Below are 57,671 nucleotides of genomic sequence, written 5' to 3' on the forward strand. Positions count from 1 at the left end.
AGCGTTCAACGAACCCGTGGGGAAATCGAACAAGTCCTTGAGCGCTATGGGGCAACTGGGTTCATGTATGCGTGGCAAAACAATGCGGCAGCCATTATCTTCGAGATGCATCAGCGCCGCATTCGTTTCATCCTCCCGCTGCCAAATCGCGATAGTCGCGAATTTTGGTACACCCCATCGCGAGGCACGCGGCGGAGTGATGCTCAAGCTCGTGAGGCATGGGAGCAGTCATGTCGCCAACGTTGGCGAGCACTGGCCTTGGTTATCAAAGCCAAACTCGAAGCGATTGAAACCCAAATTACGACCTTCGAAGATGAATTCCTTGCGCATACGCTGCTGCCGAATGGATCAACCGTTGGCGAATGGATTCAACCCCAGTTGGAAGAGACCTATCGCGATGGACGCATGCCACCACTTTTACCTGGGCCGTCGCCTGAGAAATAAGCCGATCTTGTAATTACTCTTAATCCTCGCAAGGGGATTGAAACTCAAGCGGGATCTGTAAGTACAGATGTTTGAGGACAATATTCGAAAGGCCTCAATCCTCGTCAGGGGATTAAACCGGATCGTGGCTGGCAGCGCGAACTACCAATTCGAAAGACCTCAATCCTCGTGCGGGGATTAAAACTCAAAGTTATCATCAAAGCCTTCTGGCGTGGCGTTGAATTCGAAAGACCTCAATCCTCGCGAGGGGATTAAAACAGCATTAGGCCATGGCCCATACGATAAATTACGTCACCATTCGAAACACCTCAATCCTCGCGAGGGGATTAAAACGAATAATTCCCATCGGCCCAGCCATCCATGTAGACCGTGGATTCGAAACACCTCAATCCTCGCGAGGGGATTAAAACACTTGTTGGGCAACAGTCCCTAGCGTACCGGGGAAATCCATTCGAAACATCTAGATCCTCGCTAGGGGATTAAAACTTTGATGTATAGACGGCCAGCGAGAAAGCCAATGATGAGCATTTGAAAGACCGCAATCCTCGCGCGGGGATTAAAACCTTAATGAATTCATTGATGTCGGTTCCGCCCTGACTCGTCATTCGAAAGACCTCAATCCTCGCCCTCGCTCGGGGATGAAAACGCAAACTTCGTCATGAAGCTGCCATTCGCCGTCCCGTTCAATTCGAAAGACCGCAATCCTCGCGAGGGAATTAAAACCAATCGGGCTAGGTTTTTCTCGCCGCTGTGGCTTTCGATTCGAATGACCTCAATCCTCGCGAGGGGATTAAAACTCTAGGGCGGTGATCGCCTTGTTGACCGCGTATTCTATTCGAAGCACCGCAATCCTCGTGAGGGGTTAAGACGAAACACCACCTCAATGGGTGGTGTTTTTGTTTAATCACATAGAGCGCTGAATAAATTGAGCGAGCTGTCCTTTATGGTTTATTAGAGTAAGAGTATTGAGGCGTTGCATTATCAATCATGCTCATCACCTGCGCTAGACTGAATCTTCAAGATGCCTTTATTAGATGCAAAATCACGCAATCGATTGCATCTAAATACAATGAGGATTCTTTTGTATTAGGAGTTTTGTGATGCGTCGTTGGTTTTCTATCCTTATGCTGGGGGCGCTCGTGATTGCAGAGATGCCCAGTATTGCTGCGGCCCACAATCTTTGTTTCAACGAAACAGGTTTCTGTCTCGAAGATCCTTTTAGTGACTATTGGGAAAATAATGGAGGATTGCCGGTCTTTGGCTATCCTATTAATGCTGCTACCGATGAAGCGAATAGTGATACTGGGCAAACCTATAAAACCCAGTGGCTGGAACGCAACCGCTTTGAGATTCATCCAGAAAACGCAGGCACACCCTATGAAATTCTCTTGGGATTATTAGGGAAGAATCGCCTTGCTCAACTTAATCGCGGTGTAGAACCACGCGAGGCTGGGGCGATTGCAGGCTGTATCTGGTTTGAAGATACCGGACACAATGTCTGTGACCAGGCACAAGGTCTTGGCTTCAAAAGCTATTGGCAATCCAATGGCTTAAAAATCCCCGGCTTAGATGCCTATGCACGCTCGCTACAACTCTTTGGGCTTCCATTAACTAGTGCCACGATGGAAACCAATGCCAATGGCGATACGGTGATGACCCAATGGTTTGAACGCGCACGCTTTGAATGGCATCCCAACAATCCCGATCAATATAAAGTGCTTCTTGGATTACTCGGGAAAGAAGTGCGGGAAAACACCCCTCTGCCTCAACCAATCATGCTGAGTGGGATTGGGCCAAAAGTGACCGATCCTCTTATGATTCCGTTTGGTTATGCACGCGCCACCTTTACCCATGATGGACGCAGTAACTTTATTGTTTGGGCCTATCAAGGCTCGGATCGCGATCTGATTGTCAATGAAATTGGCGGATATAACGGCAGTCGCTTCGTTCCTGGCAAGAAAGAAACTTTCTTTGAAATAGATGCTGATGGAACATGGTCGTTACGGCTCGAGCCGCTCGGCTACAATCAAGGGATTGCCACTGGTGGAATCGAAGGCCGAGGAGATACGGTCAGTGATCTTTTTGAGCCAGCTAAAATCGGTAATATCCCCTATCGATTTAGCCACAATGGCAACAGTAACTTTATTGTTTGGGTCTATTGTGCTGGTGGGCGGGATCTTGTCCAAAACGAGATTGGTCCCGTACAGAGTGAAGCAGTAGCACGATTCAGCAAAGGCCCATGTTTCTATGAAGTGCAAGCTGATGGTGATTGGAGTATTGCCCCCAAATAACCATTCTGCTAGTATCTAAATGCTGGGTAGAGAGGCTGGAATTCAGATTTCAGCCTCTTGTTTACGTTGCTAGGGAAGGTGTTACCAAATGGATGTAACAGCTCCAGTTTTAGAGGCATATCTCCACATTATTGAAGCATAAGTCAATGATCAATCTATTGATACCCATCAATTCCTAGCCTTCGTTAAATCATCAGTGCTTAATGCTATTCGAACTGGAATGTTAGATGTTGCCAATAAAACCGATCGAGAACTCCAAAGAGCAGTATTTGATTATATTGCTGTTTGGGGCAAAGAGCCTGTTTTAACGACACATCTCAACCTCAATTACACCAATGAATTATTTGATGAAGCTCTAGATGCTGTAGAACGTGAAAATGGACTTCTTGCTATCATTCTGTATGCAACATGGTGTGAACATTGGATTAATGGCATCATCACAAGCATTGCTCGACGACAAGGCCAGTCAGATCCAACTATCAAAAGATTGATTCGCAAGCATAATCTTTATCAGAAATATACTGAAGTTCTGGATGGTCTTAGGATTCCCCGTTTTGATGAGTCAATTCGTGAGGCATTACGAACACTTGCGAAACATCGAAATGATTTTGTTCATTACAAGTGGGAACCGTTGATTGTCGATGATTTAGCTTCGCTCAAGTGGTTTGAGGAAATTGACCAATTACTTGCTTCTATGCCAGCCCATATCAAAGCTCTCAAAGACTATGAAAATCACCATGTTTATTTTGGAGTTATTCCCCATATTGATAGGCTTTTTGAACGGCTTGCTGAGCAATTGGTCCAACAAACACAAAAATAAGCCTCTTTAACTTCACATCCAAAAAACGTATGGAGAGTGCATCTAAAATACTATAACCATGATTTTCTACATGTCTCTCGCTCTGATTTATCAGGATAGTACTAGTTGCGACAATTAAGCGAAATAAATTGTTTATTCTCTACCTCACAGGGGTGATGCCTTATACATCATGGAACAAGACCTATATGTATCTTGCATAGTGTGTTAGGGATTTGATAGACTGAAAGTCATTTCATCGCGAGAAGAAATTCATTTAGTGGTAACGGGGCTTGTATGAATACCTTCCTCACCGTGTTTGGTAAGGTCGTTGAATTCGTGGCGTTTCATCTCATTCGCCTCTGGCGTTCTGGTACATGGGGGAAGTTAGGCATTGCATTTGGGATGCTCATGCTTGTGAGGCCCTTATTTCCTGCGCCAGCAAAACCATCGTCCATAAATGCAACATCAACACCCATCACCATTATTGCCGCCACTACTATTCCCGAACGGGCTATAGCATCGATGGCCGAAAGTAGTGGACCAGATCAAACTTCAGCCTCAGAAAAAATCCCAAATAACGATCTTCCAGCTCCAGAGTATGCACTTCATACTCCATTTACAATTGGCCAATGGAATGTCACCATTGAAGATATTACCATGAAACGTGGCTTATCAACCAGTGCCAAAGGGGAATGGTTGGTTGTTCATGGCACGATTGTTAACGAGGGCGATTCTCATGCCATCGGCAAACAAGAACTCAGTATTCGATGGCCTAGAGGAACGCGAGATCTTGATCGCGCTGTATCAAAAGAGGTTGCTAAACTCTATGAGGTAACCAATATCGGCCAGCTTGGTGGTGTTTCGCTTGATAAGGGCGAAACCGTTGAATGGGCAGTAGCCTTTGATGTCCCAAGCAATATGGATACAATGTGGTTTCGGGTTAATGCGATTGATACGATTACCATTGATACTCCAGCGCTCATTGCTGCTCTACCAACCGCCACCCCACGTCCAACCATCATGCCTCGCCCAACAATTAAGCCAGCTCCAACAGTTATTCGTACTGTTGAGCCAACCGTTGTGCCAACAGCAACTCCAGCTCCACTTATTGTCCAGCTACCTAATACTGCGAACCTACGCAATGGACCAAATCAAGGCTACACTGTATTAGCAAAAATTACTCCTAGTCAGGACATTACCATTCTTGCACAACGAAGCATCAATGGAGATATGTGGTATCGCGTTCAAGTAGATAATCAAGCTGGATGGATGAGTGGATCACTCTTTACTATTGACGAAACAAGACGATCGGCTTTGCCTGAGGACAAATCAACACTCTTACCTATGCCGACGGCGACACCAACACCTAAACCACAACCGACAGCACGGCCTGCTTCAAACTCTGGCCAACGCGTTGGAGCGATTTGCCGCGATGGTACGAGATCCAATGCAACTGGACGTGGTGCATGTAGCCATCACGGTGGCGTTGATCACTGGCTCTATGCACCGTAAATAATGGAATTAATCAAATAACACAAATGTTTGTCTTGCAGAGTATGTTGGGGATTTGATACACTGCAAGGCACTTCATTTGTTAGGCGTGTAGAGAGCGCTTATCGCAGTGTGTGTAGGAACTAGGGTAACCGCATTCTTGTTTAGAAGGGAATGACCATGGATCTGATTGACCGTCTGCGCGATCTGGCCACCCGTGTTACCAAGCAGCTGGAGTATATTCAAACCGAAGAGGCAACCAAAAATGCCTTAGTTATGCCCTTCTTAGCTTCGCTGGGCTACGATGTTTTCAATCCTCTCGAAGTAACCCCTGAACTGAATGCCGATATTGGCTTGAAAAAAGGCGAAAAAGTTGATTATGCGATCCTGCGTGATGGCAAGCCAGTGATGCTTCTCGAATGCAAGCATCACAATGCCGATTTAGGCAAGGCCCATGCTTCTCAGTTGTATCGCTACTTCAGCGTAACCGAAGCCCGCTTTGGGATTCTCACCAATGGACTCTCCTACTGGTTCTACACCGATCTTGAAGCACCCAACAAAATGGATACCAAGCCCTTCTTCGAATTCAACTTGCTTGATATTCGCGAACAAGATGTTGACGAACTAAAGAAATTTACCAAAGCTACCTTCGATGTGGCTGGCATCGTAACGACCGCCAGCGAACTGAAATATACTCGTGAAATCAAGCGCATTATGGGCGAACAACTCACCAATCCCTCGGAAGAATTTATCAAGTTTTTTGCGACCCAAGTCTACAGTGGCCGCATGACTGCCAACATGCGCGAGCAATTTGGCCAAACCACACGCCGAGCACTGCGCAACTTCATCAATGACCAGGTAAACGATCGGCTGAAAACCGCCTTGGGCACCGATACACGGATCACGATCGAGGAAACCCCAGCAGCTCAAGCTGCAACCGATGAGCCAGTAACCACCGCTGCCGACAAGGAAGCAACTGGCGTGCTGACCACGATGGAAGAGCTGGAAGCCTTCTACATTGTTCGCTCGATCTTGCGCGAAACGATTGATGCCAAACGCATCGTTATGCGCGACAAGCAGAGCTACTGCGGCATTCTGCTCGATGACAACAATCGCAAGCCCATCTGCCGGCTGTGGCTGAATTCAGCAACCACCAAATCGTTGAGCCTCTTTGATAACCAACGCAAAGAAGAAAAAGTGCAAATCAAAGATATTGATGATATTTACAAATTTGCTGAGCGACTGAGAGCCACCATCGCAGCCTATACCAATCCCAAGGCCGAGGCATAAACTTAGTCGATGAATGTTTGGCCACCTCTGTTTAGGGGTGGTCAAACATAATGCTATTAATTGCATGCAAAATCTGCTCGCACATTGCACCTAAACATCGTAAGCCCTTAGAATTGCGAGGTTCCTATGCTGCATCGTTTCATTATTGGATTCTGCCTCATTATCTTGCTTGGCTGCGGCGGAGCAAGCACCACGCTTGTCCCAACAACCTCCACCGAATCCAAACTATCAGCAAGCACGGCTCGGCCTCAGCGATCGCCAGCGACAGCACGGCCTGCACCAACATCGACTCCAGAACCCACAGCTTTGGTTGTTTCGGTGCCTTCAACGTCTAATCTGCGCCAAGGCCCAAGCACCCGCTATGATGTAATTACCAAAATCGCACCAAGCGATGCAATTACCATTCTGGCCCAACGCACGGTTTATGATGAATTGTGGTATCACGTTCAAGTTGGAGATAACGATGGATGGATGAGCGCCAGCCTGTTTGATATTCCTAGTGAATACCAAGCTGAGCTAACGTTTGATCGCTCGGATCTCCCTAGTTTACCAACCGTTGTACCCACCGCTCGATCACGCCCAGCAGCACGACCTGCATCAAACTCGGGCCAACGAGTTGGTGCTATCTGCCGTGATGGTTCACGATCCTATGCAACTGGGCGTGGCGCGTGTAGCCATCATGGCGGGGTTAGTTACTGGCTTTATGGGCCGTAGATACACGGTATGCTAATGAAGTAAAACAAATGTTTGTCTTGCAGAGTGTGCTGGTGATTTGATACTCTGCAAGGTACTTCATGATGCCATCGCTGAACTATTCAGTATCGCCGTGTTAATAGGCGAAGAATCGGCGTTTGATGAAGAGAAGCCAACCGCGTTTCTAATAACCCTGCACAAAGCCCTGCTGAAGGTTGAACTCAATATGCCTCTTGATGATTCTATGGCCTACCCACCCGGCTCACCAACCAGGGCTGTTGCTGAAAAGCAACGGCCCTTTTGTTATGCCAACATTAGGCTTTGCCTCGGGCTTGCTGACCAAGAACCATGTGCAGATGTGCGCCGTGCTCTTGGACATGGCGCAGGCTATAGATCATCAACTCGCCAAATGGCACTTCGCCCCAACTAAATGAACACAGCCGCTGGGCTTGTTCGGTGTTGAGATTCATGATTGTGCTTTGGGTGGCTTGACGGCAATGCTCCAAATAGCCGAGCAACTCGTTGGGCGTATAGGTGCGCGGCAACGTCTCGTTGTCGCGCATTTCTACCAAGGCAAATGGCGCTGGTGGCATAAAACCTTCTTCAGTGCCAGTTAAATAGAGATCGATCCAAAAGAGCGTGTGATAGGCCAGATACCAAAAGTTGGAAAATCCAGCAGCAACCCATTGATCTGGCTCGTCTGGCCAGAGTTGGCTTTCCCACAAGTGCTCAGGGCAAGCACGAATAGCCTGTTCAAGGTTGGTGATTGCAAGATCAAACTGCCGCCAGAGCATGCTTTGGTCAATAATCCACATCGTTATCAATCCTCCAACTACGTGCTAAAACGCCAACAACGGCTCGCAAAGCGAGAGCCGCTGAGGCGTGAAACATGAATGCTCGTCAGTCGTGCCGAAGCTAATTTCTAATATTGTTCTGGTAACGACTCACCGGTTTCCAGCAAGGTCTTGAGGTTGCTGAGAATCCAAGTCCAGCCACCGCTGTTGAGACCTTTATAGGTTGCGGTTTCGCCGTCGAAATCTTCGTGCACAACTGTAACTTTGGTAATGCCGTTAGGCATTGCTTCAAGTTCCCACGTTACTTTGGTTGGTGCATCGGCGTTCATTGGCGGAAATAGCGAGTGATAACTATGCACCAAGCGATTTGGCGCATCAGCAACCAGCACTTCGCCTTCAACAATCGCCGAACCATCATACATATTGTAGATAAAGGGCGAACCAATACTTAAATCGGTTTGCAGCGTTGTGCCATAGTAATAGCGGCTGGTAAACTCAGGCTTGGTAATCGCATCCCACACTTGTTGTTGCGAAGCTTTAATAATTGTTTGATAGACTAATTTTGGTTTTGCTTCACTGGTCATGTTGCTACTTCCTCCTTCAAGTGCCATTTTCAAATCGATCAGTGCCATCGCTCGGTTTGCGGCATATTTGTTCATCCAACGGTCGGAAATAAGCTGGATTGGGACGGGATTGAGGTAGTGCAAGCGCTCGCGCCCCACCTTGCGCGTCACAATCAGTCCAGCTTCTTCAAGGACGCGCAGGTGTTTCATTACCCCAAACCTCGTCATCGGCATTGCCGACTCCAACTCTTTGAGCGTGCGGCCATCGCGCTCAAAGAGCAGGTCGAGCAGCTGCCGCCTGGTTGGGTCGGCAAGGGCCCGAAAGACAAGTTCTTGTTCCATAGTTGTATTATATGTGACTAAATGGTCACATGTCAAGCGTTTTTTAGACCAAATTGAAACTTTTGTGCGAAATTGCTTGATCGGGCCTAAAACACATAAAGGCCCGCAGCGTTGGGGCCGCTGGCAAGCTATGAAGCTTAATTACGCAGGGTTGGCACTTGCGCGGGGAATCCAATCAGCCCCAGGAATATTCTGCTGGCCAAGTACCAAGCTGAGCTGCGCGGCATGCTCCTGAACGTGGCGCATACTATACAGCAGCAGTTCAAGAAAGCTAGGCTCCATCCATTCAAAAACACAGATTTGTTGGGCTTTGGCTTCAGTCAAGCCTTCAATCGTAGTTTGGCAGCGCTGACGACAAAGGGTGAAATACGCAAGCACTTGCGCTTTTGAATATGACTGATCGGGCAATCCGCCACGCACAAATGGCGCTGGCGGTGCAAACCCTTCCATCGTGCCAGTCAACAGCAGATCAGTCCAGAAAAGACAGTGATAGGCGACAAACCAAAATTGGCCATAGCGTTGATCATCGTCGTCGACCCATAGATTGAGCGTCCAAAGCTGGTCTGGGCATCGCGTTATTCCATCCTCAAGCATCGCAAGCGCGGCCCCATATTGCTGCCAAAGGCTGGTTTTCCAAATGTTATCCATCCCGTGCCTCCTGTAAAAAGCCAGAGATTTTGCTGCATGAGGAGCAAGCAGAATTAAGCTTGGCTAGCAGCATTCGCCATACCAGCATGTGCTGCCAATTGCCCGATAACGTATGATGTTGCTGATTGTTGATTTGCTTGTTGATGGAGGCCTAAATGGCAAAATTACACCCTGACATAACTGCTGAATTGCAAGCATTTATTGCGCAGCAACCCTTGTTTTTTGTGGCTAGCGCTCCGCTTGCCGCTGATGGTCATGTCAATCTCTCGCCCAAAGGCCTCGATTGCCTGCGCATTCGTTCGCCGCAGCAGGTGGCCTACCTAGATTTAAGCGGCAGCGGCAATGAAACGTCGGCCCATGTGTTGGAAAATGGCCGGATTACCTTGATGTTTTGTGCCTTTACGGGCGCGCCGCGCATTCTGCGCTTATATGGCCGGGGGCGGGTGATTCTGCCCACAATGGAGGAGTGGGAAACTGAGCTTGCGCAGTTTCCAGTTTACCCAGGCATTCGCCAAATCGTCGTGGTTGAGGTTGAGCGGGTACAAACATCGTGTGGTTTTGGCGTGCCCCTGATGGATTTGGTTGGTCAACGCGATACGGCCTTGCGCTGGGCTGAAGCCAAAGGCGAACAAGGCCTAGTCGATTATCGCACCGAGAAAAATATGGCGAGCATTGATGGTTTGCCAACCCATTTGGCTACAGAGCTTGATTAACGTTCAAAGCCCGCAGATCAATCGTGATCTGCGGGCTTAACGATTTATTTGGGGCTAATCGTCCAATCGCCATCGGCCTGTACATCCCATAAACATGGGCCTTCGCTGAATTTGACAATTGCTGAGCCATCAACTGTGCCAATTTCGTTTTGGGCATAATCCATGCCGCCTTGACATGTGACTTGAACGATAAAGTTGCTATCGCCATTATGGCTAAACTGGAATGGAATTGGCCCTTCTTTGCTTGGCATAAACAGGCCGCTGACCAGATCGCCTGTGCCGCTGAAGCCATTCGCTGCCGCTTGATCAAGGGCGATAGGCACAATTTCGACTGTCCATTCGCCATCGGCATTGATTTCCAAAAAGCTGCTGCTATCGCCGTAGAGCACGCGCGACCCAGTGTAGCGGCCAATTTCGTTGACCAAATAGCTTTCGTCGTTGCCAGTGTAGGCTTTGACAATAAAGTTGCGTCGCCCAGTGTGGGTTAATTTAATGATACTAACTGGACTAGGCGGCATAAACGGATCAGTGACAGTTTGACCAACCCCGCTCAAGATGACTGGCTCAGGAATGGGCGTTGCGGTCGCGGTTGGCCGTGGTGTGCGCGTTGGCTTGGGCTTGGCAGTTGGCCGTGGCGTATTGGTTGGACGTGGCTTGGCAGTAGCTTTTGGTGTTGGTTTGTCGGTTGGCACTGCTTGCGCCACTTGCATTTCATTGGCTGCCGATTCAATGTTTTGGCCAGCCGTTTGACCACATGCCAGCAACAGTAGGCTGATGAACATAAAACCAAGAAAACGTTGCATCGATGAACTCCTTCAATACTTCAACTGATTGTTGGAGCCACTTTAGCAACTCGTTAGGGCACAAATGTGGATTATTAAGCTTATTTGCGATAGATATTTTGATTATGCCAAATTAGCGCATGTTCATTCGGGTAAAGCTGCTTTTGCTGAGGCAATTGGATTGGCTGGTGAGCAAACATCAATACCGCTTGATTGGCTGCTGGTTGCTCATCAACGAGGCGTGAGATTTGGATCTGATAGTTTGGCGTGATGGTCAACAAGCCTTGATCAAACAGCCAATGGTGTAAGCCACATAACGAAACTCCATTGCGCGGATCATCGTTGTAGCTCTGGCTCCACGGAATAATATGCGCAGCCTCAACGGCACTGCGGCCCTCGGGAGTTACAATTCGAATCCCACAAATTGCACAACAATAATCATAATTTGGCACAACGACCCGCCGAAAAGCGCTTGAGCGAACTTCGACCAGATAGGGCGCATCGATTGCTGCAATTTCACGAAATGTGCGTTGGCTGTGCGCAACTAGAAGATCTGCATAGCTGAAGATGGCCGTATTCATTTGGGCAATTGTGGTGAGCGCTGGCCGTAATTCGGCTGCAAAATAGGTTTGAATTAAGCTTTGGCGTAGTTGTTCACGGGTAGCATTCTGTTGCAGCAATCCAAATAAGGCTTGATCAAGCCTTGCGCCAAGCACAAGTTGGTTTAATTGGCCGATCGTTTTGATGTCGGTTGTCGCTGCTAAACGTTGCTCCATCCCTGGCTGGGCTTGCAAATGCCAAAAGCCCTCGCTTTTAAGGTAGAAAAATGGCTGAATTGGATTGGCAAATTTCGTCGAATCAAACAAAATCTGCCAATAGCGATCGAAGGTTTCAAGCAACGCATCGGAATATTCGATAAAATTATGCGTAATTGTACCCGTTGCAATCAAATCGCTGATGGCAAGCAGCATGAATGGCTTATAGGGCGCACGAAAATAAGTGCTTTCTGGCCACGATTGGGCTGGCGAGAGCCTCAGTTTTGCAAAAGCCTGTTGATAAAATTCAAGCATCCATCATCCCTCAATGCTACAAGCGCTTTGTGCTTACTATGCAGCTTCGAGCGCAGCTTGTCAATGCTTTGAGGCTGGAATGCGATGCTTGGCGCGCTTACCACAACATCACCAGCACAATCACAATGATGCAACTGACAGCAACCAGCCATGGCCAATTGCGGCGAGGATGATATTCTGGCGAGGCTAAATAGACTTGCTGGGCATGGGCAAAGATTGGTCGGGCATCGACCTGCAATAATTCGCAATATTGCAGCAGCAAGGGCTTAATTTGCTTCAAGGGAATTTGCATAAACGAACCTTGTTCGATCGCTTGCAAATAATCCCAGCGAATGCCGGTGCGACGTTCGGCGGCGTATAAGCTGAGGCCAGCTTTTTGGCGGGCCTCGCGTAGCAGTGCTGCGCCGCTTGGGCTGCGAATTGGCGCTGCTTCTGGTTGCTCAATTTGCACATTTGGCGTTGCTTGGGCTGGTTCAAGCAATGCTTGGCGCTGGATTAAGCGTTGCACACGGGCAATTAATTGGGCTTGGCTGAATGGCTTAGTCAAATAATCATCAGCGCCGAGATTCAGCCCGCGCACCACATCATCGTCGCTGGCTTTGGCGGTGAGCATTAAAATTGGCACGTTGCTTTCAGCCCGAAATTGTTGGCACAATTCCCAGCCGCTCAAATCGGGCAACATCACATCCAATAAAATGATCTGGAAGCAATCGCTGGCCCATAGCCGCAGCGCTGTCATGCCGGTGTTTGCCAGCATGGCTTGCCAGCCAGCCTCGCGTAAGTGCATCAGCAACAAACGCCCAATCGCTGGATCATCTTCGACAACTAAAATGTGGGCCGAGCCATTCACGCTGCCTCCTGCAATAGCGGCAGATCGAGCAGGACTGCCAAGGCCCAGGCGCTGCTCGCAGGATCGGCGCTTTCGGCCAGCTGACTTAAGCTGAGCATGGTGGTTGGCTCGTTGCGCCAAGCCCGCAAACCAGCAATCGCTCGCCGCCGCAACATCAGCGGTGTCGTTTGATCAGCTGCTAAGGCTTCGACATCGCCCAACACTGGGGTATAACGAGCTTGACATAAATTGCTTAAGGCTAAGCTGCGAATCGCTAATGCTTCGCGATCGTTGTGCAGCAATTCGGCTAAATGTTGCAAGGTTGCTTCGTCGTCGGCCTCAGCCAAGGCTTGGGCTACGCGCAAGCGCAATGGCAACGGATTATGAGGCCGCAAAAAATCCAACGTATCGAGCGGCGTTTTGGCTGCTGCCAACAGAATTTCTAGCGCCAACAAACGGGTGCCAATCGAGCCGCTTTTGGCAAGTTCGCGCACCAAGCCAAGATGAATCGCGCCTTCAAGCTCCAACAACACCCGTAGCGCATGCAGCCGAATCCGTGTGCTTTTGCCGCCAGCTTGGGCCAAGCGATTGAGCAAGGCAATCGCGGTTGGTTCTTGCAAGAAGCGCAAGCCATCCATCGCTGGAATAGCCAAGCTTGGGCTATCGTGTTGGGCGTAGCGCAAAAACAAGGCAATCGATTCGCGATCAGCCACGCGGCCCAAGCAGCGCAACGCTGCCGCCGCTACCTCGACGATTGGCCGTGGGTCGCGCAAAATCTGGCGCACTGTGTTCAAGCTGGCCTCGGAAACTGGGGCCACCAAGCAATCCAAGGCGGCGACATGCAAAGCTGGCTCGGCATGGTTGGAGGTCAACAATGCCAACATCAACCCTTCGCTATGGGCCATGTGCAATTTGTGGAAACTATGGACTGCATCAACCCGCAAACTGAGCGGCGTATGATCATCAACAATCATGGTTTCGAGCAAGGGGGCGAGATGATTATCGCCACTCAGGGCTGTGAGCATCGCGCTACGGGTTTGCGGATCAAGCTGATTATTGATCAACATTTGGTGCAAACTTGGCTTTGGTTGAGTTTGCTGGCTCAAGGTATTGGCGGCAACCCAGCGCAACAATGGCTGACCTGTACCAACGGTTTGGGCCAATTCATATTCCGCATCGCAGTTGGCCAATTGAGCCGCTACCACGGGCGCGACGGTGAGACTATAGCGATCTGGATTGCCAGTTAAGGCTTCATACAACACCGAACGCGCCGCCGAACCACCAATGCTGCTCAGTGCTTGAGCGGCGGCTGAACGCACATTATGCACTTCGCGGCCAACTAATTCGGCGAGGCTGGTTGGCGGGTCGGCGCTGGTATTGCCAACCGCCAAGGCTTCGGCCCAACGCCATTGCAAGGCGGGCGAAAAACTGGCAACTGGCCATTGCTGTGGCGCTTCGTGCAAGTAGCCCATGGGCAATTCTTGTTGCCAAGCAAGCTCTAATTGCTGAGGCAATTCGCCAATGATAATCGTGCGCAAGGCCCAAATGCCACTTTCGTCGTTGCGCGTGCCAAGCCCAACAATTGCTGCGAGCAAGGCTTGCAAATCATGGCGTTCGTGCTCGACAATGCCCGCCAGAACCGCTTGGGCTTCGTCATTTTTTAGATTTGCCAGCGTGCTGATTGCCGCAGCCCGCACCATAAACGCCGTTTGATCGCAGGCCAGGCTTAGCAATCGCGGCAGTAATAATGGCTGGGTTTGTGGATCGCTGCGATAGATAATTCCGCTGCGTAGTGCATTGCCAAGCTGTGGCTGTTCGAGTAGCCGAATCAAGCGCTCGCTGGTTTCATTTTGGCGTTGCAAAATCGTTTGAGCTGCTTCCAAGCGGGCAGCCAAAGGCAATTGCGAGGTCACAACCCGCAGCAATAACGGATTCGCGCCGCTGCGCTCGAAGCGCATCAGTTCATGCAAAGCCTCGTAGCGGGCCGTCCAATGCACATCGTCGCCGAGCACCAAGCGCCCCAAAGCGCGCACCGCCAAACTTGGCGTTGCCTGCAACAAGGCTTGGCGTGCCGCCGCCCGCAACGGCGCGCTGGCAGCAGTACAGGCATTCAACAAGGCTGGCGCAGTGCGTTCGGTGGCGCAGCCCTGCAAGGCTAGCGAAGCATGCAAATGCACCTGCTGATCCAAATCATGGTCATCGAGCAAGGCGCTGGCGGTGGCTACGACAAAGCGTGCGCCGTTTGGCTCGCAGTGTAAATAGAAAATAATCCGCCCAGCGTGCAACTGATCTTGTAAGTAGCAGCGCCCAGCATGGCTGTTGTGGGCGAGCAAATAATTAACCAACAGCTGGCCCCAATCATCGTGCTGGCGTTGGGCAAGGCTAATTAAGCGTGGCGTTAATTGAGGATCGTGCATGGCAAATAGCTGTTGAGCCGCACTTTGGCGGGTGCTATAGCTCAGCCGACTATCGCCCAGCATATCCAATAAATAGTTGAGCGCTAGATGGCTGGGCATCGTGCGCACGACGTTCAGCACCCAAGCCTCGCCTTCGGAGCCGTTGCTCAGTTGCTCGGCCAGCGTGGCGCTAACCACACTTTCCATGCTTGCGAGCAACTGCCAAATTTGCTCGCTATAGGCTGGCTCATGGCGCGCCACATGCACCAAGGCGCGAATAATTGCCGCGCTCCAGCCTGCAATCGGCACATGATGTTCGCGTAAGCAGCGCCCAAGCAACAACACCCGTTCGCTGGTCAGCGGGCTGTTGCCACGAATGGCGGTGTACAGCGGAGCTGGATCAGCCAAAAGGCCAGCGGTCAAGGGCAATAATTCATGCCACAACGGATTCTCTAAATCGAAATCGTGCCATGCGTGATGCGCTGCTAAGTGCAAGGCTGCACAAAATAAGGCAAACAACGGCGAGCGAAAACGCACCAGCCCGCGCTGATCAACCTGCACCAAGCCATTGAGCGCCACCAAACTTGGCTGTAACCAATAGACTGATTTAATCTGTTCGCCTTGGAGCCAGGCATAGCCCAAACCTGCCAAGGCCGTGCGCACTTTGGGCAAATCGCCACCAGCCACTGGCCGCAGGGCGCGATCAACCGCAGCAGCATACATGCGCACCCGATTGGCCGAAAAACCATGGGTTGGGTAGGTTGCTGCCAAAATTGCCACATCGGCAAAACGCTCGGCCACCAAACGCCCGCGACCATCATTCAATAATGGCGGCAGCAATAGGGCTGGCTCCTCGTTGGGCAACAAGTGGCGTAACCATTGCTCCAAAATTGGTGCATCAGGCGCTTGCACCTGCCATGTTTGCCAACCATTCCAGTTTGGGTTGCTGCTGTGGTCGGTCGCAACCACCGAGAGCGCGGGATAACGCTCAGTCAAATCAAACAACCAGTTGCGCCAATGCTCAGCGATGTGGGGCTGCGCTTCCTCAAGATCATCGAGCAGCAGCATCCACTTGCCAGAAGCCAAGCCACGCTCAATGCCCAAGCGATCGTTGGCAAAGCCAGCTTCGGCCAAGGTGCGGGCCAGCGTCGCATCAGGCGATTCGGTGGCGCTGGGCACATGCAGCAAAATTGGAAACAAGCCTGGTAAGCGTTCTTGGGTGGCGCACCAGTGCAAGAGCATATTGATTAATACCAACGAACGCCCGCTGCCCAAGCTGCCAACCAAGCGAATCCTATGGTCGAGTTCGAGTGCTTGCCAAAGATTGGCGTGTTGGCCATTGGCGGGAATTGGACTCAGTTGCAGCACCAAACTGCCGATTGTTGGCAGAACGCGGGCGGGAAAACGCTCGGCCCAACGTGCCTGCACATAGCGAGCATAGCTACGCTGGCGTTGGGCACGCCGGAGCCGAGGTAACAACAATCGATCAAATGGTGCAATCGCCATAATCTGCCACTCCTTGCTTGGATAGTTCTAGGGTACTCGTTTGGAGCGGCTGGCTCAATTAAAATAAATTACAGTTCGGTGACACTCGGCTATTTTAGCCGTTTTTTGGGCCTAAATAGCTTGTCAAAGCCGCTTGCTTCGGCGCACAATAGCAGCGGAGGTTTTGACCATGCTACGTCTTTTTTCAGCGATGCAACTAGGAACACTCGCCTTAACCAATCGCTTGGTGGCAACGCCTGGCCCAAGCCGATTCAGCCATGGCGGCGGCTTTCTCAATCGGAGCCTGATTTTAGAATATGGGCGCTGGAGCAGCTATGGCATTGGCTTGATAATCAGCGAGCCAGTCTTGGTGCAGCCAAGCCCAAATCTAGCCAAACCTGCCTTGAGCGCCGATGCGCATATTCAGGCCTTTCGTAATTTGAACCAATGCTTACACGAATATCAAAGCCAGTGCTTGCCATTGTTGCAGCTTGCCAGCCAACCAGAGCATGTGCTTCAGCCAACCCATTGGCCAAACTTGCGCGAACAACTGCTGTTTGCTGCTTGGCGCGCTTATGCTGCTGGCTGCCCGGGTGTGGTGATTGATGCCAACGCTGGCTCGTTCTTTCATCAAATGCGGGTCAGCAAACAAGTGCCACCAACCTCGCGCAGCCAGCTGTTGCTCGAAAGCATCGAGGCAATTCGCGGCTGGCTTGGGCGACGCTTTGTGGTTGGCGTGCGCTTGGTCGTCGATGATCTCGTGCCCGATGGCGTGAGTTTGCAGGAAAGTCGGGTTCTGGCCCACGAATTGGTGGCCGCCGGCGTTGATCTCTTAGATATTGTAGTTGGGCGCTCGGTTGCACCAATTGCCCAATTTCCTGGCTGGCAAATTCCGTTGGTGGCTGGCATTCGTAGCATTGTTGATGTGCCATTGATTGCCCATGGTATGCTTGGCGACCCGTGGATTGCTGAAGATATGTTGCGCGAAGGCTGTGCCGATTTGGTGGGCCTTGAAGCAGCGATTTCGGCCACACCCCATTGGCCAATTTGGGCGCGCCAGCAACTCGAACGTGGCGTTGAAGCGGCATGACGGGAGCCAGCCTGCGCCATGGTATAATAGCCAAACCATGGCGCTGAAAGAAGGACCGAAGATATGGCAAAAACAATCTTCATCATGGATGATGATCTCGCACTCCAAATGGTGATGGAGATCGCCTTGCGCGAGGTCGGCTATGAAGTCGTGCTGGCGAATAACGGAGTCGAGGGCATTGCCCAACTTGAAACCTTAAAACCTGATCTGATTATTTCAGACATTATGATGCCAGAGATGGATGGGGTTGAGGCATTCAATCAAATTCGCGAGCGGATACAGGATGAAGGCATTCCTATGGTGATCGTTACGGCGCTTAATCGTAAGCCATGGTTCAGCGACCTTGAAGAAGAAGGCGCTGTTATTTTACAAAAGCCGTTCGAGGTCGATACATTCATCGACTTAATTAACACCATGGTGAGTGATTAGTGTTCTTTTTGTGCCGACCAGTGCGACCATGTTCGTCGCGATGGTCTCATTCTCTAGTGTAATTCGCCTATTTTTACGACAATACCCCCTTGCGGTTAAGCAAACCCAAGGGGATTTTGCTGCCCAAAATGCGCCAATTGTGAAAATTGCTCAATTTCTCATCCAAAATTCTTTTGATTTTTGCCCCTGAATATGATAGCGTAGCAAGCGACGAACAAACACTCGCCCTATGGAGGCTTTGCGATGAGTGATCGCCCAAATGAAGATAAGAAATTGCACGATCCAAAAGCAACAGTGCAGTTAACCGCTGACGATTTGGCCGCCATGCGAGCCGAATTGCAACAAGAAAAAGATAAAGCTAATCAATTTGCTACTACGCGTTTGAACGAGGCCGATGCTGCGCCGTCAACCAACAAGAAGTTGGAAAATCCGTATGCGACGGTCCAACTCAATCCTGAGGAGATGGCGGCTTTGCGCGCTGAAGCGTTGCGAGCTAAGGCCGAAATGCAAGCTGCCCAAGCTGCTCAAGCAGTTCAAGCTGCGCCCGATAATGTTAGCTCAATGCGCGGTGGCGCGGTGGCGAATACGCCAGCAGCTCCCACCACGCCTCAATCGTTCCCTGATCAAACGGTGATTATGAGCCCAGGTCAGGCCCGTGCCCAATATGGCAATGCGCCAGTTGATCAATCGTATCCAGCCCAAAATCAATATGCGCCGCCAGCCCAAAATCAATATGCGCCACCAGCCCAAAATCAATATGCGCCGCCAGCGCAGCAACAAAACCAATATGCGCCACCAGCGCAGCAACAAAACCAATATGCGCCACCAAGCCAACAAGGCTATGGCCAGGGCCAGAACTATCAAACTGTGCAGCAAAGCTATAATCCACCAGCCCAAGGCGGCTTTACTGCACCACCAGCGCCGCTCAACAACGAAAATTTCTTCCAAAAGTATGGAATTTATCTGTTGATTGGCTTTGGAGCAACCTTGATCGTTGCAGCTATTTTGCTGCTGGTGGTTGGTTAATTGTTCTAAGCGAGCAGGCTTAACCTGCTCGCTTTTTTTTAAGGCGTTGCATGATTGAGCTATTGCAAGCAATTGAAGCAAGTGTGCAGCAGGTCGCTAATGAAGTTTGTACCCCAATTCAGGTGCCGCCGTTTGTGGCCTTGATTCACCCCGATGATTCAGCGCCATGGTTTAATTATGCTATGCCAGTTGCGCCGCTCGAAACTGCGGCAGCCAATTTGCCTGCCCTGCGCCAAGTGTTTGAGCAACATCAACGCCAATTGCGCTTTGAATGGACGCGTGAGCTGTGGCCAGAATTAGAACCACTGTTGCAAGCAGCTGGCATCAAGGTCGACCATATCAATCCGCAGATGATTTGCCTGCCTGAGCAGTTCAAGCCCTATCACAATCCAGCTGTTGCACTACGTTGGCTGACGACCGCCGATGATTTGGCGCTCTATCGCCAAGTGACGAGGTTTGGTTTTGGCGATTATGCAGCTATCAGCCAAGCTGATGTTGATAGTTTGCACACTGCTTTGGACGATGGTTGGCGTTATGCTATGGCGCTGATTGAGGGGGAATTGGCAGCGGTTGGTGGCTATAAACCAACCAGTTCCGGCGTGGTCGAATTGGTGGCGATTGCGACGCTGCCTGTTTGGCGACGACGCGGGGCGGCGGCGAGTTTGACCAGTTTTTTGGTTGCCGACCATTATGCCAAGGCTGGCAAATTGGCATTTTTGTTTGCCGCCGATGCAATTGCCCAAGCAACCTATGCCAAAATTGGCTTTCAACAAATTGCCACCCATTTGGCAGCAACCGAGGAGTAGCTCATGCGCCGTTGGCTTTATCTGGGGTTTGTATTGCTGCTGGTTGGCTGTGGCCAAGCACCCGCTACGAACAGCAATCAAGCAGCGCTTGCCAACCCAACCGCCGAGCCAACGCTGATTAATCTCAATGCATTAATCACGTGGGAGCCAGTGCCCGCCTATACGCCGCCAGTGCCAACCCCAACCTCGCTGCCAATTCCAGCTCAACCAACGCCAATTGCTGATGCTTGGCCAAACGAGCAAGCAGCTGCGCTGCGCCCAGCATTTGCCAGCGATGCCACCAACCAAAGCATGCCACGTTATGCCATGCAGATCACGCTCGATCCGGCGGCAGGCAACTATAGCGGCAGCCAAGTTATTAGCTATACCAATACAACGGGCGCAAGTATCACTAGTGTGGTTTTGCGCTCATACCCGAATTTTCCGCCCGATGCGCAAGGTGATGGCGGCGACACAACCCTGAATGTAACCAAGGCCTGGAGTAACGCTGGCGAACTCACGATTAATCGCGAAGCCGAAAATACGGCCTTTCGGATTAAGCTCGCCAGCACGCTTGCACCTAATCAGCAAGTTGTGATCAACACGAGCTTTGCTGGCACAATCAAGGCTTGGCCCGATGGCTCGTATCCCTTGCTTTCGGCCTACCCAATGCTGGCGGTTTGGGATGCTGCGGCCAACGATTGGCGCATGGATGTGACCCGCTTTCCTGATCGGGTCTTGGCTGAAACGGCGCTCTATCTGGTCGAACTGAGCTTGCCCGCCGAGCTTGAGGTGATTGGCGCTGGCAGTTTACTCCGTCAAAATGCCGATCGCAGCGTTCGAACCTATGGTAGTGGACCTGTTCGTGAATGGGCCGCGGCAGTTGGCACATTTTCAAGGAGCAGCACGCTGCTCGATGACATTGAAGTGACCGCCTATGGCCCCGAGTATCTTGACCTTGAGCGAGTGCATGAGATGGCGGTGGGTGCTTTGCGCAGCTATCAAGCCAAATTTGGCGCGTACCCCTATCGCAAGCTCGATTTGCATGTGATGCCGTGGGATAGTCGTGGCGGCATCGAATATCCCGCCTATACGATTATTTTGGTCGATGTTGTAGTTAATCGCGAGATTGATTATGTGGTGTTCCACGAGGTGGCGCATCAGTGGTGGTATGCCATGCTGGGCAATGATATTTATCGCGAAGCTTGGCTCGACGAGGCCTTGGCCAATTATCTGACCTACGTTGCAACCCAAGATGTGCTTGGTCAAGCAGCCGCCAACAGCTATTACACTGGCGAAATCGAGCGTTTGGAGCGCAACAATCAAGCCAATGGCAACTGGCCAGCAGGCTTAGCGATTAACGAATATCCCTCATTCAACAGCTATTATCGCGCGGTTTATGGCAAAGGCGCGGCGATGCTGCATCAACTGCGGATTAAGCTTGGCGATCAAGCCTTCTTCCAAGGCCTTGGCCAGCTCCACACCCAGCAGCGCTATGCCATTATTAGCCGCAGCGATTTCCAAGCTGCCATGGAGCAAAGTAGCGGCCAAGCGCTAGGCGAGTGGCTGGATCGCTGGCTCGGCTGGTGAGAACGATTGGCCTTGCGAGCGTTCGTTGATTGTGGCTAATAAATCGACCTGCATGCCTTCGCGAGCCACAAATGCCAAGGGATAGACTGCCTGGGCATCGGCCTCGATCTGGTCGATTTGGCTATCGGTGTGGGCTGGCTCGTGATGAAACAAGGCAATTTGCTTAATATTCGCCACATGCGCCAATTCGATTGCCATTTCCCATGTGCTATGGCCCCAGCCTTGGCGGCTGGCCTTGGGATTGGCATATTCGGTTGGCGTATAGTGGGCATCGTGGATGATTAATTCGCTATCACGGGCAAAATTAGCCAAGCGTTGATCGGTGCCAATATACGATTCAATATCGGTCGCATACACCGCGCTGACCCCATTTTGCTCAACCCGATAGCACATCGAGCCGCCACGGGGGTGGCCTAACGAATGATAGGCGCGAATTTCAACCGAGCCAGCAGGACATTGCTCATACTCATCGTTGGCAATTCGCAGCGGCGTAGGCGCATCTGCATTCCACCACAAACGCTCACCACCTTCGATTAACAAGGTGCGACGGCGGGCCAACAAGCCTGGGCGTTCAGCCAGCATTGAGTGCGATGAAGCACTGGATAACAATTCCCAAACCCGATCTTGGTAAAGATTCCACGGAGCCACGATATAGATCATCTGATCTTCGCGGTAGAGTGGCGGGAAATGCGGCAAGCCTTGAATATGATCATGGTGATAATGGGAAAGCAAAATCAAAATTGGGCGGGGATTGACTTGGTTTAATAATTGATGTCCAAGCTCCACAATGCCAGTGCCAGCATCAAAAATCAATTGCTGGCCTGCTACGCGCATTTCAACACACGAAGTATTGCCACCTGTTTTGCTAAACTCAGCGCCAGTGCTAGGATGACTGCCGCGCACTCCCCAAAATTGGGTTACAAATTCCTGCGTCATGAGTGCCCTCGATGTTGCAATGCTTACTTGTCACGTAATTCTACGATTGGGGTATTGGTTAAGAGATGTTCATGCACAATTCGGTTAATCGCTGTGCCATTGAGTTGGCAATAGACGACCCGTCCGGGCTGAATGATTGCATTTGGGCCACGTTCACAGCGACCAAGGCAGTTGCTCAGACGTATTTCAACGGTTTCGTGTAAATCGGCAGCAAGTGCGTGCTCAAAACTGCGTTGCACCTCGGCCAGTTGGCTTCCACAGTGCAACCCATGACAAAGATAGATGCGATACGTTGATTGCTGATTCATTCAGTTTGCTATTTCACCCGTTCTCTATGGGTATGATAGGCCAGCGCCTAGCTGCTGTCAACAGCAATCTATGCCTATTTTGGGTATAAGCACGCTTTTTAATTTTAGCCCAATCTCCATAATCTGCTAGCAACGCTCGTTAATTGCTGCTTAAATAACCAAGCTCTCAGGCTTATTTGGCCCGAGAGCTTGCAGCATTTATTGATGATTAACTGGCAGTTGCAGGGTGAAGGTGCTGCCAACGCCCACGGTGCTTTCGACGGCAACCGTGCCATTGTGGGCCTCGGCAACGTGTTTGGCAATTACCAAGCCCAAGCCCGCGCCGCCAACGCTGGCCAAGGTATCATCCAAGCGCACAAATGGCTCGAAAATGCGTTCGAAATCGGCTTCGGGAATGCCCACACCATTATCGCGAATCGAAACCCGCACCAATTGATCATCTTGATAGACCGAAACTTGAATCACGCCGCCAGCATTGGTGTATTGGCTGGCATTTTCCAGCAAGTGGCGCACTGCATTATCAACGCCATGCACATCCATATTGATCATCAAGGGCGTTTGGATGCCGCCAACATAGATATTGCGCACCAAGGTTTGGTTTTTCTCGCCAAAGGTCGATTGCATATCGTTGCAAATCGATTGGACGAGGCCGCGCAAATCTGCTTGGGCAAAATCCATCTGGTTGGAGCGCACTTGTTGCAGGTAAATCAGGTCGTTGATATGGCGTAACAGCCGCGTGCTGTTGCGTTTCATCAATTCCAAGGCTTCACGTTGACCATCGTTGACCGGGCCAAGCGCTTGCATGTTCAGCAAATCAAGGTAGCCGTGAATGACGGTTAATGGCGTGCGCAGCTCGTGTGAGATCGTCGCCAAGAAATCGTTTTTGGCCTGATCAAGCCGTGTCAACCGCGTATTGGCATGCTCCAACTCGCGCACATGCGATTCCAAGCGCCCGACCAGTTGCTGGCTATATTCGCGCATGACGCTTGGTGCTTCGGCGGTTTCCAACAGCTCACGGGTGCCGCCAATGTAGCTGGCCACCAAATCGGGCAAGGCGCGCGGGTCGATTGGCTTGGAGATATAGCCATCGCAGCCAGCAGCCAAGGCCCGTTCGCGATCGCCAGGCGTGGTATTGGCGGTCAAAGCCACAATCGGCACATCGGCAAGTTGCGGTGTGGCTTTGAATTTGGTGGTTAATTCGTAGCCATTCAAGCCTGGCAAATTAATATCCATCAGAATCAAATCTGGGCGATCAGTTTGGGCCGATTTCCAACCTTCGTTGCCGTCATTGGCGATGATAATCTGATAGCCACGGGTTGCAAGCACCCGCCGAACCAAGCGTTGATTATCGTGATTATCTTCAATGTAAAGAACCCGCGTCGAACCTGCCATGACGGTTATTTCCTTCTAACTAGGTTATTGCTGCTCAATTGGGGCTTGGGCGTTGGCGGTGGCAATGGCAAATGAGAAGGTGCTGCCAACCCCAACTTTGCTATCAACCCACAAATCGCCATCGTGTAAATCGACCAGACGGCGCGTAATTGACAGCCCCAATCCCGACCCCAAAATACCTCTGGCGCTCGCATGCACTTGCTGAAACTCTTGGAAGAGTTTGCCCAAGGCTTCTGCATCCATGCCAATGCCCGTATCTTGAACGCTAATCACAATCCAATCGCCGGGCAAAAGATAGTGCGAGCCAATTGGCGTAGCTTCGTGCACAATCCGCCTGGTTGCACGCACCACAATTTGGCCGCGATCGGTAAATTTTACCGCATTTGAAATCAGGTTAATCACAATCTGCCGTAAACGAGTTGGGTCAACGTCCATCGGCGGCAAGTCGGGCGCAATGTCGATGCGCATGGTCACAGGCTTGGAATTCAGCCCATGCATAATATCAACTGCCGATTGCACAACTGGTAGCACGGCGGTTGCTTCGCGGTGCAAGGCAAATTTGCCAGCTTCGATCCGCGCCATATCCAAAATATCGTTGATCAGATCGAGCAAATAGCGCCCGTTTTTGTTGATCGTTTCAAGGTCTTCGCGCTGTTCTTCGACGATGACTGGCGAAAGTTCATCGATCAACACGGTGGAGAAGCCAATAATTGCATTCAACGGCGTGCGTAGTTCGTGCGAAATGCTGGCCAAAAACTGCGATTTCAAGCGATCGGCTGCTTGGGCACGGTCGAGGGCTTCGCGCAACTCGCCAGTGCGTTGGGCCACCAAATCTTCCAAGTTTTGGAATGAGAAGGCGTTTTCAATCGTTAGGCCAACCATGTCGGCAAAGTTGAGCAACAAGGCTGCATCTTGCACGGTTACCAATCGCCCTTGCTCATAGTAATCGGCAGAAATCAGGCCCAACACTTTTTCACGACCCAAAATTGGCGCTTGGACATACGAATCGCCGCCTGAAATAAATTGCTTGGACTGAATCACTTGCGGGTGTTGCCATGGATTATCAACAATTACCGCTTGGCGCGATTTGATCACGCTAGCTTCGATGGTGTCGCTTTCAATCGTAATTGGGTCAGAGAGCGCCGAGCGCATAAAATCGGATTCAAGCTCGTAGTTATTTGGGCCAAACGAGGCCGCCACAACTTCAATCAAATCGTCGCGCAGCAAATAGAGCACAGCGCGGTCAAAGCCCAAGCGTTGACATAATAATTGAGGAATATGATCAAGCACCGTATTCAACGAGCGCAAGCGTTTCAATTCGTTGCTCGTTTCGTTGATCGCCGCCATTTGTTGGGCATTAACTTCCAAGGCATCGACTTTTTCGCGCAAGGCGGTGCTCATTTGGTTAAACGAAAGGCTGAGGCGACCAATTTCATCGTTGCCATGGACGACCAATTGTTGATCAAGCTGGCCTGAGGCGATGCGTTGTGCGCCAACCTCAAGCTCGCGCAACGGTCGAATGATCGTGCGGGCCAAGCCAGTTGCCAGAATGATGATCAACCCTGAGGCGATCAGCAACACCGCCAGAAAATTGCGGCGTAATTGCTGTTGCTCGCGCTCGATGGCCAAACTTGCATCGCGGGCGGGGCTAATCACATCGTCGATCGGCAGCACTAGGGCCACCACCCAACCAACCGTGCGCATTGGCGAGTAGGCCAGATAGCGGTCGCCGCCATCGAGTTGCAAACGAGTTACGCCCGGCAAATTATTGCGAATATTTTCGCGCAACGAAGCAAAATTCGGATCGTCGCTCTCAAACAGATTTTGCTTTTGAAAGGTTTCATCCCAGCGCGTATTGCCAGCCTCAAGCTCCGGCCGAATTAAAATATTGCCATCGTGATCCATCACAAAGGCATAGCCCGAGGTGCCAGCATCAATCCGCAGTACATCGGATTGAATTGTGGTCAGCAGCAAATCCATGCCAATGACCCCAATTAATTGATCGTTGACTTTGACTGGGGCAGAAACCGTAATATTGAGCTGCTTGGTCACTGCATCGACGTAGGTGCCGATCCAGGTTGGGCCGTTGGCAGCTTCGGCGGCCTGGTACCATGGGCGTTTGCGGGCATCGAAGCCATCGGGCAACACGCTGACCACCCGTACATCATCGAGCACCATCACACCTTCCTTGGTGGCCAAATAGCCAAAGGAAATTAATGGGTTCAGGTTGACGTTACTTTGGAGTGCGCCAGTGATTTGGCGCGCACGGGCTACGGTCAGCCGTAGTTGATCGGGGGGAATCAGGGTCGGGCCGCTACCAGCCAGCCAAAACGGGTCGGGCCGTGTATCGGCCAGCCGATCAAGTGGGCGGCTAAAGGCCTGTTGGGTGATGTTGACCATCGTTTGAACTTGGCGTTGCACACTCAACAAAGCCTGATCATATAATTCGGCTTTATCGATTGCCCGACTCATAAGCATATTTTCTGCTTGGAGTAAGAGGGTGTTTTCGCTTTGCTTGACTGCTGCCGAGCGCGCTTGGGAGATGCCATTCAGGCTTAACCAGCCAACAATAATCAGCGCTGGCAGCGAGACTCCTAATGCCAGCAACAAAACCCGCGCTTGAACCCCAAAACGAACATTTCGTGGTTGTGATGTCATAGGCCAACGCCCCGTGTATTGCTGGAAGCAGAGTCAGATCTGTAGGTATTTTTGGTGGCCTCTAGTGTAGCATAAAATGCTTGATTGGTGGATGGATGTTTTTTGATCCACGAAGGGCACGAAGGACCACGAAGGCTCGGAACCGCGAAGGACACGAAGATTAAATTTTTTTTGCCACAGATTATTTTTGACTTCATCCCTCATCCTTTCGCTATGTTCTATACTCTTTTTTGCCTTTTGCCTTTTGCCTTTTGCCTTTTGCCTTTTGATTTTTGACTTTCCTGTATACTTTGATCTGATTCTCTGGTGCTTTGGGAGGCATTGCATGAGCGAACACCAGTCGGAGCAAGCGCTTGGTGTGGATAGTCCGGCCACGCGCTCATTATTGCAACGCAATCGTTGGTTGCGGCGCTTGATGAAATTGGGATTTGTGGTCATTGGCCTGTTCTTCTTTATTTTGGCGTTGCGGCTGTTAAGTAAAGGCGCAGGTGGGTTGGGTCCGTTTCTTACCAAAACCTTGGGAATTGAAAATGCGCTCAATACGCTGGGCTTTGGCTGGCTGTTTGCCTATGGCGTGTTGAGTGGTTCGCCAGTGGCAGGGATTGCACTTTCGTTTCTCGATAGCAAAGTCATCGATCCGCTGCAAGCATTTACCATGATTACTGGTTCGCGGCTTGGGGCTTCGTTTATTGTGTTGGTGATTGGCTTCATCTACTTTTTGCGGGGCCGCGAAAAAGCTGCCTCGCTCTCGATTGGCGTGTTGGCGCTGAGCGTAACGGCCACCACCTACATTCCGGCTTTGGCGATTGGCTATTGGCTATTGACTGATAGCGGCCTCGACCAAGTGCGGATTGCCTTGCCTTCGGCGATTTTCGATTTTGTCGAGCAGGTGTTTGACCCGATTGTGGCTTGGCTGCTGCGTACAATCGATGGCGGAATTGTGAATATTTTTGGCGCAACTCCAGCAACCAGCGGCGTGCTGCCAGCAACCAGCGTGCTGATTTTTGTTATTGGAGTGGGCACGCTGCTCTTTGCATTTAGCCTTTTGGATAAAGCGCTGCCGCAAGTTGATGCTGAACATAACGCTTTTGGCCGCATCGGCGGCTTGATTTATCGGCCTTGGGCAATGTTTTTGCTGGGTGCGTTCGTCACCTCGTTGACTTTATCGGTTTCGGTTTCGCTCTCGATTTTGGTGCCACTTTCGGCGCGCGGCTTTATTCGGCGCGAAAATACCTTGCCCTACATTATGGGCGCTAACATCACGACCTTTATTGATACGCTGGTGGCCTCATTGTTGATCAAAGATCCATTTGCTTTTACAGTGGTGCTGGCCGAAATTATCAGCATTAGTGTGATTTCATTAATTATTTTGCTGTTCCTCTATCGCCCGTATGAGCGGTTAATTCTGCGCTTGCTTGATCGGGTGGTCAACGACACGCCGATGTTGGTGACATTTATGGTGGTGATGGTCGTGACTCCGATTCTGCTGTTATTTATCTAGGATCAACTATGAAGCCTTTTAATTTAATGATTTACCTTGATGGCTCTTCGGCAGCGCGACGCATGGTGGCCTATCTTGCGCCATTGGCCCGTCAAGCCCACGTCAATACCACCTTTTTGGTTGATGAAGCGCATCAAGATGAAGCCGAAATGTATTTTTTCAACGCTGAGCAATTGTTGCAAAGCGACCATGCGCCAACTAGAACCATGCGTGGTGCAACCCCAGAACGAGCGATTGTGCTTGAAACCCGCGCTAGCCAGCCCGATTTGGTGGCTTTTGGGCCGTTGCGCAAGGAAGGTTGGCGGCGTTGGCTTGGTCAATCGGCAATCGGCTCGTTGGCCCGCCGCTTAACCTGCTCGATGTTGTTGATGCAAGGGCGACCTAACGAATTGCGTCGCGCATTAGTCTGCGCCGCAGGTGGGCCAGCAACCTTGCACGATGCCCAAATGACGGCCTCGATTATCGGGCCACTCGGCGGCCAAGTCACAATTTTGCACATTGTTTCGCAACTCTCGCTGACCTACAAGCCCGAGGAGCGCGACCCTGAGCGCTTGGCCGATTTGGTGATGGAAAAACAGGGCGAGGTTGCACGTAACATTGCTGCTGCCAAAACGATTTTGACCGAGCGCGGGGTGGCGACGAGCGTGCGGATTCGCGCAGGCATGGTGCTCGAAGAAATTCAAGCAGAGCTTAAAACTGGCGGCTACGATCTCTTGGTAATCGGCGCACATCGCGCGCGCACGCCGCTGGATCGGGTGTTGCTTGAAGATGTCAGCGCCGAGATCTTGTTTAATAGCCCAATTCCTGTTTTACTTGTACAAAATACCAGCGATTTCTAAACCGCGATCAAGGAGTGTTCCATGGCCGTCTTGCTACTCGATAATTACGATTCCTTTACCTATAATTTGTATCAATATTTCTGCGAACTTGGGGCCGAGGTTGTGGTTAAGCGCAACGACGAAATCGAGGTCGATGACATTCGCACAATGGAAACAATCGACCGCATTGTAATCTCGCCTGGGCCGTGCACGCCAGCAGAAGCGGGCATTAGCGTGCCGCTGATTCGCGAATTGTGCATGGAATACCCAATTTTGGGCGTGTGCTTGGGCCATCAATCGATTGGCGCGGCTTTTGGCGGGCGAGTGATTCGCGCTCCCCAATTGCGCCACGGCAAAACTTCACCAATTACCCACTTGAATGTTGGGATTTTCGCTGGCGTGCCATCGCCATTCACCGCCACCCGCTATCACTCGTTGATTGTCGAAGAAGCCAGCTTGCCCAGCGATCTTGAGGCAACTGCGTGGAGCGATGATGGCTTGATTATGGGTTTGCGCCACCGTAGCTTGCCAATCGAGGGCGTGCAATTCCACCCTGAATCGATTATGACTGAGCATGGCAAAGCCTTGCTTGCCAACTTCCTGAGCATTCCCAAGCCCGAATTGGCCGAAAGCAAGAGCATAGAACATAGAGCATAGAACATAGCATTTGGGGATCAGGGGTCGGGGGCTGGGGGTCGGGGGTTGGGAATAAAATCCGTGAATCTGTGGCTAAAAACAGCTTCGCGATCTTCGTGTCCTTCGCGGTTCCGAGCTTCGTGGCCCTTCGTGTCCTTCGTGGATCAAGAATTAATGTTCGTAGATGTAACTTGAATTGAGTTTTGCCCTATGCAACAATTAACATTAAAACCAGAAGAAGTGCCCGCCAATTTGGCCGAATGGCTGCAAGCCAGCCAACAAACCACCATCTTAGTTGCTGTTGAGCTTGATGCAGAGGGCTACCTTTCGCTGCAAGCCTTGCCCGAGGTCGATCCGCAGCTTGTGCCTCGGGTGCGCAAAGCCATGGCCCAATATGCCGAAACCTTGCGGAGGCTGCTGTGACCCAATATCTTGGCCTGACTGATGCTTTTATGCTGCAAGCCATGGTTATTCAACATATCGGCGGCATTCATGGCATTACCGAGCAGGGTTTCGAGAAGCTAGCAACGGCGTTGGCAGTGCCGCAACAAACCATGTTTGGCGAAGATCTCTATCCTGATACATTTAGCAAAGCTGCTGCGCTGTTCGATGCGCTGGTGCATGGCCATTGTTTTAGCGATGGCAACAAACGTACAGCCTTGCTCGCGATGATTGAATTTTTGGCCCGCAACGGCTATAGCTTCAACACACCCGATGACGAGAGCCTGTACGATTGGATTTTATTGGTGGCGGCGGAACGCGGCATGGATCGCGAACAGCAGGCCGCGTGGATTGAGCAACGTTGTGAGCAGTTATGAGCGAAGAAGTCAATGTTCAATATATTACTTTAGAAGAAGCCTTACGCATTCGCGATGCGATTGCTGAAGAACACGGCGAGAGCTTCGATGTTTTGCGCTTTCAACAATTGCTTTCGGCCTTGGCCACGCCGTTTCAATCGATGTTTGGCGAGGAGCTTTTTCCAAGCTTGTGCGCCAAAGCTGGCATGTTGCTAGCTGGCTTGGTGCGCAACCACCCATTTTGGGATGGCAACAAACGCATAGCCTTGGCGATAACCGCGCGATTTTTGGCCTTGAATGGCTATGAATTGCAGGTCGATGCCGCCGAAGCCGACAAATTTACCACTGCGTTGGCGATGCACCGCCAAGATTATGAGACCGCAAGTAGTTGGTTGGCCCAACATTCGCGCCCAATTGGCCAAAATCAAGGCTAGAAAGCCAAAATGGCTGTGGTATAATGGGCCACAAGCGCCCACATTTAACCACAACCATTTAGAAAGAATACCAAAATGGCAATCGCTGACGATCAACCACAATCAGAGCGAAGTGATGCTGTTTTGTTGGAGGCTATTACCGCCAACAACGATATGCTTGCGCTGCAACAATTGTTTGATCGCTATCGCCAACAATTGTTCCAGACAGCGTTGGGCATTACCCGCGATCAGCAACTCGCCGAAGAAATTTTGCAAGATTGTTTCTATCGGTTGTATCGTCATGCCAAAAAGCTTGATGGCAGCATGCCACTTGCGCCATGGCTCTATCGGGTGACAGTTAATTTATGCTATAGCCGCATCAAGCGCCAACGCCCATGGTACGAGCCATTTCACCAATTGGCCGAGCGTTTGAAGGCCAGTTCGCGTTCTGCGCCCGATGTGGTGGCCGAACGCCGCGAGATGCAAGACGTTGTGCGCCAAACCTTAGAGCGCCTTTCGCCACAGCATCGCGCAGTTTTAGTTTTACACTATTTCCATGATTACTCACTGACGGAGATTGCCGAAATTCTCGAATGCCCCGAGGGAACGATTAAATCGCGGCTATTTTACGCCCGTAAAATTCTCAAAGAGCAGCTGTATCAGGCTGCAATCGAGGGCGAACCACTGATTGACGGAATTTCCTTCTAGATAGTAGTTAGTGCCGAGGAAGATTCAACGATGTCTATCTCCGTCCCACGCATTACACCACGACTATTAATGTCCGGTGATCCACTTTTTAGCTTGGTGCGGTTGATTAGCCTTGGCTTGATTTTGGTTGTCGGCGCACGCATCGATCAACATACCGTTGTGCCACCAACCACGACCTTTGCCCTCACCTGGTGGGTCTATGCGCTCTACGGCTTGGTAATGGCTGGCTTGGCCTTTGTACCGCGCTTTCGCAACCTCCCCTCGTGGATTTTCATTGTTGATTTTGGCTTTATTGGGCTTTTTGCCTTATTTAGCGGCCTGCCATTAACCTTGATGGTGGCGCTGATTATGTTGCCCACGGTTTGGGCTTCGACCAATCGCTCGCCAACCCAAGCGGTTGGTACGGGCGTAATTGCCGCGGTTGTGTTTGCAGCAATCACCTTGCGGCGACGCTTTGGCGATACCAGCAATGTTGGCAGCGAAGAGATGTTTGTGAGCATTGCGGTCAATTGCACAGCCTTGATTTTGGTGTCGTGGTTGGTCAGCACGCTTTCTGGCCAATCCAGCGAAATTAATCGCGAACATGTGATTGCCGCTCGCCGCGATGTTGATACTGCGCAACGTGATGCAGAATCGTATCGCGACCGTATGCGTTCGTTGTACGAAGTGGCCTACAAACTGAGCACGACCATGAATTTTCAAACTGTGCTTGATGCCACTGTTACTGAATCGATTCGCTTGATCAATGGCCGCAGCAGTGTCGTGCTCTTGCCCACTGGCGAGCCAGATGAGTTGTATGTGGCGGCTGGGGTCGGCGTTGGTTCTGGCGATCTCAATTTGCGGATTGGGATTGAGCCAACTGGCATTATGGCTTCAATTTTGGCCTCTGGCACGCCGCGTATTTTGACTGATCTGAGTCAATCGCATGCACTTAGCAGCGTGCCTTCGATGCAAAATTGTGCTTGTGTGTGCTGTGTCCCGCTGAGTGCTGGCCGCCGCAATTATGGCATTGTCGTGGTTGGGGTTGATCGCAGCGAAATCAACGAAGATGAACTTGGCATGGTTTCGGCCTTGGCTAATTATGCAATTATTGCGATGCTCAACGCTCAATTGGTTGGTGAGTTGCGCGATGAACGCACCAAGCTGATTAGCAAAGAAGAAGAAGTACGTCAGCAATTGGCCCGCGATTTGCACGACGGCCCCGCCCAATCGGTTGCTGCCATCACCATGAACATCGAGTTTGTAAAGCGCTTGTTGGAGCGCGAACCAAGCCGCGTGATGCAAGAGTTGACCAAAATGGGCGAATTGGCGCGGCGTACCACCTACGATATTCGCACGCTCTTGTTTGAGTTGCGCCCATTGACTCTCGATAGCCAAGGGCTTGTCGCAACCTTGCGTGAGTATGTTACCCGCTTCAAAGATGGCCCAACTCAAGTTTTGCTCGAAGAAACCGTTGGCGATTTGCGGCTTGATGCCAAACGCGAAGGCACCTTGTTTAATATCATTCAAGAGGCCAGCAACAATGCCATGAAGCACGCCGAAGCCAAGCATATTTGGATTCGCCTAACTCGCCAAGGGGATGAGTTGATGGCGACGGTTCAGGACGATGGCAAAGGCTTTGATTTGCAAGCGGTGCGCGCCAATTATAGCAAGCGTGGCTCGTTTGGCTTACTCAACATCGATGAACGAGCGCGCATGGTTGGCGGTAGCGCCGAAATGACCTCTGCCGTTGGCGCGGGCACAACCGTCCGCGTCATCGTGCCGCTCGATGCCAGCAGTATCTAAAATTTTGTGCTCCTAGCCTCTCGATCATCAATGGTCGAGAGGTTTTGTATTTTAATGAGTGCGGGGATTGGAACCGCGAAGAGCGCGAAGGGGAGGTGGCTATTGGCTATTGGCGTTTGGCTCTTGGTTCATTGGATTAACGACGGTTTGCCCCCTCACCCCAACCCCTCTCCCACGTGGCGGGCGAGGGGCTTTAATCCCGTGGTTCTTGCGCACTGCGTTGGTAAAAACCGGTGCTCCCCTCGCCCGCGTTCAGTGGGAGAGAGGCTGGGGGTGAGGGAATGAACCATGGTTGCCAACCCAATGTACCAATACAGCTATTGACTATTGACTTCTGATTTTTGCCTTTCGCTATTCATCCCTCATAATTCATCCTTCATCCTTTTATTGCCTTCTGATTTTTGCCTTTCGGCATTCATCCCTCATAATTCATCCTTCATCCTTATTCTATGCTATTGGTTGTACACTAAGCATCATTTGGTTTAGACGGAGTGCACCTCAATGCTGCAAACCTATCAAGATGCTTTGGATTGGATTTATAGTTTCCTCGATAGCGAGAAGAAATTACCCAAAAACCCAACTGAGTTTAATTTACCACGAGTCAAGGCAATGCTGGCACTTTTAGATAATCCACAGTTGCGCTATCCCGCTGTGATTGTGGCTGGCACCAAGGGCAAAGGCTCGACCTGCGCGTTCTTGGAGTCGATTGCGCGCCACAGTGGCCTCAAAGTTGGCTTTTTTAGCTCGCCGCATTTACACTCGTATCGCGAACGCATCCAAATCAATCGTGAGCCAATTAGCCAAACTCAGCTGGTCGAGTTGATTAACCACGTACAACCACTGCTTGAGCAGCTTGACCCTGAGCTTGGCTCAGCAACCACCTATGAGATTGGGGTGGTGCTTGGCTTGTACTACTTTGCTGCGCAGGCGATTGAATTAGCGGTACTTGAAATTGGTTTGGGTGGACGCTATGATGCGATCAACAGCGTTGATCCGGTGTTGAGTGTGATTGCCTCGATTAGTTATGATCACACGGCGATTCTTGGTGATACGCTGGCTAAAATTGCCTACGAAAAGGCTGGTATTATTAAGCAGCATGTGCCAGTGATTAGCACTGTGCAACAGGCCGAAGCGGCTGAGGTGATTGGCCGAATTGCTACTGAGCAAGCGGCTCCGTTGTTTATCGCTGGCATGGCGGGCTTGCAGGAGCAAGCATCAGGCGTGATTGCCGAATATCCCTTGGTTATCGTGCCCGATCAGCTTGGTTTGAAGGGTGATTTTCAGATGCAAAATGCCCAACTTGCCGCCAGCGCCGCAATGCTCTTGCGCGAACTTGGTTTCCCCATCAGCGACGATGCGATTCGCCAGGGCTTGGCTACAACCCAATGGCCCGCCCGCTTTGAGCAGATTGCCAACAATCCGCTGACGATTGTCGATGGCGCACATAACGGCGATTCGGCCCGCGTCTTGTTGCAAGCGCTCAAGCAATACTACCCAAAACGCCCACTCACCTTAGTTTTAGGAACATCAAGCGACAAAGATATTCAGGCAATTATTCAGCAACTCAGCACCGCCGCAACCCAGATCATCACCACCTGTTCACGCCATCCGCGGGCTTTAGCGCCCGAACGCTTGGCTGAGATGATTCAGCCAACCGATGCTCGCCCTGTCCATCAGACCACCAGCGTTGCCGAGGCCTTAACGCTGGCTCAACAACTTACCACCGTCGATGGCCTCATTTGTGTAACCGGATCGCTCTTTGTGGCTGCCGAAGCCCGCGAAGTCTATGGCCTAGCCCAGCCCGATTAGTCGATCGTAAACTGACTCGTAATGCCCAATCGCGACACTAGCAACAGCAGAGAGCCTCGCGATTCGGCATGGAGCAACGAGCATTGGAGTGTTTGTATGCATATTCTACTTGTCGAAGACCATGAAATGAATCGCGATATGCTGAAGCGCCGGCTTGAACGCCGCGATTTTACGGTTTCCATCGCCGTCGATGGTCAAGAGGCGATCGATATGGTTGAAAGCTTAATGCCCGATATTATTCTGATGGACATGAGCTTGCCGAATGTTGATGGTTGGACTGCAACCCGCACGATTAAGGCCAATCCTGCGGTCAGCCAGATTCCAATTATTGGCTTGACGGCCCATGCCATGGCCGGCGATCGCGAGCGTTGTTTGGAAGCAGGTTGCAACGAATATGAGATTAAGCCAGTTGACTTTACTAGCCTTGTTAGTAAAATTCAAGCCTTAGTCAAGGATACGCCACTATGACCGCAACCCAACCCCGTATTCTGGTTGTTGATGATAGCGAAGATAACCGCTTTCTTTTACAACGCCAATTAGTGCGTCGCAATTATGGAGTAGTGCTTGCTGAGAATGGTCAGCAAGCACTTGATTATGTTCAAAGCCATGTGATCGATCTGATGTTGCTTGATATTATGATGCCGGTAATGAATGGTTTTGAGGTTTTGCAAACCTTAAAACAGAATGATCAGCTGCGCCATATTCCCGTCATTATTGTTTCAGCTGCCGATGATATGGAAAACGTCGTCAAAGGCATTCAGCTTGGAGCAGAAGATTATTTGGCCAAACCATTTAATACAACTTTGCTTCGTGCCCGAATTGAAGCATCATTGGAAAAAAAGCGCCTCCACGACCAAGAACAAGCGTATCTGCAAGCAATCGCCTTAGAACAAGCCCAGTCGACGCGCTTGTTGCGCAACATTCTGCCGCAAACCATCGCTGACCAACTCAAAGATCAACAAGCGAATATTGCCGAATATTTTAGCAGTGTCAGTGTTTTATTTGCTGATATTGTGGGCTTTACCGAGCTATCGGGCCATGTTAATGCCCAAGAGTTGGTTGCTTGGCTGAACCATCTGTTCTCATTGTTTGATCAGATGACGCTTGATGCTGGCTTGGAGAAAATCAAAACCATCGGCGATGCCTATATGGTTGCGGCTGGCTTGCCAATTGCCCAGCCCGACCATGCAGAACGCTTGGCCTTGTTTGCTACCGCGATGCTAGCGGCGATTGAGCAAATTCGCATGCCCAACGGCGAGCCATTGCAAATGCGGATCGGCATTCATAGCGGGCCGGTGGTTGCTGGGGTGATTGGCACAATCAAATTTAGTTACGATTTGTGGGGCGATACGGTTAATATTGCTAGCCGCATGGAAAGTAGCGCCCAACCCAATACCATTCAAGTGAGCGCCGAAACCTATGCATTGTTGCACGATCATGAACACTTGAGCTTGCAGCCGCGCCATGGGGTTGAAATGAAGCATCTTGGCACGCGCACTACCTACATTCTAAATCGCCACCGTCATCACTAGGCTAGGTATTGTTATGCACTGGCAAATTCCATCGTATACATTTCCTACATTAATTGCAAGCAGTATTTCGTTTGCAATTGCTATTATTGTCTCGCGTCGCCGCTTTGTTGCCCAAATGTGGCCGTTCGCTCTTTTAGCGTTTACTGTTGCTTTTTGGACATTGGGGTATGGATGGGAATTGGTCAGTGTTGATTTAGCTACCAAAGTTATTTTTGCGAAAACTCAATATTTCGGTATTGCAACGCCACCTGTGGCTTGGGTTGCGTATGCCTTGTATTATACTGGCCAAGAACGATTTGTTACCAAGCGTAGTTTTTTATATGCGCTCATTATTCCAATCATCACGATTATTTTGGTTTGGACGAATGAATGGCATCATTTGATTTGGACTAATACTGAAATTGTGATGTATCACAATTATACGATGCTCCAAACCTACTATGGGCCATGGTTTTGGGTGCATACTGCCTATTCATATGTCTTGATGGCAGCAGGAACATTAATTTTGCTGCAAGCACTCGTACTTTCTTCATCATTATATCAAAATCAAATTATTGCCTTGATTTTAAGCGCAGTTGCGCCTTGGGTTACTAATGCTTTTCATATTTTGGGCTATCGGCCTTTTCCGTACCTTGATTTAACCCCGTTTGGCTTTGTGATTAGCACCGTTGCCCTCGCTTGGGGCGCGTTGCGCTATCGTTTGTTCGATACAATTCCGATTGCGCGGCATATTTTGATGGAAAATCTCAGCGAAGGCGTAATTTTTCTCGATGCCAAGCGCCGCGTGATGGATATGAACGCCACTGCTGGCCATTTATTGCAGCTGCGGCCTCAGGATCAGATTGGTCAATCGGCGGAAATTACTATTTTAGGCTTGCTTGCTGCGCCAACTGCCGACGACCCTGATCAGCATTTGCGCTGGGAACAGCCATTAACCCACGCCGACAAAAAGCTGATTCTCGATGTGCAGCTCTCACCATTGAGCGACCGCAATCGCTATCTTGGCCATTTATTGTTGCTGCGCGATATTACCGAGCGCCATCAATATGAAGATTTGCTGCGCTCGCAACGTAATTTGTTTGCTGGCTTGGTCGAAGTTGCGCGCGCCACCAGCGCTCAAATTGACCTTGACCAAACCTTGCAAAGCACGCTGGATGTGGCCTTGCACCTAACCACGGCGGAGCAAGGCAGCATCTTTTTGATTGACCAATATCAAATGGTGACGCATAGCATTTTGGCCCGCGAAAAAGCCACCTTGATTGAACAGCAAAATTTGGTTGGCCGCGTGATGCGCCAAGGCTTGGCGGGCTGGATTGTGGCCCACAACCAGCTAGCCTTGATCAAAGATACCCACACTGATGAGCGCTGGCTGCATTTGCCAAACGCGCCCTACGATGCCCGTTCGGTCTTGGCCTTGCCAATTTTTGGTACCAGCGGAATTTTGGGCATCTTGATGCTCTTACACTCGCAGGTTGACCATTTTGGCCAAGAGCACGCCGAATTGATGGAAGCTGCGACGGCCCAAATTTCGTATGCAATTGGCAATGCCCATGTTTACCAAACCCAACAACAGCTGAACCACGAATTGAGCCGCGCCAAAGATGCAGCCGAAGCCGCCAGCCAAACCAAGAGCCAGTTTTTGGCCAATATGAGCCACGAGTTGCGCACGCCGCTGACCGCGATTATTGGCTACGCCGATGTGATGCGTGAAGATTTGATTGATTCCAACCATCAGGTGTATCTCGAAGATTTGGATCGGATTCGTTCTGCTGGCTCGCATTTGTTGGGCTTGATCAACGATGTGCTCGATCTCTCGAAAATTGAGGCTGGCAAAATGCCAGTTTATTGGGAACAAACGCGGGTCAGCATTTTGTTGAATGATGTGGTAACCACCATCCGCCCCTTGATTGATCGCAATAAAAATAGCCTGCTGATCGACCAAACCTACCATAATTTGATGTTTTGGACTGATCTTTCGAAGCTGCGACGGGTGTTGATTAATTTGCTGGGCAATGCGGCGAAGTTCACCGAGCATGGCACAATTTCGCTCTCGCTGTTTCTGGATGAAACCGATGATCCAGCCTGTTTGCAAATTCGGGTTTGTGACACAGGCATTGGTATGACGGCGGATCAGGTTGCTAATCTTTTTCAAAACTTTAGCCAAGCCGATGCCTCAACGACGCGCAAATATGGCGGCACTGGGCTTGGCTTGGCAATTAGTCGCAATCTCTGCAAATTAATGGGCGGCGATATTGAAGTTAATAGCGAGCTAGGCCATGGCTCGACCTTTACGGTCAAGCTGCCTTGGATCGAGCAACCACTTAGCGATCAGCGCGAAGTTGGTTTTGATGCACCACCGTACCTGCTTTAATCACCATCGCAACTGGATTCGTGCCGAATTTGTAGCCAATATGGCGTTCGTCGGGCAAGTTGAGCAAGGCAATATCGGCCTGCATGCCCACGGCTAAGCTGCCGACCCGCTCGTGTTGGCGAATCGCAAAGGCCGAATTGACGGTTGCCGCGTTCAGGGCTTCTGCTGGCGTGAGCCGCAAGTAGCGGCAACCAATTGCAATTGCCATCGGCATCGATTCGCATGGGCTTGTGCCTGGGTTGCAATCGGTGGCCAAAGCCAAAATGCCGTTGGCTTCAATCAGGCTGCGAGCGGGGCTGAATTGGCTTTTGCCCAAGCCAAACGGCGTGCCAGGCAACGAAACGCCAACGGTCTCCGATTGGGCCAAAATTGCGATATGCTCTGGCGGCGTGGCTACCAAGTGATCAACCGAGAGTGCGCCAAGTTCGACGGCCAGCGGCGTACCACCCAATGGCTCAAACTCATCGACGTGCAGCTTCAAGCGAAAGCCTAGCGCTTTGGCCTTGAGCAAAATGCGTTGGCTTTGGGCAACCGAAAACGCGCCGTTTTCACAAAAAATATCGCAGGCCAACGGCTCTTGCCAGATGGTTTGCTGCTGCCACCACGCCGCTACCGCTGGCAACATCTCTTCAACGACCAAAGTTACAAAGCCCTCAGGATTATCGCGATACTCAGCGGGAATCGCGTGCGCGCCCATAAAAGTTGGCACGATGCCAATCGGTTGGGTTTGGGCCAGCTCGGCGATGGCTTCGAGCATGGTTAATTCGGTCGCAGTATCCAGCCCATAGCCAGTTTTGATTTCGACTGTGGTTGTGCCATGAGCCAATAATTGATCAAGTCGTGGCCGTGTTTGGGCGACTAATTCGGCTTTGCTGGCTGCTCTGGTTGCGCGCACCGTTGACATAATGCCGCCGCCAGCTGCCATCAACTCGCTATAACTTGCGCCTTTGATCCGCAGCTCGAACTCGTGCGCGCGGTCGCCAGCATAGCAGGCATGGGTGTGCGGGTCGACAAAGCCAGGAATTGCCAAATAGCCTTGGGCATCGATCACCTGATCGGCGGTCCAATTGCTGAGTTCGGTTTGGCTGCCAAGCGCGACGATTGAGCCAGCTTGCACAGCGATCGCCGCCTGATCGATGCAGGTTAATTGGGCCAAGTTGGGGCCGCGCAACGGCGCTTGTTGGCCAGTTGCTAAGCGACCTATATTGATAATTAATTGATCAGCGTGGGGCATAACTCCTCCTTGAGTTAACAACGATACTTGCTGTATCCTACCATAGCGTTTGCTCTGCTGAGTTTTCGCTTGCAAAGGTCAAGTGAATGCGCCTTATTGATTAATGCTTGTGCTCAGCATCCTATACATTTTGGTCAATGCAAGCGCATTGCGGGCAGCTGAACGCAGCGGCTTATCTGCTATAATAGTTTGACAAACAAGGAGGATACACGGTCATGACAATCCAACGCCGTTCGACGCGGGCGCGCCGCCGAGCACCAATTCGTAACATCAAACCATCAACCTCAACTGGCATCAACCCTGATTTGGAATACATCTTCATTCGCCATGATCTTGTACGGATCATTTTGATGGGCGGTGGGTTGTTGGCAATTATGGTCGTGCTAGCTGTATTAAATGTGTTCTAGCCAACACATTCGGAGCTTGCTGCTGGCACGGCCTTTGCCGTGCTTCTTTTTTGAGCAGCGCTTATGCTTGAGGGTGCTATGAGCGATGAACGTTTAGCCAGTAAAGCAGCACGTTTACGCTGGATCGAACGCAAACTCTATAATAATCCCCAAGGCTTGCGGGTGATGGATTTGGCCGAGGCCACGGGCATGGATCGGCGCACCATCTACCGCGATTTGGGGGCGCTTGAAGACATGGGCGTGCCCATGTGGCAATTTGAGGGCAAGTTTGGAATTAATCGCGAAGATTATCTTTCGACTGTGCGCTTGAATTTGAATCAAACGATTTCGTTATTTTTTGCGGCGCGCTTGCTGGCCCACCATAGCGATGAACAAAACCCACATGTGGTGGCAGCGCTTGAAAAAATTGCAGCCTCGCTGCCAGACGAAACGATTGCCAAACACCTGAGCAATGTTGCAGCCCAAATTCAGCTGCGGCCAACCAGGCGTGAATATATTTTGGTGCTTGAGACTTTTACCAGAGCTTGGGCTGATCGGCGCATGGTTAAATTTTCGTATTGGGCCTCGAACCGCGATGAGCCAGAGGAGCGCACTGTTGCGCCATATGTGCTCGAAGTATCGCGCTTTGAGCCAGCCTCCTATGTAATTGGCCATGATCCGTTGCGCAATGCTTTACGCACGTTCAAGCTCGAACGAGTTCAACGCGCCGAAATTCTCGATACTGAATATGTGATTCCAACCGATTTTGACCCTTATTCGATGCTCGCCGATAGCTGGGGCATTATGGACGAGGGCAATACGGTTACTGTGCGCTTACGCTTCAGTGCAGTTGTGGCGCGGCGGGTTAAAGAAAGCACCTGGCATCGTTCGCAAGAAGTCATCGACTTGCCCGATGGTGGTTGTGAGCTTTCGATGAAGCTGGCCGGCACGCGCGAAATGCGTTCGTGGGTGCTTGGTTGGGGCGCTGATGTTGAAGTACTGGCTCCCGCCGATCTGCGGGCCGAAGTTGCCGAGCATGCCCAACGCATGGTGCAACAGTACCAATAACAAACCCGAGCGTTGTCTGATTGCACCCCCTTGCCCGACGCGGTGAGGGGTTTTTGATTTTGGACTGAGCTGCATAGCGTGCTGCCTCGGGTCAAAAAATCCTCACCCATGGTTAAGCGTTTTGTTCGCATATGCACAGCAACACGCGGTACAATAGCAGATGATTGCAAAGTATTGGGTGTTAATTCAAGGATGATTGCATGCAGCATGTGGTGATTGTTGGTGGTGGTTTGGGTGGCTTGGCGGCAGCGTTACGCCTGCGCGCGGCGGGGGTTGCCGTAACGCTCTGCGAAAAAAATAATGCTCTTGGTGGCAAAATGGCCCAAGTTGTGCACAATGGCTTTCGCTTTGATACCGGGCCATCGCTGTTTACCATGCCATGGGTGGTCGAAGAATTGCTCGCCAGCGTTGGGCGCGAGCTTGCCAACGAATTAACTATCAAGCCTGTTGATCCAACCTGCCGCTATCAATGGCCCGATGGCACGCGCCTCGATGCATGGAGCGATTTGCCCAAACTGCTGAGCGAGATTGAACGCTTGGAGCCAAGCGATGTGGCGGGCTTTTTGGGCTTTATGGCGTTTAGCGCCCAAATTTATCAAGCGGCTGCTGAGCCATTTTTGCTTGAGCCATTTAAGGGCTTACGCACGATGCTGCAACCGCGTTTGCTGCGCGATGTGTGGAAGATTGCGCCCTTGAAAACTGTTGATCAAGCAGTGCGCCAGTATTTTAAGCACCCCTATCTGCGCCAATTGTTCAATCGTTATGCAACCTACAATGGCTCGTCGCCCTATCGTTCGCCAGCAACCTTTTGCATTATTCCCTATGTTGAAATTGCTCAAGGCGGCTGGTATATCGATGGTGGCATGTATCAATTAGCGGCCACGCTCGGCAGAATTGCTGGCGAGATTGGGGTTGATATTCAGTTGAATAGCACTGTGACTGAGGTCTTGCTGACGGGCAAAACTGCGACTGGCGTGCGCTTGGCTGATGGCCGTACGATCAACGCCGATTATGTGATTGTCAATGCAGATGCCTTGTATGCACTTGATCAGCTGATTCCAACCACCAAAGCGCCCAACCATGAACTGGCATGTTCGGGCTTTGTGTTAATGTTGGGGGTCAATCGCGATTATGCGCAATTGCAGCATCATAATATTTTCTTCAGCGGCGATTACGCTGCCGAATTTCGGGCAATTTTTGCGCATGGCGTGCCAGCAGTCGATCCCACCATCTATATTGCCGCCACTTGTCGCGCCAACCCAGAGCATGCACCAGCTGGGATGATGAATCTCTTTGTCTTGGTCAATGCGCCAGTTACCGGGCGGGTCAATTGGCAACGCGAGGCTGCGGCCTATCGCGATTTAGTGGTGCGCCGTTTGGAGCAGCATGGCTTGGTTGGACTGAATGAGGCGATTATCAGTGAAACCATGCTCACGCCCGCCGATTTGGCGAGCATGACCAATGCGCGGCGTGGCTCGTTGTATGGGCCGGCTTCGCATGGCTTGCAAGCAGCCTTTTTGCGCCCAGCAAACCAACCAGCAGGCTTCGATAACGTGGCCTTGGTTGGTGGCGCGACCCATCCTGGCGGCGGAATTCCGCTGGTGTTGCTTTCGGGCAAGGCTGGGGCGCGTTGGGCAATGCAAAGATTAGGGCTTGCTGAGAAGCCCAAACATGGGACTATTTTCTGATAGCCAGCGTGCTTAAAGCTCGCTACGATGCAACGGTGGCAGCAGCTTGGTTGCCAGAAGTTCGCTGTTTGTATGAAAGGATCGATTGCATGAGCAATACACCCAAATCGCGCCAAGGTCGCCAGCGCGTGCAAGAGAAACGCTCGTTGTTGCCATTTTACTTGCTGCTTGGCTTGGCTAGCATTGTTGGCTTGACGTTTGTCTTGTTTCAAGCGCTGCAAACCCCAGTTGCGCCGCCAAGTGCCAGTATTCCAGTGCGGCCTTTGATTAATGCTGCAGTGGGCCAAACCTCAGAAGGCTATTGGTATAAAGGCGACCCAAATGCGCCAGTCAAAATTATTGAATTTGCTGATTTTGAATGCCCAGGTTGTCGTCAGCTTGAACTTGACTTGGCGACTGCCAATTTTGATGCAGAATACATCGAAACTGGCAAAGTGCAATGGATTTATCGCGAGCTGCCATTGCGCAGCATCCATAAATCGGCTCAATATACTGCTGAACTAAGCCGCTGTGCTGGCGATCAAAATGTCTACTGGCCAGTGCATATGGCGCTGTACGATAGCCAAATCCAATGGACAAACCTTGATAATCCCAATCCACTGATCCTTGATGCGGCGGTTCAGGCCGGAGCAAACCTCGATGCCTTGGAAGATTGTATGGATGCTGAAACCCACAAGGCCGCTATTAATGCCTCGTATGATTCAGCCAAAAGCCTCGGCCTTGATCAGACTCCAACTGTCTTTATCAATGATGATCGGATTACGTTCGTCGGTAATTATTACTTTGACATCAAAACGGCAATTGATGCGAAATTAGGGGTTACACCCTAAATCTTGGAGGCTTAAGATGGACGAGCGTCCATATTGGCCGCGCATGGCCATGGCTTTTTTGGCGCTTGGCGGCTTGATTAATGCGACCTACTTATCGATTCATCGTTTGCGCCCAACTCAAAGTGGCCCATTGGTATGTGGCGTGGTTGGCAATTGTGAAGCAGTGCAGGCCAGCAAATACAGCGTTTTTCCGCCGAGCAATGGCATTCCAGTGGCCTACATTGGCTTGGTTGGCTTCTTAATTTTGGTTGTGCTGAGCGTGCTGAGCCTGCAACGCAACCAACTTGGGCGCTTTAGCCTGCCAACGATCAATCTTGGTTTGGCCAGCGTGGCGCTAGCTTTCTCGGCCTATTTTACGGCGATTGAGGCTTGGGTGCTGCACGAATGGTGTCAATGGTGCATTATTTCGGCAGTGGTGTCGCTGCTCTTTTGGGCTTTAGCCAGCTTTAATTGGTGGCAAGCTCGGCGCGCAACCAATGCAGAGTCGCTCGAAGCGGCCAACGCGACTGCGGTATAATACAAATTATTCTTAAAGTAAGGACCAGCGTTTATGGCGCATTTTGAATCGATCTTTAGTGTGCGTTTGTGTCACCCTGAAGATGCTGCTTTGCTCGCTCCCCTCGTTTCGGCTTTGGCTACTGAAGAAGGCGCAACTCCGCCCGATTTGGCAGCGATCGAAGATGTGATTCGGGCGATGCTGACCACGGGATTTAGTGATTTTGTGATTGCTGAACGTGGCCCCAACGAGGATGAAGTTGTGGGTTGTATTCAGATTAATTATCGGCTTTCGACTTGGGCTGCTGCCCCGTATGCCTATTTAGAAGATTTCTACCTTGTGCCAGAAGCTCGCGCCCAAGGGATTGGCACTAAATTGCTTGATTATGCGTGCCAACGGGCCGAGGGCAAAGGCTGTCAAAACGTCCAGCTTGATGTTCGGCAGGCCAATAAAGGCGCAATGCGTTTGTATGGCCGCTATGGCTTCAAAGCAACGAATAGCATGATTTGGAAACGCGATCGGCCAGAGTGCGAACAAGATTATAGCGCCGAAATCAACGAATTGGTCGATCAATTGCGTGGCAACGAGGAAACGGAGGCAGCCTAGTGTGGAGCATGCGCATCGGTAATGTAAGCGGTATCCCGATTAAACTGCATCTGAGCTGGCTGGTTTTAGCAGGCCTGAGCATCTATAGCTTCCAGCAAATGTTTGCACTTAATGGGCAATCGGGCTTACCGCTGGCCTTGTTTGGCACATTACTGTTGTTGTGCTCGATTGTGCTGCACGAAGTTGGCCATGCGCTGATGGCGCGCCGGTTGGGCTTGCGAGTTACGGCAATTACCTTGTTTTTAACTGGCGGCCTAACCGAGCTGGCCGATGATGTCGATTTGCCCCAAAGCGAATTTAAGATTGCCTTGATTGGCCCGTTGGTCAACGTGGCCTTGGCCGTGCTAGCGTTTCTTGGCTCATGGTTTTCGCAGGGAGTTTGGGCTAATTTTTGGGCAACGATTGCGATTATTAATGGTTTGCTGGCGGTCTTTAATTTGCTGCCCTGCCACCCACTCGATGGCGGGCGCGTCTTGCGTTCGATCTTTTGGTTTCTAAACGACGACTTGCTGCGCGGGACGCTGCTGGCCAGCACGATTGGGCGCTACCTTGGTAATGGCTTGATGGTGGTTGGGGTTGTAACGCTCTTGAGCAATGCCCTGACTGGCAGCCTGCTTTTGCTGATGGGCTGGATGACCAATCGCGCTGCGGTAAGCAACTTTGTGCAAACGACGCTGAATTATACGTTGAGCCGGGCCTTGGTTGGCGAGGTTATGACGCGCAGTTTTCGCACAGTTTCGCCGCATCTGACCCTCGATTTGTTTGCTGGCCAATATTTGTTGGGCCAAGCAGAGCCTGCGTTTCCGGTTGTTCACTCCGAACGCCTGATTGGCATGATCAGCGTGCAGCATTTGTATCGCTATGCCATGGGCGAGTGGCGCAGTGTCTCGGTCGGCGATGCGATGACTCCCAAAGCCGATTTGCCGCGACTCAACGTGAGCGATAGTATGCAAACTGCCTACTACACGATGCTTGGCCAACGCTACGATAGCCTGCCTGTAACCGATGGCGATGCGGTGGTGGGAATTGTGCGCCATCGCGATGTTGTGGCCTTCATGCAGAGTGCGCTCAAAGTTAAAACCTAATGCTATGGGAAATCAAATGAGTGATTTTGAATGGCCGCGTGAGCTAGAAACCACAATTGATGGCTTGGCTCAAGGTGGCGATGGGGTTGGCCGTTACGAGGGCCGACCTGTCTTTGTGGCGGCGGCCTTGCCCGGCGAACAGGTGCGGGTGCGGCTGACCGAACGGCGTAATGGTTGGGCACGCGGCGTGTTGCTTGAAGCACCAAGTAATCCTGCTGCCGAACGGGTTACTCCGCCATGTCCAGTTTATCAGCGCTGTGGCGGCTGTGATTGGCAGCACCAAACAATTGAGAGCCAGCGCCAAGCCAAACAAACGATTTTGGCCGAGCAATTGCGCTTTGTGGCTCAAACCGACCAAGCTGAGGTTGCTGCAACCGCCGCCGCTGATCCATGGCACTATCGCTCGGTCGCACGGGTGCATATCGATGGCCGCCAGGTTGGTTTTTATGCTGCTGGTGGTCGCCAAATCGTTGAATTTGATCAATGCTTGATTATTGATCCGCGTTTGAATGCGGCGATTGAGCGCTTGAAACCGCTGTTGCCTTTGGTTGGGTTGCGCGAAATTAGCCTGCGTTTGAGCACCACCGATGGCACGATTCATGGCCATTTGCTGGGCCAAGGCCAGAGTGGCTGGCGCAGTTGGGCACGCCGCTGGCTGGCCGCCGATAAAACCATTGCTGGCGTTTCAGCGGAGACGCGCGAGGGCTGGATGGCCTTGGCGGGCGCTGAATATTTGTATGAACAACTAGGCAATGTGCGCTTGCGAATTACGCCGACCAGCTTTTTTCAAGCCAATGTTGAGCGCGCGCGCGCAGTTTTGCAGCAGATCGAGCAATTTTTGCCCTTGAATAACACGACGCGCCTGCTTGATGGTTTTTGTGGAGTTGGCACGTTTTTGTTGCCTTTGGCGCATAAAATTGGCCATGGCTGGGGCATCGAAGAACATCCGGCGGCGATTCGCGATGCTCAGGCCAGCGCCAAAGCCAATCAGCTTAACAATTTGACTCTGAAAACTGGCAAGGTCGAGGCAATTTTGCCCCAGCTCAAGCAACAATTTGATTTGGCAATTGTTGACCCGCCACGGCGTGGAGTTGAGCCTGTGGCATTAAATGCGTTAATTGCCGCCGAACCAACCATGATCGCCTATGTTTCGTGTCATCCTGGCACCTTGGCGAGGGATATTAAAATCTTGCAGGCTGGTGGCTATAGCATTCAGCATGCTCAGCCCTACGATTTCTTTCCCCAAACCAGCCATGTTGAGAGTTTGGTGTTGCTAAGCAAACATTAGATCCCCTCACCCCCCAGCCCCCTCTCCCACGAAAACGCGGGCGAGGGGGAGCACCCGTTTTTTACCAAGAAATTGCCGCAGAACCACAGGGTTATAGCCCCTCGCCCGCGCACGGGAGAGGGGTTGGGGTGAGGGGATCTTCACAATGCACCTTGCTTTCACATTTGTTAAAAACCTACCTTTGTAAGGCTGGGGGTGAGGGAACGCTCCACCAAGCTGTTTTAGTTATTTTGCTACCAGCCGAATGTTGGTAATTTCGGAAATATAATCGTGGCCGTTGGCATAAATTTCAAGGTGCGAGATGCGGCGCATATTGCTCAAATCGCCCTTGAGATCGATGGTTTGATCAGTCCATTGGCGGAATGGTAGCTTGATCGAGCGAATATATTCTTTGTTGGAAATGCTGCCTGGGCCTTGATCATCGCGGGCATAGAAGCAATAGGTCGTTGAACCAAGCTGATCAGCGGGATTATAGTAGAAGATGGCGATTGCTAAGGCACATTCTTCGCCAATATCGCCTGCCCGATTGAGCGATTGCTCATAAATTCGCCCAGTAAAGCTCAATTCAAGGTCGCTGTAGGCCGTGGTATCAAGGTCGATCGTTTGGGTAATGCCCGTCCGAAAGCTCTTGGTATGGTCGATGCCCTCGGTACTATCGCGATGGAATTGGGCCACATTGATCAATGGGCGCAAGCAGTTGTTTGGTTGCTCAGTGCTGCGTTGGGCACAACCACCAACAATATAGAAATAGCCATCTTCCTCGGCCTCTGGCGAATACAACGAGCCAAACACTCGCCATGTATCGGCGCGCACAATATCGGTGACCGAAACTGGCACGGTGGCATTATTGTTATATTCTTGGGCGGTGAAGTCGGTAAAATTGCTATCACGGGCCAATTGCCATTCTGCTGGTTTTGGTTGCGATAGGCTGCCTTGGGCAATTTCGAGTTTCTGCTGGTTGCTGATACTGCGGCTTTGGCTGTTATAGGCCAAGGTGATGCCGCCTTGTTCCACCACATATTCGCTAATCGTGGTTTGCTTGAGCCGTTCTTGCTCGCTGGCGCTGGTCGTTGGCGCGTTGGCATCCAACACGCGCACCCGATAGCTGCCCCCGGGCTTGAGCAATGCTTGCTCCACACTATAGCCTGCTTGCTGTACAAACACACTGTAATGCACATCTTGATATTGTTGCGAGGCTTCGGACGCTAAACGCAAGCGCACCAAACCCGATTCAAGCCGTAACGCCACTTCTTGGTTGCGCGAGCTAAATCTGGTGGTTTGCACTTTTTCAAAGATTAGGCTTGTGCCTGGCCAAATATCTAACTTGCTGCCATCGAACAAGGTAACGGTGGCGGCGATGCCAGCGGGCGCTGTGCTGCTGACATTAATTCGATCGCCTTCGTAAATGACGGTTTTGGGTGGTGTTGGCAACTCAGGCTGGACTAAGCCAGCCCGAATAATTTCGATGCCACTGATATAGGTATCGAGCGTGCCTGGCTCTGCTGGTTGAGTGCGCGCAAAGGCCTTGACCCGCCATGCCAAATAGCAACTGCCAGCAATCACAAGGCAAAACGCCAGAAAGCCCAGAATAATCAAACGCCAAGCGATGCGAGTATATTCTTCGGTTGACCGCACGGTCACTCCGCTCATGCCTTATCCCCTTGGGTGCGTAATGAGTTTAAGCGGGCAGCCCTGCTGGCTTCGCGCACTGCATGCGGAATCGTTTGGAAGCGGCTGAGCCAATCGTCCATAAAGCTTTGATAGCGATCTTGCAGAATTGCCTCGCGCGCTTGTTCCATCAAGCGAATTAAGAAGCGCAGATTGTGCAGCGTAGCCAAACGCAGCCCCAGCACTTCCTCGGTGCGGAACAAGTGACGCAGATAGGCGCGGCTAAACCGTTGGCAGGTTGAGCAATCGCAGGTCGCATCGATTGGCGCATCTTCGCGAGCATATTTAGCATTGCCAATATTCAAGCGCCCTTCGGGAATGAATAAAGCTCCGTTGCGCCCCAAGCGGGTTGGCAGCACACAATCAAACATATCAACCCCACGTGCCACTCCTTCGAGCAAATCTTCGGGCGAGCCAACGCCCATCAGGTAGCGTGGTTTGTTGCGCGGCAGCAATGGCGTGGTTTCTTCGAGCATTCCATACATTTGCTCTTTGGGTTCGCCAACGCTCAGGCCGCCAATGCCAACTCCAGGAATATCCTGTTGGGCGATAAAGCGTGCGCTTTCCCGCCGCAAATCGGCCTCAACGCCACCTTGCACAATCCCAAACAGGGCTTGGTCTTCGCGGGTTTTGGCGGCGATACAGCGCAGCAACCAGCGATGGGTGCGTTCCATGGCGGCTTTGGTATAGGCATGGGTGGTTGGCTGCGGCGCACATTCATCGAAGGCCATAATAATATCAGCGCCCAGTTTTTCCTGAATGCCAATTGCACTTTCAGGCGTAAAGCGATGTTTTGAGCCATCGATATGCGATTTGAAGGTTACGCCATCTTCGTCGATTTTGCTATGCGGCCCCAAGCTAAACACCTGAAATCCGCCCGAATCGGTCAGAATCGGCTTGGGCCATTGCATAAAACGGTGTAAGCCGCCCATTTCAGCCACCAAATCGGCGCTGGGGCGCAAATACAGATGATAGGTATTCGATAAGATAATTTGCGAGCCAATTGCTTCGACTTCCATGGGGTCGAGCGTTTTCACCGTGGCTTGCGTGCCAACCGGCATAAAGACAGGCGTTTGAATGGTGCCATGCGGTGTGCTCAATTGGCCCGCCCGCGCCTCACCATCGCTATGTTCAAGGGTGTAAGTAAAGTTATTCATAATGGGCCAATTATAGCGCTATTTTGGCTGGCTGGAAAAGCCGTGTGGATAAGGATTCGGTAACAAAAGCCAATCGGGTGCAAGCCTGATTTCGGCTCCACTCACGACCCGATTGCCAGCCATGGCTTGGGATTGGTAGGCTAGGCCATGTCACTGGAAGTAGCTCTATTAATTTGAAAGGATGGCCATGTCCACATTATCTCCGGCGGCGATTGAGCTTGTGCAACAAACCTTTGCCGAGGTTGGGCGCAATCCCCAACAATTGGTTGAAGCATTCTACGGGCGCTTGTTTAGCTTGGCTCCCGATTTTCGCCCATTGTTTCCTGAGGATATGCGCGAGCAACAAAAGAAATTATTGCAATCGTTGACCTTGGTAGTCAATAATCTCAAAAAGCCCGAAGCGGTTGTGCCTGCGGTGCAGGAGCTTGGGCGACGGCATATTGATTATGGAGTTAAGCCAGAACATTACGATACGGTTGGCGCGGCGTTGGTTTGGGCGCTGGCGCAACAACTTGGCCCGCAATGGAACGCTGAAGTGCAGGATGCATGGGTTGCGGCGTATACCTTGGTCGCCACTGTGATGATCGAAGCCAGCCAAGCCTAATTCAGCGAAAGCGAAAAATCTGCCGCCTGTTCAAGCGGAACGGGCGGCGAGAAGAAGTAGCCTTGGCCAGCTTGGCAGCCAAGTTCGCGCAAAACCTGAATATGTTCGGCGGTTTCGATGCCCTCAGCAATCGTCGCCAGATGCATGGTTTGGGCCAAATTGATAATTGTGCGTACAATCGCTAAGCTACGTTGATCTTCGAGCGCCGCCTGAATAAACGAACGATCGATTTTGATGGTGTTGAGTGGAAAACGGTGTAAATAAGTCAGCGACGAATAGCCAGTGCCAAAATCGTCAATATGCAGCGGCAAGCCCAAATTACGCAGCGCATTCAGAATTGGCTCAGCCCGTTCTGCATGCAATAACGCGCCTTCGGTAATTTCCAAATGCAGCAAGTGGCGCGGAAACTGATAGCGTTCAACCAGCGCTTTAATCGTTGGCAGCAATTGGCTATGCAATAATTGGCGTGGCGAAAGGTTGATCGCCAAGGTCATGTGTTGCATCAATGGTTCAGTTTGCCACTGGGCTAGCTGCTCGGCGGCAACTTCCAACATCCACCAACCCAACGGAATAATCAGGCCGGTTTCCTCGGCAATATCCAAAAATTGACCAGGCGAGCGCAATCGCCCATCGGGGTGTGCCCAGCGAATCAAAATTTCAAAGCCGGTGCAATGCTGTTGCTCAAAATCGATAATTGGCTGAGCAAAGAGCCGAAATTCTTGGCGTTGCAAGGCCAAACGCAAGGCGCTTTCGTTGTGCAGGCGCGTGCTAAAATTGGCGTATAAGGTTTGATCAAAGATTTCGATGCCGCCGCGCCCGGTGTGTTTGGCGCGATAGAGCGCGAGATCGACGTTGCGCATCACGGTTTCAATTGGCATTTCGCTGGTAATTAATTCCAAGCCAATGCTTACATTGCAGAAAATCTCTTGGCCGTTTTCGACCACAAATGGCTCTTCGAACAATTGGCGAATCCGTTGGGCTGCATTGAAGGCTGCGGGCAAATCGGACACACGATCAAAAAAGATTGCAAATTCATCGCCATCGAAGCGCGCCACCACATCGCTGGGCAATTCTAAGCCACGGCGCAAGCGCTGGGCGATGTCAGTCAGCATCGTATCGCCAATGTGATAGCCCAAACCATCGTTGACCATTTTAAATTCATCAATATCGAGCAAAATAATGGCAAAGCTATAATCGTGGTGATGGCGCTGGTATTCTAGGGCGCGCGATAAATGCAATTGAAACGAACGCCGATTGGGCAAGCCAGTCAGCGAATCGTGCAGCGATTGATGATAGAGCGCTTCTTCCATTTGTAGTTGGGCGGTGTGGTCGCGCAAAATCACGATTGCGCCGTTATTTTGGCCTTCGGCGTTGAGTAATGGCGTAACATGCTCGGTAATCGAGGTTGAATGGCCATCACGCGCCCGCAAATAGCGCTCGAATGGCAAGGCTAGCACTGGTTCGTTGCGTAAAGCTGCTTCAATTACCTGAATCGGTTGATCATTGAGGCTACTGCGAATCACTACCACCTGATTAAAATCTTGCTTGATCGCAGCCTGATAATCCCAGCCAGTCATGCGCTCGGCGACCGGATTGATCCACTGAATGTTGCCAGCGCGATCAACCGCTACAACTCCATCGCTGACATTCGCCAACATGGTTTGCATCCAAACTTCAACGCGGCTGAGACGGCGACTTAAGTTGCTGCGTTCAATGATGGTTTTGAGCGTTAGCACAAGACTTTCGGTGCTAATTGGCAAAGTCAAAATATCAATTGAGGTCGGTTGATTGGATGGGTGTGAGTTGGGTTGCTCATTCGCCTGGCTCAAATACAACACCGGAACCGGGCATTCTTGCTGATTGATTTGGGGCAGAAATGCCAGGTTGGCTAAGATTAAATCGATGCTGCTACTGCCGAGAATCTGATTTGCCGCCTGCCACGAGCTAGCTTGGGCCACGCTACAACCAGCAGTGGTTAATTGCCCGCTCAGATCGTGCGTGCTTGGTGCTGAATGGTCAAGCATTAAGATTCGTGGATTGTTCATGGGCTGCACTCCAATAGAAATCACTACGCCAGTGGGTGCTCAGCCCAAGCAGCGTTCGGATCGAATCTGTCGCAATACCATGCCACCGCATCAACACCTATTCTCTAGAGGATTGAGCCACCATTCCATAGGAATTTGGCGAGGAAATGAGCATTACTTGGCTATAGAGCCTCAACCATCGAGAAATTAGCGCCGATTTGGATCGACATTAAGAGACTACTAGCAGCCAAGCGTGGGCCTAAATGTGGATGCGTCAACTTTGACGTGAACTGCGTGGTTCAGCCGCAAATCTAGGGTTTGATCATCTTAGCATAGGCTGTGCCAAAATTTGGGGGGATTTAAGTGGTAGTGTTGCTAGGACTACCACTTTTATAGCGTGATTATTGCTTGAGCATGGGAACGTGCACGTTGCGCTCTTGAGCAACCGCAATTGCTTCATCGTAGCCAGCATCAACGTGGCGTACCACGCCCATGCCTGGGTCGCTGGTCAACACCCGTTCGAGTCGTTGATCGGCTTCGGCAGTGCCATCGGCCACAATCACCATGCCTGCGTGCAACGAATAGCCAATGCCAACGCCGCCGCCATGATGCACACTGACCCAAGTTGCGCCATTAACCGCGTTGATCATCGCATTCAGAATTGGCCAATCGCCAATGGCATCGGAGCCATCGCGCATGGCCTCAGTTTCGCGGTTGGGCGAAGCCACCGAGCCACAATCAAGGTGATCGCGGCCAATCACAATTGGCGCACTCACAACGCCATCGCGTACGAGCTTGTTGAATAAAGCGCCAGCTTTGGCCCGCTCACCATAGCCCAACCAACAAATCCGAGCTGGCAAGCCTTGGAATTGCACCCGTTCTTGGGCTGCGCGAATCCAGCGGTGCAAAGCTTGATCCTCTGGGAACAGTTCGAGCAAGGCTTCGTCGGTTTTGGCAATATCAGCAGGATCGCCGGAGAGCGCAGCCCAGCGAAACGGCCCTTTGCCTTCGCAGAACAAGGGGCGAATGTAGGCCGGCACAAAGCCAGGATAGGCAAAGGCGCGTTCGTAACCAGCAGCTTTGGCCACGCCACGCAAATTATTGCCATAATCAAACACAATCGAGCCAGCATCGGCAAAAGCAACCATGGCTTTAACATGCTCAACCATCGATGCCGTCGATAACTTGACATATTCCTGAGGATCGCGTTGGCGCAATTCGAGCGCTTGTTCAAGGCTCATGCCTGCTGGCACATAGCCTTCAAGCGGATCGTGGGCGCTGGTTTGGTCGGTCACAATATCGGGGCGCACGCCACGAGTATACAATTCGCCAAAAACCTCGGCGGCATTGCCCAACAAGCCAACCGACAGCGCTTTGCCATCGCGCACCGCTTCGTCGACCAAGGTCATGGCTTCTTCGAGCGTATCGACTACAACATCGAGATAGCGCGTATCCAAGCGGCGTTGCATGCGTTGGCGATCGACTTCAACGACCAAGGCCACGCCATCGTTCATGGTGACGGCCAATGGTTGAGCGCCGCCCATGCCGCCAAGGCCAGCGGTCAGCGTCCAGCGCCCGCGCAACGAGCCGCCAAAATGCTGGCGCGCAATCGCGGCCAAGGTTTCATACGTGCCTTGTAAAATTCCTTGTGTACCGATATAAATCCACGAGCCAGCGGTCATTTGGCCATACATCGTCAGCCCAGCTTGCTCCAACTCGCGGAAATTTTCCCATGTTGCCCAATGTGGCACGAGCATTGAATTGGCAATTAGCACCCGTGGCGCGTCGCGATGGCTGCGAAACACCGCAACTGGTTTGCCCGATTGCACCAGCAAGGTTTCATCATCATTCAGCTCTTGCAACGAACGCACAATTGCATCATAGCATTGCCAATTACGGGCCGCCTTGCCAGTGCCGCCATAAACAATTAAATTAGCTGGATCTTCGGCCACATCAGGATCAAGATTATTCATCAGCATTCGCAACGCTGCTTCTTGCGCCCACCCTTTGCACGATAATTCCGAGCCGCGTGGTGCACGCACAATGCGCGATGAAGTCATGAGATGGTACTCCTTGTACACAGGATGATCAGTTGCGCTCTATGATAGTTGATTTTGTTGAAAAGAAGAACATAGAGCAAAGAACATAGAACATAGGGAAAGGATGAGGGATGAAGGATGAAGGCAAAAATGATCGAATTTAACGCAGAGGCGCAGAGGAAATATGGCTATCGGCTATCGGCCAATGTTCGTGCAATTCGTGGCCTAAAAATTAACTTCGCGTTCTTCGCGGTTGCTATTCTTCGTGCTCTTTGTGTCCTTCGTGGATCAAAACGTCCGATCCCCAATAACCGATCACCGATCCCCATTAATATCAATCATTGACAGCGGTAAATTGAAACCGTTACAATAACGACTAAGTGTGCAAGCTCTTGTCAACCTCTAGAAACCGGAAGGACTCCAATGCAGATTCGTGTAGTACAAGGCGCTGTTGCTCAACAAGCCGATGCCATTGTTGTTGTTGGTACGTGGGCGAATGAGGAACTGCCTGCCAGCGTTGCTGGTTTAATTGAAGCGAGTGATTGGTCAGGAAAGTACAAAAAAACTACTGTGCTATACCTTGGCGCACAAGCGACAGGCAATCCCACCTTCGCCAGCCGCCGGGTGCTGTTGGTTGGTTTGGGCAAGCGCGAATTGTGGAACGCAGAACGGGCGCGCGTGATTGGGGCAATTCTGGCCCAACGCATCCGTGATTTGGGCCTGACAAGCTATAGCCTGCCGTTGCTTGGCAGCGAAGTCTTGGGCGTAAGCCGCACGGCTGAGGCCTTGAGCGAAGGTGCCTTGTTGGGCGCATATCGCTTTGATGGCTTTAAAACCTTGCCTGACGATTTCGTGCCCTCAGTTGCCTTAGAACAGGTAAGCTTGGTTGCTGAAGCCGAGCTTGAAGCCGCCGAATTTGGCGCACAATGGGGCATTGCGTTGGCCCACGGGGTCAACTTGGCTCGCGATTTGGGCAACAACCCACCAATCGTTGCCACCCCAACCTATTTGGCCGAAGCCTCGAAAACGATTGCCCGCGACTATGGCATGACCTGTTTGGTGCTCGACCACGAGCAACAACAAGAGCTTGGCATGGGTGCGTTGATTGGTGTTGCCAAAGGTGCTGCCGAGCCAGCCAAGTTTATCGTGTTGGAACACGGCCAAGCCGAGCCAGGCAAACCAACCATTTGTTTGGTTGGCAAAGGCATTACCTTCGATACCGGCGGGATCTCAATTAAGCCAGCTGATAACATGGACAAAATGAAAATGGACATGCAAGGCGCTGGCGCAGTGATTGGCACCATGGAAGCGGTTGGCCGTTTGAAATTGCCAATTCACGTGGTGGCCTTGGTTGCTGCCACCGAAAATATGCCAGGCAGCAATGCCTACAAACCAGGCGATATTCTCAAAGCGATGAATGGCGTAACCATCGAAGTGCTTAACACTGATGCCGAAGGCCGCTTGGTGTTGGCCGATGCGCTTTCCTATGCTCAAAAATACAATCCTGCGGCGATTATCGACCTAGCAACCTTGACTGGTGCTTGTGTGGTGGCGCTTGGCTCGTATGCAGCTGGCGCAATGACCAACAATCAAGCTCTGTTGCAACGGGTGCAACAAGCAGCCGAAGGCTCAGGCGACCGCGTTTGGGAATTGCCATTGTGGGATGAATATCGTCGCCAAGTGCGCTCGGATGTTGCCGACATCAAGAATACTGGTGGCCGCAACGGCGGGGCGATTACGGCTGGGGCCTTCTTGAGCCATTTCGTTGGCGATTATCCATGGGTGCACTTGGATATTGCTGGCGTGGCTTGGACTGAAGATCAACCAAAGGAATACAACCCTAAAGGAGCAACCGGCTATGGGGTGCGCCTCTTGACGGAATTGCTGCGCGAGTGGAGTGGCGTTTCGTTATAGCGGGAGTGTGGTCTATGGCTGGGACAATGCGGGTCACATTTTGGGGTGTGCGCGGTAGCTATCCGGTTCCCGGTCCGGATACTGTGCAGTTTGGCGGTAATACACCGTGTGTTGAAATTGAGGTCAATGGGCATACGATTATTCTCGATGCGGGGACGGGAATTGTGCGCCTAGGCAATGATTTGTTGCGGCGAGCCAAAGAGCGCGGTGGCCCTGTGCGGGCTACCTTGCTGTTTAGCCATATGCACCACGATCATACCCAAGGCTTTCCATTCTTTACTCCGGCCTATGTCGGCACCAGTATCCTGAATATTTTTGGGCCACGGGTGTTCGAGCGCGATCTTGAGGAAACCTTGGCTCACTCGATGCT

Annotated in this window: 51 protein-coding genes (2 of these 51 only partly in view); 35 read left to right on the forward strand and 16 right to left on the reverse strand. The window is 51.3% G+C overall.

Going from position 1 to position 57,671, the window contains the following annotated elements; all coding sequences use genetic code 11:
• The 6 genes from ACFMKP_RS02755 to ACFMKP_RS02780 all read left to right on the forward strand — a co-directional run.
• Window positions 1-444, forward strand: the 3' portion of a protein-coding gene (locus ACFMKP_RS02755; RefSeq protein WP_382288850.1) for a hypothetical protein. 30 nt of this gene lie to the left of the window's left edge; 444 of the gene's 474 nt are visible here — the last part of the coding sequence; its start codon lies beyond the left edge, outside the window; its stop codon occupies window positions 442-444.
• A gap of 1,100 nt (window positions 445-1,544) precedes the next feature.
• A complete protein-coding gene (locus ACFMKP_RS02760) occupies window positions 1,545-2,735 on the forward strand; it encodes a hypothetical protein (RefSeq protein WP_382288852.1) in 1,191 nt (396 codons plus the stop codon).
• Window positions 2,736-2,955: 220 nt separating this feature from the next.
• Entirely contained in the window at window positions 2,956-3,555 is a 600-nt protein-coding gene (locus tag ACFMKP_RS02765; RefSeq protein WP_382288854.1) for a hypothetical protein, read from the forward strand.
• A 273-nt stretch (window positions 3,556-3,828) separates the two neighbouring features.
• Window positions 3,829-5,046 carry an SH3 domain-containing protein gene (locus ACFMKP_RS02770; RefSeq protein WP_382288856.1) on the forward strand — a complete coding sequence of 406 codons (1,218 nt, stop codon included), beginning with the start codon at window positions 3,829-3,831 and terminating at the stop codon, window positions 5,044-5,046.
• 159 nt (window positions 5,047-5,205) lie between these two features.
• Window positions 5,206-6,315, forward strand: coding sequence for a type I restriction endonuclease (locus tag ACFMKP_RS02775; protein ID WP_382288858.1), 1,110 nt, complete (start codon window positions 5,206-5,208; stop codon window positions 6,313-6,315).
• 126 nt (window positions 6,316-6,441) lie between these two features.
• Window positions 6,442-7,029, forward strand: coding sequence for an SH3 domain-containing protein (locus tag ACFMKP_RS02780; RefSeq protein ID WP_382288860.1), 588 nt, complete (start codon window positions 6,442-6,444; stop codon window positions 7,027-7,029).
• Between the two features lie 293 nt (window positions 7,030-7,322).
• On the opposite strand, the gene ACFMKP_RS02785 is transcribed toward ACFMKP_RS02780, so the two are convergent.
• From ACFMKP_RS02785 to ACFMKP_RS02795, 3 genes are all read right to left on the reverse strand, one after another.
• Window positions 7,323-7,823: a DinB family protein gene (locus tag ACFMKP_RS02785; protein ID WP_382288862.1), complete on the reverse strand. Its 501-nt coding sequence runs from the start codon at window positions 7,821-7,823 to the stop codon at window positions 7,323-7,325.
• Between the two features lie 107 nt (window positions 7,824-7,930).
• Window positions 7,931-8,707, reverse strand: a complete 777-nt coding sequence (locus tag ACFMKP_RS02790; RefSeq protein ID WP_382288864.1) for an ArsR/SmtB family transcription factor — start codon at window positions 8,705-8,707, stop codon at window positions 7,931-7,933.
• Window positions 8,708-8,848: 141 nt separating this feature from the next.
• Window positions 8,849-9,355 carry a DinB family protein gene (locus ACFMKP_RS02795; RefSeq protein ID WP_382288866.1) on the reverse strand — a complete coding sequence of 169 codons (507 nt, stop codon included), beginning with the start codon at window positions 9,353-9,355 and terminating at the stop codon, window positions 8,849-8,851.
• 155 nt (window positions 9,356-9,510) lie between these two features.
• Here ACFMKP_RS02795 and ACFMKP_RS02800 point away from each other — a divergent pair, with 155 nt between their 5' ends.
• Window positions 9,511-10,068 (forward strand): pyridoxamine 5'-phosphate oxidase family protein, encoded by a 558-nt coding sequence (locus tag ACFMKP_RS02800; protein ID WP_382288868.1) that lies wholly within the window; start codon window positions 9,511-9,513, stop codon window positions 10,066-10,068.
• 44 nt (window positions 10,069-10,112) lie between these two features.
• On the opposite strand, the gene ACFMKP_RS02805 is transcribed toward ACFMKP_RS02800, so the two are convergent.
• The 4 genes from ACFMKP_RS02805 to ACFMKP_RS02820 form a co-directional block, all read right to left on the reverse strand.
• Window positions 10,113-10,871, reverse strand: coding sequence for a hypothetical protein (locus tag ACFMKP_RS02805; RefSeq protein WP_382288870.1), 759 nt, complete (start codon window positions 10,869-10,871; stop codon window positions 10,113-10,115).
• Between the two features lie 80 nt (window positions 10,872-10,951).
• Window positions 10,952-11,920, reverse strand: a complete 969-nt coding sequence (locus tag ACFMKP_RS02810; protein ID WP_382288871.1) for an HNH endonuclease — start codon at window positions 11,918-11,920, stop codon at window positions 10,952-10,954.
• Between the two features lie 97 nt (window positions 11,921-12,017).
• On the reverse strand, window positions 12,018-12,770 hold the full coding sequence (locus ACFMKP_RS02815; RefSeq protein ID WP_382288873.1) for a response regulator: 753 nt from the start codon (window positions 12,768-12,770) through the stop codon (window positions 12,018-12,020).
• Complete coding sequence (locus tag ACFMKP_RS02820) at window positions 12,767-16,651, reverse strand: HEAT repeat domain-containing protein (protein WP_382288875.1); 3,885 nt, start codon at window positions 16,649-16,651, stop codon at window positions 12,767-12,769. Before ACFMKP_RS02820 ends, ACFMKP_RS02815 begins: the two co-directional genes overlap by 4 nt.
• Before the next feature lie 169 nt (window positions 16,652-16,820).
• Between ACFMKP_RS02820 and ACFMKP_RS02825 the strand changes: the two genes are divergently transcribed.
• From ACFMKP_RS02825 to ACFMKP_RS02845, 5 genes are all read left to right on the forward strand, one after another.
• The gene (locus ACFMKP_RS02825; protein ID WP_382288877.1) at window positions 16,821-17,720 is read left to right on the forward strand and encodes a hypothetical protein; all 900 of its coding nucleotides are present in this window, start codon (window positions 16,821-16,823) and stop codon (window positions 17,718-17,720) included.
• Between the two features lie 63 nt (window positions 17,721-17,783).
• Window positions 17,784-18,149, forward strand: coding sequence for a response regulator (locus ACFMKP_RS02830; RefSeq protein WP_012188143.1), 366 nt, complete (start codon window positions 17,784-17,786; stop codon window positions 18,147-18,149).
• A 243-nt stretch (window positions 18,150-18,392) separates the two neighbouring features.
• Window positions 18,393-19,175, forward strand: coding sequence for a hypothetical protein (locus ACFMKP_RS02835; RefSeq protein ID WP_382288879.1), 783 nt, complete (start codon window positions 18,393-18,395; stop codon window positions 19,173-19,175).
• A gap of 50 nt (window positions 19,176-19,225) precedes the next feature.
• Window positions 19,226-19,981: a GNAT family N-acetyltransferase gene (locus tag ACFMKP_RS02840; protein ID WP_382288881.1), complete on the forward strand. Its 756-nt coding sequence runs from the start codon at window positions 19,226-19,228 to the stop codon at window positions 19,979-19,981.
• A 3-nt stretch (window positions 19,982-19,984) separates the two neighbouring features.
• A complete protein-coding gene (locus ACFMKP_RS02845) occupies window positions 19,985-21,550 on the forward strand; it encodes a M1 family aminopeptidase (RefSeq protein WP_382288883.1) in 1,566 nt (521 codons plus the stop codon).
• On the opposite strand, the gene ACFMKP_RS02850 is transcribed toward ACFMKP_RS02845, so the two are convergent.
• The 4 genes from ACFMKP_RS02850 to ACFMKP_RS02865 all read right to left on the reverse strand — a co-directional run bounded on the left by ACFMKP_RS02850 (window position 21,515) and on the right by ACFMKP_RS02865 (window position 26,844).
• Complete coding sequence (locus ACFMKP_RS02850; RefSeq protein WP_382288885.1) at window positions 21,515-22,486, reverse strand: MBL fold metallo-hydrolase; 972 nt, start codon at window positions 22,484-22,486, stop codon at window positions 21,515-21,517. The genes ACFMKP_RS02845 and ACFMKP_RS02850 overlap by 36 nt on opposite strands.
• 23 nt (window positions 22,487-22,509) lie before the next feature.
• Window positions 22,510-22,794, reverse strand: coding sequence for a ferredoxin (locus tag ACFMKP_RS02855; RefSeq protein WP_382288887.1), 285 nt, complete (start codon window positions 22,792-22,794; stop codon window positions 22,510-22,512).
• Between the two features lie 198 nt (window positions 22,795-22,992).
• Window positions 22,993-24,186, reverse strand: coding sequence for a sensor histidine kinase (locus ACFMKP_RS02860; protein WP_382288889.1), 1,194 nt, complete (start codon window positions 24,184-24,186; stop codon window positions 22,993-22,995).
• 24 nt (window positions 24,187-24,210) lie between these two features.
• A complete protein-coding gene (locus tag ACFMKP_RS02865) occupies window positions 24,211-26,844 on the reverse strand; it encodes an ATP-binding protein (RefSeq protein WP_204757273.1) in 2,634 nt (877 codons plus the stop codon).
• A 325-nt stretch (window positions 26,845-27,169) separates the two neighbouring features.
• Between ACFMKP_RS02865 and ACFMKP_RS02870 the strand changes: the two genes are divergently transcribed.
• The 12 genes from ACFMKP_RS02870 to ACFMKP_RS02925 all read left to right on the forward strand — a co-directional run bounded on the left by ACFMKP_RS02870 (window position 27,170) and on the right by ACFMKP_RS02925 (window position 39,214).
• A complete protein-coding gene (locus ACFMKP_RS02870) occupies window positions 27,170-28,345 on the forward strand; it encodes a hypothetical protein (protein WP_382288891.1) in 1,176 nt (391 codons plus the stop codon).
• Window positions 28,346-28,353: 8 nt separating this feature from the next.
• The gene (locus tag ACFMKP_RS02875) at window positions 28,354-29,184 is read left to right on the forward strand and encodes a universal stress protein (protein ID WP_382288893.1); all 831 of its coding nucleotides are present in this window, start codon (window positions 28,354-28,356) and stop codon (window positions 29,182-29,184) included.
• Window positions 29,185-29,205: 21 nt separating this feature from the next.
• Window positions 29,206-29,820, forward strand: a complete 615-nt coding sequence (locus ACFMKP_RS02880; RefSeq protein ID WP_204757276.1) for an aminodeoxychorismate/anthranilate synthase component II — start codon at window positions 29,206-29,208, stop codon at window positions 29,818-29,820.
• A gap of 189 nt (window positions 29,821-30,009) precedes the next feature.
• Entirely contained in the window at window positions 30,010-30,222 is a 213-nt protein-coding gene (locus tag ACFMKP_RS02885) for a hypothetical protein (protein WP_204757277.1), read from the forward strand.
• On the forward strand, window positions 30,219-30,617 hold the full coding sequence (locus ACFMKP_RS02890; RefSeq protein WP_382288895.1) for a type II toxin-antitoxin system death-on-curing family toxin: 399 nt from the start codon (window positions 30,219-30,221) through the stop codon (window positions 30,615-30,617). The genes ACFMKP_RS02885 and ACFMKP_RS02890 overlap by 4 nt, the downstream gene beginning before the upstream one ends.
• Window positions 30,614-31,030: a type II toxin-antitoxin system death-on-curing family toxin gene (locus ACFMKP_RS02895; protein WP_054535319.1), complete on the forward strand. Its 417-nt coding sequence runs from the start codon at window positions 30,614-30,616 to the stop codon at window positions 31,028-31,030. The genes ACFMKP_RS02890 and ACFMKP_RS02895 overlap by 4 nt, the downstream gene beginning before the upstream one ends.
• Window positions 31,031-31,105: 75 nt before the next feature.
• On the forward strand, window positions 31,106-31,717 hold the full coding sequence (locus tag ACFMKP_RS02900) for an RNA polymerase sigma factor (RefSeq protein ID WP_382288898.1): 612 nt from the start codon (window positions 31,106-31,108) through the stop codon (window positions 31,715-31,717).
• Window positions 31,718-31,747: 30 nt separating this feature from the next.
• The gene (locus tag ACFMKP_RS02905) at window positions 31,748-33,502 is read left to right on the forward strand and encodes a histidine kinase (protein ID WP_382288900.1); all 1,755 of its coding nucleotides are present in this window, start codon (window positions 31,748-31,750) and stop codon (window positions 33,500-33,502) included.
• 501 nt (window positions 33,503-34,003) lie between these two features.
• Complete coding sequence (locus ACFMKP_RS02910) at window positions 34,004-35,311, forward strand: bifunctional folylpolyglutamate synthase/dihydrofolate synthase (protein ID WP_382288902.1); 1,308 nt, start codon at window positions 34,004-34,006, stop codon at window positions 35,309-35,311.
• 96 nt (window positions 35,312-35,407) lie between these two features.
• Window positions 35,408-35,779, forward strand: coding sequence for a response regulator (locus ACFMKP_RS02915; RefSeq protein WP_382288904.1), 372 nt, complete (start codon window positions 35,408-35,410; stop codon window positions 35,777-35,779).
• Window positions 35,776-36,843, forward strand: a complete 1,068-nt coding sequence (locus tag ACFMKP_RS02920) for an adenylate/guanylate cyclase domain-containing protein (protein WP_382288906.1) — start codon at window positions 35,776-35,778, stop codon at window positions 36,841-36,843. Before ACFMKP_RS02915 ends, ACFMKP_RS02920 begins: the two co-directional genes overlap by 4 nt.
• Before the next feature lie 13 nt (window positions 36,844-36,856).
• A complete protein-coding gene (locus tag ACFMKP_RS02925; RefSeq protein ID WP_382288908.1) occupies window positions 36,857-39,214 on the forward strand; it encodes a histidine kinase N-terminal 7TM domain-containing protein in 2,358 nt (785 codons plus the stop codon).
• Here ACFMKP_RS02925 and hutI read toward each other — a convergent pair.
• Window positions 39,165-40,448 carry an imidazolonepropionase gene (hutI, locus tag ACFMKP_RS02930; RefSeq protein WP_382288910.1) on the reverse strand — a complete coding sequence of 428 codons (1,284 nt, stop codon included), beginning with the start codon at window positions 40,446-40,448 and terminating at the stop codon, window positions 39,165-39,167. The two genes, ACFMKP_RS02925 and hutI, sit on opposite strands and share 50 nt — an antisense overlap.
• A gap of 215 nt (window positions 40,449-40,663) precedes the next feature.
• Between hutI and ACFMKP_RS02935 the strand changes: the two genes are divergently transcribed.
• The 8 genes from ACFMKP_RS02935 (at window position 40,664) to rlmD (ending at window position 47,895) form a co-directional block, all read left to right on the forward strand.
• The gene (locus ACFMKP_RS02935; RefSeq protein WP_382288912.1) at window positions 40,664-40,855 is read left to right on the forward strand and encodes a hypothetical protein; all 192 of its coding nucleotides are present in this window, start codon (window positions 40,664-40,666) and stop codon (window positions 40,853-40,855) included.
• Between the two features lie 78 nt (window positions 40,856-40,933).
• Window positions 40,934-41,902 (forward strand): helix-turn-helix transcriptional regulator, encoded by a 969-nt coding sequence (locus tag ACFMKP_RS02940; protein ID WP_382288914.1) that lies wholly within the window; start codon window positions 40,934-40,936, stop codon window positions 41,900-41,902.
• 200 nt (window positions 41,903-42,102) lie between these two features.
• On the forward strand, window positions 42,103-43,590 hold the full coding sequence (locus tag ACFMKP_RS02945) for a phytoene desaturase family protein (RefSeq protein WP_382288916.1): 1,488 nt from the start codon (window positions 42,103-42,105) through the stop codon (window positions 43,588-43,590).
• A gap of 89 nt (window positions 43,591-43,679) precedes the next feature.
• Window positions 43,680-44,420 (forward strand): DsbA family protein, encoded by a 741-nt coding sequence (locus ACFMKP_RS02950; RefSeq protein WP_382288918.1) that lies wholly within the window; start codon window positions 43,680-43,682, stop codon window positions 44,418-44,420.
• A gap of 16 nt (window positions 44,421-44,436) precedes the next feature.
• A complete protein-coding gene (locus tag ACFMKP_RS02955) occupies window positions 44,437-44,937 on the forward strand; it encodes a vitamin K epoxide reductase family protein (protein ID WP_382288919.1) in 501 nt (166 codons plus the stop codon).
• A gap of 33 nt (window positions 44,938-44,970) precedes the next feature.
• Window positions 44,971-45,522 (forward strand): GNAT family N-acetyltransferase, encoded by a 552-nt coding sequence (locus ACFMKP_RS02960; RefSeq protein ID WP_204757291.1) that lies wholly within the window; start codon window positions 44,971-44,973, stop codon window positions 45,520-45,522.
• Between the two features lie 8 nt (window positions 45,523-45,530).
• Window positions 45,531-46,607: a site-2 protease family protein gene (locus ACFMKP_RS02965; RefSeq protein WP_382288922.1), complete on the forward strand. Its 1,077-nt coding sequence runs from the start codon at window positions 45,531-45,533 to the stop codon at window positions 46,605-46,607.
• A gap of 16 nt (window positions 46,608-46,623) precedes the next feature.
• Window positions 46,624-47,895: a 23S rRNA (uracil(1939)-C(5))-methyltransferase RlmD gene (rlmD, locus tag ACFMKP_RS02970; RefSeq protein WP_382288924.1), complete on the forward strand. Its 1,272-nt coding sequence runs from the start codon at window positions 46,624-46,626 to the stop codon at window positions 47,893-47,895.
• Between the two features lie 225 nt (window positions 47,896-48,120).
• On the opposite strand, the gene ACFMKP_RS02975 is transcribed toward rlmD, so the two are convergent.
• Window positions 48,121-49,545, reverse strand: coding sequence for a hypothetical protein (locus ACFMKP_RS02975; RefSeq protein WP_382288926.1), 1,425 nt, complete (start codon window positions 49,543-49,545; stop codon window positions 48,121-48,123).
• Window positions 49,542-50,720 (reverse strand): tRNA guanosine(34) transglycosylase Tgt, encoded by a 1,179-nt coding sequence (gene tgt, locus ACFMKP_RS02980; RefSeq protein WP_382288928.1) that lies wholly within the window; start codon window positions 50,718-50,720, stop codon window positions 49,542-49,544. Before tgt ends, ACFMKP_RS02975 begins: the two co-directional genes overlap by 4 nt.
• 187 nt (window positions 50,721-50,907) lie before the next feature.
• On the opposite strand from tgt, the gene ACFMKP_RS02985 reads away from it, so the two are divergent.
• Window positions 50,908-51,324 (forward strand): globin family protein, encoded by a 417-nt coding sequence (locus ACFMKP_RS02985; RefSeq protein WP_239584009.1) that lies wholly within the window; start codon window positions 50,908-50,910, stop codon window positions 51,322-51,324.
• Here the strand turns inward: ACFMKP_RS02985 and ACFMKP_RS02990 are convergent.
• Together ACFMKP_RS02990 and hutU are read right to left on the reverse strand one after the other, a co-directional pair.
• Window positions 51,321-53,369, reverse strand: coding sequence for an EAL domain-containing protein (locus ACFMKP_RS02990; RefSeq protein ID WP_382288931.1), 2,049 nt, complete (start codon window positions 53,367-53,369; stop codon window positions 51,321-51,323). The two genes, ACFMKP_RS02985 and ACFMKP_RS02990, sit on opposite strands and share 4 nt — an antisense overlap.
• 380 nt (window positions 53,370-53,749) lie before the next feature.
• Window positions 53,750-55,408, reverse strand: coding sequence for a urocanate hydratase (gene hutU, locus ACFMKP_RS02995; RefSeq protein ID WP_382288933.1), 1,659 nt, complete (start codon window positions 55,406-55,408; stop codon window positions 53,750-53,752).
• A gap of 402 nt (window positions 55,409-55,810) precedes the next feature.
• Between hutU and ACFMKP_RS03000 the strand changes: the two genes are divergently transcribed.
• Complete coding sequence (locus tag ACFMKP_RS03000; RefSeq protein ID WP_204757302.1) at window positions 55,811-57,301, forward strand: leucyl aminopeptidase; 1,491 nt, start codon at window positions 55,811-55,813, stop codon at window positions 57,299-57,301.
• A gap of 14 nt (window positions 57,302-57,315) precedes the next feature.
• On the forward strand, window positions 57,316-57,671 hold the 5' portion of the coding sequence (locus tag ACFMKP_RS03005; RefSeq protein ID WP_382288936.1) for an MBL fold metallo-hydrolase. Its footprint extends 562 nt past the window's final position; the window shows 356 of its 918 coding nt (coding positions 1-356); it begins with the start codon at window positions 57,316-57,318; its stop codon lies off the right edge, out of view.

This window comes from Herpetosiphon sp. NSE202 (assembly GCF_042688385.1).
GTDB lineage: Bacteria > Chloroflexota > Chloroflexia > Chloroflexales > Herpetosiphonaceae > Herpetosiphon.

Coding starts and splice junctions, on each gene's coding strand:
- ACFMKP_RS02760 (WP_382288852.1), top strand. CDS start 1,545: ATGCGTCGTTGGTTTTCTATCCTTATGCTGGGGGCGCTCGTGATTGCA.
- ACFMKP_RS02765 (WP_382288854.1), top strand. CDS start 2,956: ATGTTAGATGTTGCCAATAAAACCGATCGAGAACTCCAAAGAGCAGTA.
- ACFMKP_RS02770 (WP_382288856.1), top strand. CDS start 3,829: ATGAATACCTTCCTCACCGTGTTTGGTAAGGTCGTTGAATTCGTGGCG.
- ACFMKP_RS02775 (WP_382288858.1), top strand. CDS start 5,206: ATGGATCTGATTGACCGTCTGCGCGATCTGGCCACCCGTGTTACCAAG.
- ACFMKP_RS02780 (WP_382288860.1), top strand. CDS start 6,442: ATGCTGCATCGTTTCATTATTGGATTCTGCCTCATTATCTTGCTTGGC.
- ACFMKP_RS02785 (WP_382288862.1), bottom strand. CDS start 7,823: ATGTGGATTATTGACCAAAGCATGCTCTGGCGGCAGTTTGATCTTGCA.
- ACFMKP_RS02790 (WP_382288864.1), bottom strand. CDS start 8,707: ATGGAACAAGAACTTGTCTTTCGGGCCCTTGCCGACCCAACCAGGCGG.
- ACFMKP_RS02795 (WP_382288866.1), bottom strand. CDS start 9,355: ATGGATAACATTTGGAAAACCAGCCTTTGGCAGCAATATGGGGCCGCG.
- ACFMKP_RS02800 (WP_382288868.1), top strand. CDS start 9,511: ATGGCAAAATTACACCCTGACATAACTGCTGAATTGCAAGCATTTATT.
- ACFMKP_RS02805 (WP_382288870.1), bottom strand. CDS start 10,871: ATGCAACGTTTTCTTGGTTTTATGTTCATCAGCCTACTGTTGCTGGCA.
- ACFMKP_RS02810 (WP_382288871.1), bottom strand. CDS start 11,920: ATGCTTGAATTTTATCAACAGGCTTTTGCAAAACTGAGGCTCTCGCCA.
- ACFMKP_RS02820 (WP_382288875.1), bottom strand. CDS start 16,651: ATGGCGATTGCACCATTTGATCGATTGTTGTTACCTCGGCTCCGGCGT.
- ACFMKP_RS02825 (WP_382288877.1), top strand. CDS start 16,821: ATGCTACGTCTTTTTTCAGCGATGCAACTAGGAACACTCGCCTTAACC.
- ACFMKP_RS02830 (WP_012188143.1), top strand. CDS start 17,784: ATGGCAAAAACAATCTTCATCATGGATGATGATCTCGCACTCCAAATG.
- ACFMKP_RS02835 (WP_382288879.1), top strand. CDS start 18,393: ATGAGTGATCGCCCAAATGAAGATAAGAAATTGCACGATCCAAAAGCA.
- ACFMKP_RS02840 (WP_382288881.1), top strand. CDS start 19,226: ATGATTGAGCTATTGCAAGCAATTGAAGCAAGTGTGCAGCAGGTCGCT.
- ACFMKP_RS02845 (WP_382288883.1), top strand. CDS start 19,985: ATGCGCCGTTGGCTTTATCTGGGGTTTGTATTGCTGCTGGTTGGCTGT.
- ACFMKP_RS02850 (WP_382288885.1), bottom strand. CDS start 22,486: ATGACGCAGGAATTTGTAACCCAATTTTGGGGAGTGCGCGGCAGTCAT.
- ACFMKP_RS02855 (WP_382288887.1), bottom strand. CDS start 22,794: ATGAATCAGCAATCAACGTATCGCATCTATCTTTGTCATGGGTTGCAC.
- ACFMKP_RS02860 (WP_382288889.1), bottom strand. CDS start 24,186: ATGGCAGGTTCGACGCGGGTTCTTTACATTGAAGATAATCACGATAAT.
- ACFMKP_RS02865 (WP_204757273.1), bottom strand. CDS start 26,844: ATGACATCACAACCACGAAATGTTCGTTTTGGGGTTCAAGCGCGGGTT.
- ACFMKP_RS02870 (WP_382288891.1), top strand. CDS start 27,170: ATGAGCGAACACCAGTCGGAGCAAGCGCTTGGTGTGGATAGTCCGGCC.
- ACFMKP_RS02875 (WP_382288893.1), top strand. CDS start 28,354: ATGAAGCCTTTTAATTTAATGATTTACCTTGATGGCTCTTCGGCAGCG.
- ACFMKP_RS02880 (WP_204757276.1), top strand. CDS start 29,206: ATGGCCGTCTTGCTACTCGATAATTACGATTCCTTTACCTATAATTTG.
- ACFMKP_RS02885 (WP_204757277.1), top strand. CDS start 30,010: ATGCAACAATTAACATTAAAACCAGAAGAAGTGCCCGCCAATTTGGCC.
- ACFMKP_RS02895 (WP_054535319.1), top strand. CDS start 30,614: ATGAGCGAAGAAGTCAATGTTCAATATATTACTTTAGAAGAAGCCTTA.
- ACFMKP_RS02900 (WP_382288898.1), top strand. CDS start 31,106: ATGGCAATCGCTGACGATCAACCACAATCAGAGCGAAGTGATGCTGTT.
- ACFMKP_RS02905 (WP_382288900.1), top strand. CDS start 31,748: ATGTCTATCTCCGTCCCACGCATTACACCACGACTATTAATGTCCGGT.
- ACFMKP_RS02910 (WP_382288902.1), top strand. CDS start 34,004: ATGCTGCAAACCTATCAAGATGCTTTGGATTGGATTTATAGTTTCCTC.
- ACFMKP_RS02915 (WP_382288904.1), top strand. CDS start 35,408: ATGCATATTCTACTTGTCGAAGACCATGAAATGAATCGCGATATGCTG.
- ACFMKP_RS02920 (WP_382288906.1), top strand. CDS start 35,776: ATGACCGCAACCCAACCCCGTATTCTGGTTGTTGATGATAGCGAAGAT.
- ACFMKP_RS02925 (WP_382288908.1), top strand. CDS start 36,857: ATGCACTGGCAAATTCCATCGTATACATTTCCTACATTAATTGCAAGC.
- hutI (WP_382288910.1), bottom strand. CDS start 40,448: ATGCCCCACGCTGATCAATTAATTATCAATATAGGTCGCTTAGCAACT.
- ACFMKP_RS02935 (WP_382288912.1), top strand. CDS start 40,664: ATGACAATCCAACGCCGTTCGACGCGGGCGCGCCGCCGAGCACCAATT.
- ACFMKP_RS02940 (WP_382288914.1), top strand. CDS start 40,934: ATGAGCGATGAACGTTTAGCCAGTAAAGCAGCACGTTTACGCTGGATC.
- ACFMKP_RS02945 (WP_382288916.1), top strand. CDS start 42,103: ATGCAGCATGTGGTGATTGTTGGTGGTGGTTTGGGTGGCTTGGCGGCA.
- ACFMKP_RS02950 (WP_382288918.1), top strand. CDS start 43,680: ATGAGCAATACACCCAAATCGCGCCAAGGTCGCCAGCGCGTGCAAGAG.
- ACFMKP_RS02955 (WP_382288919.1), top strand. CDS start 44,437: ATGGACGAGCGTCCATATTGGCCGCGCATGGCCATGGCTTTTTTGGCG.
- ACFMKP_RS02960 (WP_204757291.1), top strand. CDS start 44,971: ATGGCGCATTTTGAATCGATCTTTAGTGTGCGTTTGTGTCACCCTGAA.
- ACFMKP_RS02965 (WP_382288922.1), top strand. CDS start 45,531: ATGCGCATCGGTAATGTAAGCGGTATCCCGATTAAACTGCATCTGAGC.
- rlmD (WP_382288924.1), top strand. CDS start 46,624: ATGAGTGATTTTGAATGGCCGCGTGAGCTAGAAACCACAATTGATGGC.
- ACFMKP_RS02975 (WP_382288926.1), bottom strand. CDS start 49,545: ATGAGCGGAGTGACCGTGCGGTCAACCGAAGAATATACTCGCATCGCT.
- tgt (WP_382288928.1), bottom strand. CDS start 50,720: ATGAATAACTTTACTTACACCCTTGAACATAGCGATGGTGAGGCGCGG.
- ACFMKP_RS02985 (WP_239584009.1), top strand. CDS start 50,908: ATGTCCACATTATCTCCGGCGGCGATTGAGCTTGTGCAACAAACCTTT.
- ACFMKP_RS02990 (WP_382288931.1), bottom strand. CDS start 53,369: ATGAACAATCCACGAATCTTAATGCTTGACCATTCAGCACCAAGCACG.
- hutU (WP_382288933.1), bottom strand. CDS start 55,408: ATGACTTCATCGCGCATTGTGCGTGCACCACGCGGCTCGGAATTATCG.
- ACFMKP_RS03000 (WP_204757302.1), top strand. CDS start 55,811: ATGCAGATTCGTGTAGTACAAGGCGCTGTTGCTCAACAAGCCGATGCC.